General features: G+C 71.7%; 50 protein-coding genes and 1 riboswitch (2 of these 51 cut by a window edge). Of the genes, 18 read left to right on the top strand and 32 right to left on the bottom strand.

Going from position 1 to position 57,140, the window contains the following annotated elements:
• From ACIBBH_RS01850 to ACIBBH_RS01840, 3 genes are all read left to right on the top strand, one after another.
• Positions 1 to 685: the 3' portion of a hypothetical protein gene (locus ACIBBH_RS01850; RefSeq protein ID WP_399400892.1), read on the top strand. Its footprint begins 8 nt before the window's first position; 685 of the gene's 693 nt are visible here — the last part of the coding sequence; its start codon lies beyond the left edge, outside the window; it ends in the stop codon at positions 683 to 685.
• 74 nt (positions 686 to 759) lie between these two features.
• A complete protein-coding gene (locus ACIBBH_RS01845) occupies positions 760 to 1,578 on the top strand; it encodes a thioredoxin domain-containing protein (protein WP_399400890.1) in 819 nt (272 codons plus the stop codon).
• 75 nt (positions 1,579 to 1,653) lie between these two features.
• Positions 1,654 to 3,336 (top strand): alkaline phosphatase D family protein, encoded by a 1,683-nt coding sequence (locus ACIBBH_RS01840; protein WP_399400888.1) that lies wholly within the window; start codon positions 1,654 to 1,656, stop codon positions 3,334 to 3,336.
• 7 nt (positions 3,337 to 3,343) lie between these two features.
• On the opposite strand, the gene ACIBBH_RS01835 is transcribed toward ACIBBH_RS01840, so the two are convergent.
• On the bottom strand, positions 3,344 to 3,913 hold the full coding sequence (locus tag ACIBBH_RS01835; RefSeq protein ID WP_399400886.1) for a dienelactone hydrolase family protein: 570 nt from the start codon (positions 3,911 to 3,913) through the stop codon (positions 3,344 to 3,346).
• A gap of 117 nt (positions 3,914 to 4,030) precedes the next feature.
• Between ACIBBH_RS01835 and ACIBBH_RS01830 the strand changes: the two genes are divergently transcribed.
• On the top strand, positions 4,031 to 5,137 hold the full coding sequence (locus tag ACIBBH_RS01830; protein ID WP_399400884.1) for a mechanosensitive ion channel family protein: 1,107 nt from the start codon (positions 4,031 to 4,033) through the stop codon (positions 5,135 to 5,137).
• A gap of 42 nt (positions 5,138 to 5,179) precedes the next feature.
• On the opposite strand, the gene ACIBBH_RS01825 is transcribed toward ACIBBH_RS01830, so the two are convergent.
• From ACIBBH_RS01825 to ACIBBH_RS01805, 5 genes are all read right to left on the bottom strand, one after another.
• The gene (locus ACIBBH_RS01825) at positions 5,180 to 6,766 is read right to left on the bottom strand and encodes a Na+/H+ antiporter (RefSeq protein ID WP_399400882.1); all 1,587 of its coding nucleotides are present in this window, start codon (positions 6,764 to 6,766) and stop codon (positions 5,180 to 5,182) included.
• Between the two features lie 85 nt (positions 6,767 to 6,851).
• Positions 6,852 to 7,319, bottom strand: a complete 468-nt coding sequence (locus ACIBBH_RS01820; RefSeq protein WP_399400880.1) for a GNAT family N-acetyltransferase — start codon at positions 7,317 to 7,319, stop codon at positions 6,852 to 6,854.
• Positions 7,316 to 8,260, bottom strand: coding sequence for an RluA family pseudouridine synthase (locus tag ACIBBH_RS01815; RefSeq protein ID WP_399400878.1), 945 nt, complete (start codon positions 8,258 to 8,260; stop codon positions 7,316 to 7,318). The genes ACIBBH_RS01820 and ACIBBH_RS01815 overlap by 4 nt, the downstream gene beginning before the upstream one ends.
• 52 nt (positions 8,261 to 8,312) lie before the next feature.
• The gene (lspA, locus tag ACIBBH_RS01810; RefSeq protein WP_399400876.1) at positions 8,313 to 8,915 is read right to left on the bottom strand and encodes a signal peptidase II; all 603 of its coding nucleotides are present in this window, start codon (positions 8,913 to 8,915) and stop codon (positions 8,313 to 8,315) included.
• A gap of 78 nt (positions 8,916 to 8,993) precedes the next feature.
• Entirely contained in the window at positions 8,994 to 10,475 is a 1,482-nt protein-coding gene (locus tag ACIBBH_RS01805; RefSeq protein WP_399400874.1) for a TraR/DksA C4-type zinc finger protein, read from the bottom strand.
• A gap of 570 nt (positions 10,476 to 11,045) precedes the next feature.
• Between ACIBBH_RS01805 and ileS the strand changes: the two genes are divergently transcribed.
• Positions 11,046 to 14,198, top strand: coding sequence for an isoleucine--tRNA ligase (gene ileS / locus ACIBBH_RS01800; RefSeq protein ID WP_399400872.1), 3,153 nt, complete (start codon positions 11,046 to 11,048; stop codon positions 14,196 to 14,198).
• Positions 14,199 to 14,386: 188 nt separating this feature from the next.
• Here ileS and ACIBBH_RS01795 read toward each other — a convergent pair whose 3' ends face one another.
• The 16 genes from ACIBBH_RS01795 to rsmH form a co-directional block, all read right to left on the bottom strand.
• Positions 14,387 to 15,541, bottom strand: a complete 1,155-nt coding sequence (locus ACIBBH_RS01795; RefSeq protein ID WP_399400870.1) for a DivIVA domain-containing protein — start codon at positions 15,539 to 15,541, stop codon at positions 14,387 to 14,389.
• A 53-nt stretch (positions 15,542 to 15,594) separates the two neighbouring features.
• Complete coding sequence (locus ACIBBH_RS01790) at positions 15,595 to 15,885, bottom strand: YggT family protein (protein ID WP_399400868.1); 291 nt, start codon at positions 15,883 to 15,885, stop codon at positions 15,595 to 15,597.
• A gap of 50 nt (positions 15,886 to 15,935) precedes the next feature.
• Complete coding sequence (locus ACIBBH_RS01785; protein WP_399400866.1) at positions 15,936 to 16,568, bottom strand: cell division protein SepF; 633 nt, start codon at positions 16,566 to 16,568, stop codon at positions 15,936 to 15,938.
• 129 nt (positions 16,569 to 16,697) lie between these two features.
• Positions 16,698 to 17,417, bottom strand: a complete 720-nt coding sequence (locus ACIBBH_RS01780) for a YggS family pyridoxal phosphate-dependent enzyme (protein ID WP_399400864.1) — start codon at positions 17,415 to 17,417, stop codon at positions 16,698 to 16,700.
• A 6-nt stretch (positions 17,418 to 17,423) separates the two neighbouring features.
• Positions 17,424 to 18,188 carry a peptidoglycan editing factor PgeF gene (pgeF, locus tag ACIBBH_RS01775; RefSeq protein ID WP_399400862.1) on the bottom strand — a complete coding sequence of 255 codons (765 nt, stop codon included), beginning with the start codon at positions 18,186 to 18,188 and terminating at the stop codon, positions 17,424 to 17,426.
• 10 nt (positions 18,189 to 18,198) lie between these two features.
• On the bottom strand, positions 18,199 to 19,401 hold the full coding sequence (gene ftsZ / locus ACIBBH_RS01770; RefSeq protein WP_399400860.1) for a cell division protein FtsZ: 1,203 nt from the start codon (positions 19,399 to 19,401) through the stop codon (positions 18,199 to 18,201).
• Positions 19,402 to 19,687: 286 nt separating this feature from the next.
• Complete coding sequence (locus tag ACIBBH_RS01765) at positions 19,688 to 20,491, bottom strand: cell division protein FtsQ/DivIB (RefSeq protein ID WP_399400858.1); 804 nt, start codon at positions 20,489 to 20,491, stop codon at positions 19,688 to 19,690.
• 26 nt (positions 20,492 to 20,517) lie between these two features.
• Entirely contained in the window at positions 20,518 to 21,606 is a 1,089-nt protein-coding gene (gene murG / locus ACIBBH_RS01760) for an undecaprenyldiphospho-muramoylpentapeptide beta-N-acetylglucosaminyltransferase (protein ID WP_399400856.1), read from the bottom strand.
• 6 nt (positions 21,607 to 21,612) lie between these two features.
• Entirely contained in the window at positions 21,613 to 22,968 is a 1,356-nt protein-coding gene (gene ftsW, locus ACIBBH_RS01755; RefSeq protein WP_399400854.1) for a putative lipid II flippase FtsW, read from the bottom strand.
• Positions 22,969 to 23,053: 85 nt separating this feature from the next.
• Positions 23,054 to 24,463, bottom strand: coding sequence for a UDP-N-acetylmuramoyl-L-alanine--D-glutamate ligase (murD, locus tag ACIBBH_RS01750; RefSeq protein WP_399400852.1), 1,410 nt, complete (start codon positions 24,461 to 24,463; stop codon positions 23,054 to 23,056).
• Positions 24,460 to 25,533, bottom strand: coding sequence for a phospho-N-acetylmuramoyl-pentapeptide-transferase (gene mraY, locus ACIBBH_RS01745; RefSeq protein ID WP_399400850.1), 1,074 nt, complete (start codon positions 25,531 to 25,533; stop codon positions 24,460 to 24,462). Before mraY ends, murD begins: the two co-directional genes overlap by 4 nt.
• Complete coding sequence (murF, locus tag ACIBBH_RS01740) at positions 25,530 to 26,936, bottom strand: UDP-N-acetylmuramoyl-tripeptide--D-alanyl-D-alanine ligase (protein ID WP_399400848.1); 1,407 nt, start codon at positions 26,934 to 26,936, stop codon at positions 25,530 to 25,532. Before murF ends, mraY begins: the two co-directional genes overlap by 4 nt.
• Positions 26,937 to 26,940: 4 nt before the next feature.
• On the bottom strand, positions 26,941 to 28,461 hold the full coding sequence (locus ACIBBH_RS01735; protein ID WP_399400846.1) for a UDP-N-acetylmuramoyl-L-alanyl-D-glutamate--2,6-diaminopimelate ligase: 1,521 nt from the start codon (positions 28,459 to 28,461) through the stop codon (positions 26,941 to 26,943).
• Between the two features lie 169 nt (positions 28,462 to 28,630).
• Entirely contained in the window at positions 28,631 to 30,607 is a 1,977-nt protein-coding gene (locus ACIBBH_RS01730; RefSeq protein WP_399400844.1) for a peptidoglycan D,D-transpeptidase FtsI family protein, read from the bottom strand.
• A gap of 5 nt (positions 30,608 to 30,612) precedes the next feature.
• Entirely contained in the window at positions 30,613 to 31,170 is a 558-nt protein-coding gene (locus ACIBBH_RS01725) for a septum formation initiator family protein (RefSeq protein ID WP_399400842.1), read from the bottom strand.
• 42 nt (positions 31,171 to 31,212) lie between these two features.
• Positions 31,213 to 32,169 carry a 16S rRNA (cytosine(1402)-N(4))-methyltransferase RsmH gene (gene rsmH / locus ACIBBH_RS01720; protein WP_399400840.1) on the bottom strand — a complete coding sequence of 319 codons (957 nt, stop codon included), beginning with the start codon at positions 32,167 to 32,169 and terminating at the stop codon, positions 31,213 to 31,215.
• A 321-nt stretch (positions 32,170 to 32,490) separates the two neighbouring features.
• Between rsmH and ACIBBH_RS01715 the strand changes: the two genes are divergently transcribed.
• The 4 genes from ACIBBH_RS01715 to ACIBBH_RS01700 all read left to right on the top strand — a co-directional run bounded on the left by ACIBBH_RS01715 (position 32,491) and on the right by ACIBBH_RS01700 (position 38,203).
• Complete coding sequence (locus ACIBBH_RS01715) at positions 32,491 to 33,102, top strand: beta-class carbonic anhydrase (RefSeq protein ID WP_399400838.1); 612 nt, start codon at positions 32,491 to 32,493, stop codon at positions 33,100 to 33,102.
• 238 nt (positions 33,103 to 33,340) lie between these two features.
• Positions 33,341 to 34,381 carry an AAA family ATPase gene (locus ACIBBH_RS01710; RefSeq protein WP_399400837.1) on the top strand — a complete coding sequence of 347 codons (1,041 nt, stop codon included), beginning with the start codon at positions 33,341 to 33,343 and terminating at the stop codon, positions 34,379 to 34,381.
• On the top strand, positions 34,381 to 35,742 hold the full coding sequence (locus tag ACIBBH_RS01705) for a DUF58 domain-containing protein (RefSeq protein WP_399400835.1): 1,362 nt from the start codon (positions 34,381 to 34,383) through the stop codon (positions 35,740 to 35,742). Before ACIBBH_RS01710 ends, ACIBBH_RS01705 begins: the two co-directional genes overlap by 1 nt.
• 76 nt (positions 35,743 to 35,818) lie before the next feature.
• Positions 35,819 to 38,203, top strand: a complete 2,385-nt coding sequence (locus ACIBBH_RS01700; protein WP_399400833.1) for a DUF3488 and DUF4129 domain-containing transglutaminase family protein — start codon at positions 35,819 to 35,821, stop codon at positions 38,201 to 38,203.
• A gap of 116 nt (positions 38,204 to 38,319) precedes the next feature.
• On the opposite strand, the gene ACIBBH_RS01695 is transcribed toward ACIBBH_RS01700, so the two are convergent.
• From ACIBBH_RS01695 to ACIBBH_RS01685, 3 genes are all read right to left on the bottom strand, one after another.
• Positions 38,320 to 38,709, bottom strand: a complete 390-nt coding sequence (locus ACIBBH_RS01695; protein ID WP_399400831.1) for a DUF3040 domain-containing protein — start codon at positions 38,707 to 38,709, stop codon at positions 38,320 to 38,322.
• A gap of 284 nt (positions 38,710 to 38,993) precedes the next feature.
• Entirely contained in the window at positions 38,994 to 39,764 is a 771-nt protein-coding gene (locus tag ACIBBH_RS01690; RefSeq protein WP_399400829.1) for a class I SAM-dependent methyltransferase, read from the bottom strand.
• Positions 39,765 to 39,852: 88 nt separating this feature from the next.
• On the bottom strand, positions 39,853 to 40,416 hold the full coding sequence (locus ACIBBH_RS01685; RefSeq protein ID WP_399400827.1) for an SAV_6107 family HEPN domain-containing protein: 564 nt from the start codon (positions 40,414 to 40,416) through the stop codon (positions 39,853 to 39,855).
• A gap of 180 nt (positions 40,417 to 40,596) precedes the next feature.
• Here ACIBBH_RS01685 and ACIBBH_RS01680 point away from each other — a divergent pair, with 180 nt between their 5' ends.
• The 4 genes from ACIBBH_RS01680 (at position 40,597) to ACIBBH_RS01665 (ending at position 46,093) form a co-directional block, all read left to right on the top strand.
• Positions 40,597 to 41,439, top strand: coding sequence for an ATP-binding cassette domain-containing protein (locus tag ACIBBH_RS01680; protein ID WP_399400825.1), 843 nt, complete (start codon positions 40,597 to 40,599; stop codon positions 41,437 to 41,439).
• Positions 41,411 to 43,495 carry a YhgE/Pip family protein gene (locus tag ACIBBH_RS01675; protein WP_399400823.1) on the top strand — a complete coding sequence of 695 codons (2,085 nt, stop codon included), beginning with the start codon at positions 41,411 to 41,413 and terminating at the stop codon, positions 43,493 to 43,495. The genes ACIBBH_RS01680 and ACIBBH_RS01675 overlap by 29 nt, the downstream gene beginning before the upstream one ends.
• Positions 43,496 to 43,545: 50 nt before the next feature.
• A complete protein-coding gene (locus ACIBBH_RS01670; RefSeq protein WP_399400821.1) occupies positions 43,546 to 44,175 on the top strand; it encodes a TetR/AcrR family transcriptional regulator in 630 nt (209 codons plus the stop codon).
• Positions 44,176 to 44,584: 409 nt separating this feature from the next.
• Entirely contained in the window at positions 44,585 to 46,093 is a 1,509-nt protein-coding gene (locus tag ACIBBH_RS01665; protein ID WP_399400819.1) for a phytoene desaturase family protein, read from the top strand.
• A gap of 22 nt (positions 46,094 to 46,115) precedes the next feature.
• On the opposite strand, the gene ACIBBH_RS01660 is transcribed toward ACIBBH_RS01665, so the two are convergent.
• The 6 genes from ACIBBH_RS01660 to ACIBBH_RS01635 form a co-directional block, all read right to left on the bottom strand.
• Positions 46,116 to 47,018 (bottom strand): hypothetical protein, encoded by a 903-nt coding sequence (locus ACIBBH_RS01660; protein ID WP_399400817.1) that lies wholly within the window; start codon positions 47,016 to 47,018, stop codon positions 46,116 to 46,118.
• Between the two features lie 56 nt (positions 47,019 to 47,074).
• Complete coding sequence (gene metF, locus ACIBBH_RS01655; RefSeq protein ID WP_399400815.1) at positions 47,075 to 47,998, bottom strand: methylenetetrahydrofolate reductase [NAD(P)H]; 924 nt, start codon at positions 47,996 to 47,998, stop codon at positions 47,075 to 47,077.
• 104 nt (positions 47,999 to 48,102) lie between these two features.
• Positions 48,103 to 48,759, bottom strand: coding sequence for a thiamine phosphate synthase (gene thiE / locus ACIBBH_RS01650; RefSeq protein ID WP_399400813.1), 657 nt, complete (start codon positions 48,757 to 48,759; stop codon positions 48,103 to 48,105).
• Between the two features lie 260 nt (positions 48,760 to 49,019).
• Positions 49,020 to 49,385, bottom strand: a complete 366-nt coding sequence (locus tag ACIBBH_RS01645; RefSeq protein ID WP_399400811.1) for an Rv2175c family DNA-binding protein — start codon at positions 49,383 to 49,385, stop codon at positions 49,020 to 49,022.
• Positions 49,386 to 49,463: 78 nt separating this feature from the next.
• Entirely contained in the window at positions 49,464 to 50,693 is a 1,230-nt protein-coding gene (locus ACIBBH_RS01640) for an NAD(P)/FAD-dependent oxidoreductase (protein ID WP_399400809.1), read from the bottom strand.
• 32 nt (positions 50,694 to 50,725) lie between these two features.
• Positions 50,726 to 51,088 (bottom strand): hypothetical protein, encoded by a 363-nt coding sequence (locus ACIBBH_RS01635; protein WP_399400807.1) that lies wholly within the window; start codon positions 51,086 to 51,088, stop codon positions 50,726 to 50,728.
• A gap of 39 nt (positions 51,089 to 51,127) precedes the next feature.
• A riboswitch (TPP riboswitch) is annotated at positions 51,128 to 51,238 on the top strand.
• On the opposite strand from ACIBBH_RS01635, the gene thiO reads away from it, so the two are divergent.
• The 5 genes from thiO (at position 51,236) to ACIBBH_RS01610 (ending at position 56,549) form a co-directional block, all read left to right on the top strand.
• A complete protein-coding gene (thiO, locus tag ACIBBH_RS01630; RefSeq protein WP_399400805.1) occupies positions 51,236 to 52,396 on the top strand; it encodes a glycine oxidase ThiO in 1,161 nt (386 codons plus the stop codon). (Overlaps the previous riboswitch by 3 nt.)
• On the top strand, positions 52,393 to 52,605 hold the full coding sequence (gene thiS, locus ACIBBH_RS01625; protein ID WP_399400803.1) for a sulfur carrier protein ThiS: 213 nt from the start codon (positions 52,393 to 52,395) through the stop codon (positions 52,603 to 52,605). The genes thiO and thiS overlap by 4 nt, the downstream gene beginning before the upstream one ends.
• Before the next feature lie 2 nt (positions 52,606 to 52,607).
• Entirely contained in the window at positions 52,608 to 53,402 is a 795-nt protein-coding gene (locus ACIBBH_RS01620; protein ID WP_399400801.1) for a thiazole synthase, read from the top strand.
• A gap of 225 nt (positions 53,403 to 53,627) precedes the next feature.
• The gene (gene pknB / locus ACIBBH_RS01615; RefSeq protein ID WP_399400799.1) at positions 53,628 to 55,592 is read left to right on the top strand and encodes a Stk1 family PASTA domain-containing Ser/Thr kinase; all 1,965 of its coding nucleotides are present in this window, start codon (positions 53,628 to 53,630) and stop codon (positions 55,590 to 55,592) included.
• Positions 55,593 to 55,646: 54 nt separating this feature from the next.
• The gene (locus ACIBBH_RS01610) at positions 55,647 to 56,549 is read left to right on the top strand and encodes a deoxyribonuclease IV (protein ID WP_399400797.1); all 903 of its coding nucleotides are present in this window, start codon (positions 55,647 to 55,649) and stop codon (positions 56,547 to 56,549) included.
• A gap of 128 nt (positions 56,550 to 56,677) precedes the next feature.
• On the opposite strand, the gene ACIBBH_RS01605 is transcribed toward ACIBBH_RS01610, so the two are convergent.
• Positions 56,678 to 57,140, bottom strand: partial view of a sulfite oxidase-like oxidoreductase gene (locus ACIBBH_RS01605; protein WP_399400795.1) — the 3' portion only. It continues 179 nt past the right edge of the window; only the last 463 of its 642 coding nucleotides appear in the window; its start codon lies off the right edge, out of view — the gene reads right to left on this strand; its stop codon occupies positions 56,678 to 56,680.

Below are 57,140 nucleotides of genomic sequence, written 5' to 3'. Positions count from 1 at the left end.
AACCGGGACCCAGCTCAGAGCCGTACGCGCGGCGCTGTTCACGGCACTGGTCGTGACGCTCAGCACCGCGTCGCACGTGCTGCTGTCCCGGGTCCCGCTGCCGGTGAACACGGTGGCCGTGGTCGCGGTCGCCGTGTTCGTCCTCGCGTACGCCCTGGCGGGCCGCGAGCGCGGCTTCGGCAGGATCGCCGCCCTGCTGGTCCCGCTGGAGCTGGCCGCCGACACCGTCTTCACCACCGGCCAGCACGTCTGCTACGGCCGCGCGGGCGGCCCGGTCGCGGGCCCGCTGCGCTCGGTCGGCTGGGACGTGCTGTGCGGCAACCGCGCCGATGTGGGCACCCCGCTCGCCCGGATGACCGGCACCGACACCGACCGGCTCGGCGCCCTGCTCGCGCACGCCGACCCGGCGACCGCCTGGCTGCTGCTCGCCGCGCACATCGGCGTCGGTCTGCTGGCCGCCGCCTGGCTGCGCCGGGGCGAGCGGGCACTGGCCCAGCTGGTGCGCGCGGCGGCCGCGACGACGTTCCGGCCGCTGCTGCTCGCGGTCGCCGCAGTCGCCGTCCGGCCGGGTTCGGCGGTGCGGCGCGTACGGATTACGCACCGCCGTACGGCGGTCGCCCGCGACCGGATCCTCGTGCACTCCCTGGGACGGCGTGGACCGCCGTGCTCGCTCGGCTTCGCCTGACCAGCTGAGCACGACCAGTCCCCCACACGTATCCCGCGTACGACATGTGCGCGTCCCACATGGAGAAGACCAACATGAGCAAGCGGAACAGCGCGGCAGCGAAGACGGCGGCCCGCGAGCGGCTGCGCCAGGAGCGCGAACGCCAGGCCAAGCGCGACAAGGCCAAGCGGCAGGCCATCGTCGCCGGTTCGGTCGTGGCCGTCCTGGCGGCGGCCGGCGGCATAGGTTACGCCGTCGTCCAGGCCAACAAGCCCAGCTACTGGGAAGGCCTGAAGGACGCCAAGGTCGTCGCCCCGGCCAACACCACGGGCACGAAGGGCACCACCGTCGTCTACGGCAAGAGCAGCGCCAAGAAGACCCTCAAGGTCTACGAGGACCCGCGCTGCCCCGTCTGCGCCCAGTTCGAGCAGGTCGTCGGCTCGACGGTGAAGAAGGACATCGACGACGGCAAGTTCAAGATCCAGTACATCGGTGGCACGTTCATCGACGACAAGGACAACGGCCAGGGGTCCAAGAACGCGCTGAGCGCGATGGGCGCGGCACTGGACGTCGGTTCGGAAGCATTCCTCGAGTACAAGACCGCGCTGTACTCGACGAAGTGGCACCCGGACGAGACCACCGACAAGTTCAAGGACGACGCCTACCTCATCAAGGTCGCCAACACCGTGCCCGCGCTGAAGAACAACACCAAGTTCCAGAACGCGGTGAAGAAGGGCACCTACGACGCCTGGGCGGTGGCCATGTCGCAGACCTTCAACAACAACAAGGACGGCGTCTCGGGCACTCCGAGCTTCGTGATGAACGGCAAGATGCTCACGGCCGACAGCCAGGGCCACCCGCCCATGACGGTGGCGGACTTCAACCGCGTGGTGGGTGAGGCCCTCAAGGCCTAGCGACCACGTGAAGGGCGGGCGAACTTTGCGAGTTCGCCCGCCCTCCCGTCGTACCGATCAGTAACCTGATCGGTCGTGACCAGTCGATACAAAGCCGAATACAAAGCCTCAGAGGCATCCGAGGGCGTCAACTCCCTCTCCCCGGGCCGCCGTACGGTCGTCAAGGCCGCGGCGGCCACCGCTGTCCTGGCCGGTCCGCTCGCCGCCGCGCTCCCGGCACGCGCCGCCACGGACACGCCCGCCTTCCTGCACGGCGTCGCCTCCGGCGACCCGCTGCCCGAGGGCATCCTGCTGTGGACCCGGGTGACACCCACCGCGGAAGCGGCACCGGGCTCCGGGCTCGGCCCGGACACCGAGGTCAGCTGGGTGGTGGCGAAGGACAAGGCGTTCACCACCGTCGTCGCCAAGGGCTCCACCACCGCAACGGCCGCCTCCGACCACACCGTCAAGGCCGACATCCGCGGCCTGGAGCCGGCCACCGACTACTGGTTCCGCTTCTCGGCCGGCGGCACCGACTCCCCGGTGGCGCGCACCCGCACCGCGCCGGCGACGGACGCGGCCGTCACGGGCCTGCGCTTCGGCGTGGTCTCCTGCGCCAACTGGGAGGCCGGCTACTTCTCCTCGTACCGCCACCTCGCGGCCCGCGGCGACCTCGACGCCTGGCTGCACCTCGGCGACTACATCTACGAGTACAAGTCCGGCGAGTACGCGGCCCGCGGCACGGCCGTCCGGCAGCACGCACCGGCGAACGAGATCCTCACCCTCGCTGACTACCGCACGCGGCACGGCAAGTACAAGACCGACCCCGACCTCCAGGCGCTGCACCACAAGGCGCCGGTCATCGCCATCTGGGACGACCACGAGTTCGCCGACAACACCTGGTCGGGCGGCGCGGTCAACCACACGGAGGGCGCCGAGGGCGCCTGGAGCGCCCGTCAGGCCGCCGCGAAGCAGGCCTACTTCGAGTGGATGCCGGTCCGCCCGGCCGTCGCCGGCACCACCTACCGCCGGCTGCGCTTCGGCAAGCTCGCCGACCTCTCCCTGCTGGACCTGCGCTCCTTCCGCTCCCAGCAGGCGGCCACGGCCAGCGGCTCGGTCGACGACCCGGACCGCACGATCACCGGCCGCGCCCAACTCGACTGGCTGAAGGCCGGTCTGAAGGCCTCCGACACCAAGTGGCGCCTGGTCGGCAACTCGGTGATGATCTCGCCGTTCGCCATCGGCTCCCTCTCGGCCGACCTGCTCAAGCCGCTCGCCACGCTGCTCGGGCTGCCGCAGGAAGGCCTCGCTCTCAACACCGACCAGTGGGACGGCTACACCGACGACCGGCGCGAACTGCTGGACCACCTGCGCTCGAACGCCATCGGCAACACCGTCTTCCTGACCGGTGACATACACATGGCGTGGGCAAACGACGTACCGGTGGACGCCGGGACGTACCCGCTGTCCGCGTCGGCGGCCACCGAGTTCGTGATCACCTCCGTCACCTCCGACAACCTCGACGACATCGTGAGGGTGCCCGAGGGCACGGTCTCCGCGATCGCGGCGCCGGTCATCAAGGCCGCCAACCGGCACGTGCACTGGGTCGACACCGACCGGCACGGCTACGGCGTCCTGGACATCACCGCCGACCGCGCGCAGATGGACTACTACGTGCTGTCCGACCGCACGGACGCGAACGCCACCGCGGCCTGGGCGCGTTCGTACCGCACGCGCAGCGGCACGCAGAAGGTCGAGCGGACCTACGACCCCGTGTAGCCGCCCGCTAGAGCGATTCGAGGAAGCCGAGAGCCACCCGCCAGGTGGCCTCGGCGGCCTCCTCGTCGTAGTCCGGCAGGTCGGGGTCGGTGTACAGGTGACCGGCCCCGGCGTATCGGTACACCTCCACGTCGGCGCCCGCTCTGCTCATCTGCAGATACCAGGCGTTCAGCCAGTCCTCCGTCTCGAACGGATCCGGCTCGGCGATGTGCAACTGCACGGGCAGGTCGTCCACGGAGGCGTTGGGCGCGAGGTCCGAGGTGCCGTGCAGGAGCAGCAGCCCACGGGCCTTCTCGTCGCCGAGCGCGAGCGTCTGCGCGATGGAGGCGCCGAGCGAGAACCCCGCGTACACGAGGCCCCGCTCCGAGTAGGGCGCGGCGGCCAGGACGGCCCGCTTCAGCAGCTCGTCCTTGCCGACCTCGTCGTTGAAGGCCATGCCCTCCTCGACCGTGTCGAACGTGCGCCCCCCGAAGAGGTCCGGCGTCCACACCTCGTGCCCCGCGGCACGCAGCCGGTCCGCGGCCCGGCGCACCGCGGGCCTGAGGCCATAGGTCGAGTGAAAGAGAGCGATGTTCATGAGGCCATGGTGCCAGCCGGGTACGACAGTGGCGCTCCGTGACCGCGTCCGGCCGTACCCACATACACGTCGAAGTCACATGTTCATGCCCCCGGAGCGGCGGTTAGGTTCGCAGGCATGGACGCACTCCGCCCGCTGATCGTGATCGGCAGCGCGGTCCTGGTCACCCTGGCCATCGGCTGGGCCACGGACCGGCTGCTGCGCAAGGCCGACGAACAAGACCATGAGACACCGCTGTGGGGACTGCTGCGCCGGGCGCGCATCCCCTACCAGCTCGTACTCTGCTCCGCCATGCTCCGAGGGTCCTACGACCAGGCGAAGCTGCTGGAGCGGCACCAGACCGCCATCGGCCGGACGCTGACCCTGGTGCTGATCGGGTCCGCCGCCTGGCTGGTGATCCGGATCGCGGGCGCGATAGTCGAGACGTCGTACAGCCGGTACGCGCGCGTGCACCGGGACGCGGCCCGGGTGCGCCGGGTGCGCACCCAGGTCGAGCTGATCATGCGCGTGGTCTCGGCGATCGTCATCGTCGTGGCCGCCGCCTCGATGCTGCTGACGTTCCCCGCGATGCGCGCGGCCGGTGCCTCGCTGCTGGCCTCGGCCGGCATCCTCGGCATCGTCGCCGGTGTCGCCGCGCAGTCCACGCTGAGCAACATATTCGCCGGACTGCAGATCGCCTTCGGCGACATGGTGCGGATCGGGGACACGGTGGTGGTGGACGGCGAGTGGGGCACGGTCGAGGAGATCACGCTGACCTTCCTGACGGTGCGGACCTGGGACGAGCGCCGGATCACCATGCCGGTGTCCTACTTCACGTCCAAGCCGTTCGAGAACTGGTCGCGCGGCACCCCGCAGATGACCGGCATCGTCTACTGGCACCTCGACCACACCGCGCCCATCGAGGCGATGCGCGAGAAGCTCCGGGACATCCTGCGCGAATGCCCGGCCTGGGACGGCCGCGCCCACGGCCTCCAGGTCACCGACTCCACGCCCAACACCATCCAGGTGCGCGCCCTGGTGACGGCGAAGGACGCCGACGACATCTGGACGGTCCGGGTCACGGTCCGCGAACAGATGATCACCTGGCTGTGCGCGGAACACCCCTACGCCCTGCCCCGCGTCAACACGGCCGACGCGGTGCTGCCTGCGCACTGGGCCCGCATCCCCTCTCAGGACGGTGTCCACCGCCGCGCCTATGAGCAGCCGAGGACGGGCAGGGGCTGATGAGGTCCGCGCACGGAAGCCCGCCGACGGGGCACTGCACGGTCACCGCAGACTGCGCACGTCCAGATGCCGCAGCACCCGGTCCACGATCTCCGGATCAGCCCCGGGTTCGCTCCGCGCCGCCATCACCTCGTGCCGGGCCGCGCTCAGCATCTCGCCCTGGATCCGCCGCACCCGCTTCAGCCTCCGCACCCGCTTCTCGTGCGCCTCCCGCCGCTCGTCCTCCCCCACGTCGGGACTGATCCGCAGCCCGATGTCGAACGCCCGCCGCGCCATCTGCTCGGACAGCTCCTCCGGCAGTTCCTCGACCTGCTCGATCTCCTTCAGCCGCCGCTTCGCCGCCTTCGCCGCCCGCACGGCGAGCTCCTTCTCGAACTCCTTCTCGCGCTCGGTGTCCGCCCGCACCCCCAGCCTCTTCACCAGCCACGGCAGGGTCAGCCCCTGCAACACCAGCGTTCCCATGATCACCCCGAAGGCGATGAACACGATCTCGTCCCGGTCGGGGAACGCCGACCCGTCGTCGGTCCGCAGCGGGATCGCCAGCGCCAACGCGACGGACGCCACGCCCCGCATCCCGGACCACCACATCACGACGGTCTCCCGCCAGCTCGTCGGGATGTCCTCGTCGTAGTCCCGCCTCGCATGCAGCCGCTTGGTCAGCCAGGTCGCCGGCATCAGCCACAGCAGTCGTACGAGGACCACCACGCCCAGGATCGCGGCCGCCCAGCCGAGCAGTTCGCCCCACCGCCCGGCCGCCGTCCGGATCGCGTTGTGCAGTTCCAGTCCGATCAGCCCGAACGCCACCCCGGTGACCAGCGTGTCGACGATGTCCCAGAAGGCGTGCCCCGCGAGCCGGGTCATCACGTCGTCCGGGTCGGAGGCGTACTCGGCGATGAACAGCGCGGTGGTGAGCACGGCGAGCACCCCGGAGCCGTGCAGTTCCTCCGCGAGCACGTAGGAGGCGTACGGCACCAGCAGTGTCAGCCCGATCTGCAGCGTCGGGTCGCCCAGCAGGTCCAGCAGCCGGTTCGCGCCCCAGCCGAGGGCGATGCCCACGGCGACCGCGACGACGGCGGACAGCACGAGGTCCAGTCCGGCCCGCCACGGGGAGAAGCTCCCGCTGACCACGGCGGCGATCGCCACGTGGTAGAGCACGATGGCCGTGACGTCGTTGAACAGCCCCTCGCCCTCCAGGATCGACACCAGCCGGCGCGGCAGCCCGAGCTGTCCGGCCACGGCGGTCGCGGCGACCGGGTCGGGCGGGGCGACCAGCGCGCCCAGCGCGACGGCGGCGGCGACCGGCAGTCCCGGCACGATCGCGGAGGCGACGGCGGCCACGCACACCATGGTGACGAACACCAGGGCGACGGCGAGCAGGAAGATCGGCCGTTTGTTGGCGGTGAACTGCCGCCAGGACGTCCGCCGTACCGCCGCGTACAGCAGGGGCGGCAGCAACGCGGGCAGGATCAGGTCCGGCGGGATGTTCACGTTGGGCACGAAGTCGGCCACCGCGAGCACGATGCCGAGCAGCGTCATCAGCACCGGCGCCGGCAGTCCCAACCGGTCCCCCGCCGGCACGCTCACCAGGGCCCCGAGCAACAGCACGAACAACAGGGCCAACTGATCCACGGCCAGCGCTCCGGGAGGTCGACGTCACACGGCTGACCTCAAGCCTGCCATGGCCCCCTGCTCACCGGCCTTTCGGCCTCCCCTGCTACAGCGCGCGCCGCATCGCCCGGTGCGCAATCCCCGCCTCCGGGTACTCCGGCCCGTACGCCACGTATCCGAGCCGCTGGTAGAAGCCCAGCGCTTGGGTCTGCGCGTGCAGGTCCACCGCCGTCAGCCCACGCGCGCGTGCCGCGTCCTCGATGGCCCGCACCAATGCCACGCCGACGCCCAGTCCGCGCGCCTCCCTGGCGACGGCCAGCCGCCCCAGGGAGCCCACGGACGCGTCACCGCCGGTCTTGCCGGTGGCCGCCTCGCCGTACAGCAGCCGTCCGGTGCCCAGCGGCACGCCGTCCTCCCGGACCGCCAGCACGTGGACGGCGACGGCGTCGTAGGCGTCGTACTCGATGTCCTCGGGGACGCCCTGCTCACCGACGAAGACCTCCTTGCGCACGGCGAAGCAGGCCTCGCGGCCGGCCGCGTCCTCGGCGACCCGCACGGCGTAGCCGAGGCTCACGCGTAGGTCTCCTCGCGGACCTGGTCCAGGGCCTGCTGCAGGTCCTCCGGGTAGTCGCACGCGAACTCCACCCACTGCCCGTCCCCGGGGTGTTCGAAGCCGAGCCGTACGGCGTGCAGCCACTGGCGGGTCAGGCGGAGCCGCTTGGCGAGCGTGGGGTCGGCGCCGTAGGTCAGGTCGCCGACGCACGGGTGGCGGTGGGCTGCCATGTGGACGCGGATCTGGTGGGTGCGGCCGGTCTCCAGCTTCACGTCGAGCAGGGAGGCGGCGCGGAAGGCCTCGATGAGGTCGTAGTGCGTCACCGAGGGCTTGCCGTCGGCCGTGACGGCCCACTTGTAGTCGTGCTGGGGGTGTCGGCCGATGGGGGCGTCGATGGTGCCGCTCGTCGGGTCGGGGTGGCCCTGGACCAGCGTGTGGTAGCGCTTGTCGACCGTGCGCTCCTTGAACTGGCGCTTGAGCGACGTGTACGCGTACTCGGACTTGGCGACCACCATCAGGCCGGAGGTGCCGACGTCGAGGCGGTGGACGATGCCCTGCCGCTCGGCGGCGCCCGAGGTGGAGATGCGGTAGCCGGCGGCGGCGAGCCCCCCGATGACGGTCGGCCCGCTCCAGCCGGGGCTGGGGTGGGCGGCGACGCCGACCGGCTTGACGATCACGACCACGTCATCGTCGTCGTGCACGATCTCCATGCCCTCGACCGGCTCGGCGACGACCTGCACGGGCGCGGGTGCCTGCGGCATCTCGACCTCGAGCCAGGCCCCGCCGCTCACCCGCTCGGACTTCCCGACCACCGCGCCGTCGACCGAGACCTTCCCCGCCGCGGCGAGCTCGGCGGCCTTCGTACGGGAGAAGCCGAACATGCGGGAGATGGCGGCGTCGACGCGCTCGCCCTCCAGGCCGTCGGGCACGGGCAGGGTACGGATCTCGGGAAGCGTGCTCACCCGTCGAGTATGCCGGACGGGTCCGGCAGCGCCGACCGAGCCTCCCGCGCCGTCAGTCCTTGTGGACGGTGCCGTCCGGGTCCAGGCCGCGGAAGGACAGCAGCACGATGAGGATGCCGCCGCAGACGATCGCGGAGTCGGCCAGGTTGAACACCGCGAAGCCCTTGGGCGCGATGAAGTCGACGACCTCGCCCTGGAAGATCCCCGGCGAGCGGAAGATCCGGTCGGTGAGGTTGCCGAGGGCGCCGCCGAGCAGGAGGCCGAGCGCGATCGCCCAGGGCAGGCTGTAGAGCTTGCGGGCGAGGCGGACGATCACCACGATCACGGCCGCCGCGATGGCCGTGAAGATGACCGTGTAGGCCTGTCCGAAGCTGAAGGCCGCGCCCGGGTTGCGGATGGCGGTGAACTCCAGCCAGTCCCCGAGCACCTTGATCGGCGCGTGGTGCTCCAGCTTCGCGACCACGACCAGCTTGCTGACCAGGTCGAGGGCGTACGCGAAGGCGGCCACCGAGAACAGCACGGCGATCCGGCGCCGGCCCCGGGGCCGCTCGGCCGGGGCCGCCGCAGTCGCCGCGGTCGCCGCGGTCCCATGGTCCCCCGCTCCAGCCGCGTCCGGGGTGTCCGGCGTACCGATGATGCGCTCCGCCTCTGCCACGTGAGTCCCTCAACCTAGGTGCCTGACTTCACACGAGACTACGGCACGCCCCGGCGGACCCCTGTGCTGGTCACCGGCTCAGTACCGGCGTTCCTGCTTCTGCTTGCACTCCACGCACAGGGTGGCCCTGGGGAAGGCCTGCATACGGGCCTTGCCGATGGGGTCGCCACAGTTCTCGCACAGACCGTACGTGCCCGCTTCGAGGCGTTCCAGGGCGCGCTCGGTCTGGATGAGCATCTCGCGCGCGTTGGCGGCCAGCGCCATCTCGTGCTCGCGCGTGATGTTCTTGGCGCCGGTGTCGGCCTGGTCGTCGCCGGCCCCGTCCCCGGACTCCCGCATGAGCCCGGCGAGGGACTGCTCGGACGCGGTGATCTCCGCGCTGAGCCGCGCTTCCTCGGACTGCAGCTCGGCGCGTGCCTCCTCGACCTCCTCGAGGGTCCAGGGGTCCTCGCCGGGGCGTACCGCGAGCTCGCCGGGCTCCACCGCGGCGAGGCGTGCCTTGGGGACGGCGGTCTTCGCCGCCGTGGCCGTGCCAGGAGTCTTCTTCGCAACCACCGTCGTGGCTCCCGTCTGCTTCGCGGCCTGCGCCGCGCCCGCCTTGTTGGCCGAACTCTTCCCGGCCACCGTCTCCTCGGTGCCCGCCACTCCGCTACCGCTACCCTCAGCACCGGCCTCCTTGACGCCGGGTCCCTTGGCTCCGGGTTCCTTCCCGCCGGCCTCCTTGGCGGCAGCTCTCCCGGCGCCCGGCTTCTTGGCCGCCGCCGTCCTGGGGCCGGTCCCCGTGGCGGCAGCTTCCCGGGCGACGACCTCCTCGGCACCCGACTCCCCGGCCGCCGCCTTTGCGGAGACCGCCTTCTCGACCGCCGACTTCCCGGGCCCGGTCTCCGGGGCCGCCGCCCTGCGGCCGCCCGTTCCCTTCGCCACCGCCTTCACGACATCGGACTCCTTGGCCGCAGTCTTCCCGGAGCCGGGCTCCTTGGCCGTCGCCGCCTTCTTGGCCGGGGCCTTCTTCGCTGCACCCTTCTTCCCGGTGGTCCTGGCGCCCGGCTCTACAGCCGTCGCCTTCTTGGTGGCCGCCCTCGCAGGGGCCGGCTCCCTGCCCGTCACGCCGCTGTCGGCGACTGCCCGGGAGACACCCGTCTCCCCGGCAACCGGCTTCTTCCCCGCCCCTTTCCCGGCAGCGACCGTCTCGCCGGCCGACTTCGAAGCAGCCGTCTTCCTGGCCGCCGTCTTCGTCGCCGCCGTCTTCTTGGCCGTGGCTCCCCTGACCACGGTCTTCGCAGGTTCCGCAGTCTTCGTGGCCCCCGCGGTCTTCTCAGCCGCAGCCTTCCTGGCCGCCGTCGTGGTCGCGGTCTTCCTGACCGCGCTCTTCCCAGCCCCGCCCGCCCCGCCCGCGCTCTTCCTGGCCGCACCCCCCTTCACCGGCGCTTCCGCACCGGAGGCCGCCCCCTTGGTGCTCTTCTTCCCGCCCACACCCCTGGCCGCACCACCGCCGGAGGCACCCGCACTGGCCCTGCCGGACGCCGCCGACTGCTGTACGGCGGTCTTCTTCGCCACCATGGCCGCGGCCCCTTCACATATTGTGATCTTGCACGCGAATCGTGCTGGGACGATAAATCGACTTGAGTCCCGCGGCAACGGGGCACGCCGCCCGATTCGCCCGCCCCGCGACCCCCGCGCGACAAGCCTGCATGCGTTGTGCCCAGCTCCCGGCCAGGTAATCCGCCGAGCCGGGCATCCCAGGATCCGAACAGGCGTACCTCGCCATTCGGGTCATCCCGCCCCGCCGGAAACCGGTCTGCCGCTGCCCCCGGGGCGCCGTACACTGGGCGGAGCGAAAAGCGTGGATGGGGACGAGTAGCGGCGTACGCAGCCCAGAGCGACCCGGGGACGGTGGAAGCCCGGGGGCGAGCGCGACGTGAAGATCACCCCGGAGCCGCCGGAAGAAAGCCCGCCCCGGGCGAGTAGAACCGGTATCGCGACCCCAATGAGGGGGCTCATCGGTGCGTACCGCGCGCCGGGGGCCAAGGAGGGTGGTACCGCGGGAGCGCGCCGCACACGGCGTCCGGAAGTCATTCGGCTCTCGTCCCTCCGACGGAAGGCAGCAAGTCCGTTGGAGGAAGCTCGCAGATGACAGCGCCGACGTACCGCCAGGTACCCGCCCAGGTCGACCTGCCCGCGCTCGAACACGCCGTGCTCGACTTCTGGCGCGAGCAGAAGATCTTCGCCAAGACCCTGGAGCAGTCCGAGGGCCGCCCCGAGTGGGTGTTCTACGAGGGCCCGCCCACCGCCAACGGCATGCCCGGAGCCCACCACATCGAGGCGCGCGTCTTCAAGGACGTCTTCCCCCGCTTCCGCACCATGCGCGGCTACCACGTGGCCCGCAAGGCCGGCTGGGACTGTCACGGCCTCCCGGTGGAGCTGGAGGTCGAGAAGGAGCTGGGCTTCTCCGGCAAGCAGGACATCGAGGCGTACGGCATCGCCGAGTTCAACGCCAAGTGCCGCGAGTCGGTCACCCGCCACACCGACGCCTTCGCCGAGCTGACGACCCGCATGGGGTACTGGACGGACCTCGAGGGCGCCTACCGCACCATGGATCCGGCGTACATCGAGTCCGTCTGGTGGTCGCTGAAGGAGATCTTCGGCAAGGGCCTGCTGGTCCAGGACCACCGCGTCGCCCCCTGGTGCCCCCGCTGCGGCACCGGCCTGTCGGACCACGAGCTGGCGCAGGGCTACGAGACGGTCGTCGACCCGTCGGTGTACGTCCGTTTCCCGCTCACCTCCGGTCCGCTCGCCGGCGAGGCCGCGCTCCTGGTGTGGACGACGACCCCCTGGACCCTGGTCTCCAACACCGCCGTCGCCGCCCACCCCGAGGTCACCTACGTCGTCGCGACGAACGGCGAGGAGAAGCTCGTCGTCGCCGAGCCGCTCGTCGGCAAGGCACTCGGCGAGGGCTTCGAGCCCACCGGCCAGACCTTCACCGGTGCCGAGATGGAGCGCTGGACGTATCAACGTCCCTTCGAGCTGGTGGAGTTCCCGGCCGAGGCCCACTTCGTCGTCAACGCCGAGTACGTCACCACCGAGGACGGTACGGGCCTGGTCCACCAGTCCCCCGCCTTCGGTGGGGACGACCTCCGGGTCTGCCGCGCCTACGGCCTGCCGGTCGTGAACCCGGTCCGCCCGGACGGCACCTTCGAGGAGGACGTCCCGCTGGTCGGCGGCGTCTTCTTCAAGAAGGCGGACGAACAGCTCACCGAGGACCTCAAGCAGCGCGGTCTGCTCTTCGAGCACCTGCCGTACGAGCACAGCTACCCGCACTGCTGGCGCTGCCACACCGCGCTCCTCTACTACGCGCAGCCGTCCTGGTACATCCGCACGACGGCCGTCAAGGACCGCCTCCTCGAGGAGAACGAGAAGACGAACTGGTTCCCGGAGACGGTCAAGCACGGCCGCTTCGGCGACTGGCTGAACAACAACATCGACTGGGCGCTGTCCCGCAACCGCTACTGGGGCACCCCGCTACCGGTCTGGCGCTGCGAGGACGATCACCTCACCTGTGTCGGCTCCCGCGCCGAGCTGACCGAGCTGACCGGCACCGACCAGTCCGAGCTGGACCCGCACCGCCCGTTCATCGACGAGGTCACCTTCGCCTGCCCGCAGTGCGGGAAGACGGCCACACGCGTGCCGGAGGTCATCGACGCCTGGTACGACTCGGGTTCCATGCCGTTCGCGCAGTGGGGCTACCCGTACCGGAACAAGGAGCTGTTCGAGAGGCGCTACCCGGCGCAGTTCATCTCCGAGGCCATCGACCAGACGCGCGGCTGGTTCTACACGCTCATGGCCGTCGGCACCCTGGTCTTCGACAAGTCGTCGTACGAGAACGTCGTCTGCCTGGGTCACATCCTCGCCGAGGACGGCCGCAAGATGTCCAAGCACCTGGGCAACACCCTGCAGCCGATCCCGCTCATGGACCAGCACGGCGCCGACGCGGTGCGCTGGTTCATGGCGGCCGGCGGCTCCCCGTGGGCGGCCCGCCGCGTGGGCCACGGCACCATCCAGGAGGTCGTCCGCAAGACGCTGCTGACGTACTGGAACACGGTCGCCTTCCAGGCCCTGTACGCCCGCACGTCCAACTGGGCGCCCAGCGCGGCCGACCCGGCCCCGGCCGACCGCCCGCTGCTGGACCGCTGGCTGCTGTCGGAGCTGCACGCCCTCACCGACCAGGTCACCCAGTCCCTCGAGGCGTACGACACCCAGCGCGCCGGCAAGCTGCTGTCGGCGTTCGTCGACGACCTGTCCAACTGGTACGTCCGCCGCTCCCGGCGCCGCTTCTGGCAGGGCGACAAGGCGGCACTGCGCACCCTGCACGAGGTCGTCGAGACGGTCACCAAGCTGATGGCCCCGCTGACCCCGTTCATCACCGAGCGGGTCTGGCAGGACCTGGTCGTGCCGGTCACCCCCGGCGCCCCGGAGTCCGTCCACCTCGCCTCCTGGCCCGAGGCGGACCTGTCCGCGATCGACCCGGAGCTGTCCAGGCAGATGGTCCTGGTCCGGCGTCTGGTGGAGCTGGGCCGTGCCACGCGCGCGGAGTCGGGCGTCAAGACCCGCCAGCCGCTGTCCCGCGCGCTGGTCGCGGCGACCGGCTTCGAGTCCCTCGACCGCGAGCTGCACGCGCAGATCACGGAAGAACTCAACGTCGAGGCGCTGGCGTCCCTCGCCGAGGTCGGCGGCTCGCTGGTCGACACGACGGCGAAGGCCAACTTCCGCGCGCTGGGCAAGCGGTTCGGCAAGCGCGTCCAGGACGTGGCGAAGGCCATCGCCGCGGCCGACGCCGCCGCACTGTCCCTGGCCCTGCGCGAGGGCACCGCGTCGGTGGAGGTCGACGGGGAGACGATCACCCTCGCCCCCGACGAGGTGATCATCACCGAGACGCCCCGCGAGGGCTGGTCGGTGGCGTCCGACTCCGGTGCCACGGTCGCCCTCGACCTGGAGATCACCGAGGAACTGCGCCGGGCGGGCCTGGCCCGTGACGCGATCCGCCTGATCCAGGAGGCCCGTAAGAACAGCGGCCTCGACGTGGCCGACCGCATCGCGCTGCGCTGGACCTCCACCGACCCGGCGGTCGTCGCGGCCCTGACCGAGCACGCGGCCCTGATCTCCGACGAGGTCCTGGCCACGGCCTTCTTGAATGAGCACAGCGCCCAGGGCGAGGCGGACGACTCCTACGGCGAGCCGTTCACGGACGAGGGCCTGAGCCTGACGTTCCGGCTGCGCAAGGCGTAGGCCGACGGCCCGAGGGCCAGGTCCCCCGCGCGCCCGCGCGGAGACCTGGCCCTCCGTGGTTCTTCTCGGGCACGCCGCAACGCCGCCGGCAACGCGCGTAAAAAGGGCGGAGCCCCGGATGTCGCATCCGGGGCTCCGCCCTGTGAACGCTGCCGACGCCTACGGCGTACTACTGACCGTGCCGGCCGTCAGTTGTCGTCCTCGTCGATCAGGAACCCGCGCATCGGCGAGGGAGCCTGGCCCATCGGGGACGGACCCTGCGGGCGGACCGGGGCCATCGGCTGGGTCATCGCCGGGGTCATCTGCTGCTGGCCGCCGTAGGACGGACCGGCGGGGCTCGGCCCACCGTTCATGCCCTGGTTGCCGCCGTAGGACGGGGCGCTCGCGCCGGCCGGGGCCATGGAGGGCGCCGGGGACGGCGGGAGGGAGGCCGTGGCCGGAGTGCGCGGCGGGGCCAGGGAGTCGTCGGCCTGGGTCTCCAGCTGACGCAGCTGGGACTCGAGGTACGACTTCAGGCGCGTACGGTACTCGCGCTCGAAGCCGCGCAGGTCCTCGACCTTCCGCTCCAGCGTGGCGCGCGCGGACTCCAGGGAGCCCATGGCGACGCGGTGCTTCTCCTGCGCGTCCCGCTCGAGCGCGTCGGCCTTGGCGCGGGCGTCACGCTCGAGACCCTCGGCGCGGCTGCGGGCCTCGCCGACGATCTTGTTGGCCTCGGAGCGGGCCTCGGCGATCGCCTGGTCGGCGGTCTGCTGGGCCAGCGAGAGGACTCGGGCGGCGCTGTCGCCACCGGGGCCCTGACCGGGGCCGCCCATCGGACCGCCCATGGGGCCGCCCATCGGACCGCCCATCTGCTGCTGCATGGGGGGCTGACCACCCATCGGACCCTGGCCCATGGGGCCCTGACCCATCGGGCCGGGACCCTGCGGACCACCCTGACCACCAGGGCCGGCCGGCAGCTGCGGGGCACCGCTCGGCAGCTGGGGCGGGCCTCCCATGGGGCCGCCCATCTGCTGCTGCGGCGGGCCCGATATGCCGGCGGGCACCGGAGCGCCGGGCCCTCGCATGCCCTGCTGCGGCATACCGCCCTGCTGCATACCGCCCTGCTGCATACCGCCCTGCTGCTGGTCCTGCTCCGGGGGCTTGCGCATGTTCTGCTGGTTCTGCGCGGCCGCGCGCGTGGCGGCGGCCAGCTTGGCGCGCAGGTCCTCGTTCTCACGGAGCAGACGGGTCAGTTCGGCTTCGACCTCGTCGAGGAAGGCATCGACCTCGTCCTCGTCATAGCCTTCTCGGAGGCGGACGGTCGTGAACTGCTTGTTCCGCACGTCCTCGGGGGTCAACGGCATCTCTTCACCTCAACGTAGTCATCGGCAGTCGGCAAGACCGTATCGTCCACAACTCACCCCGCGAGGCTTCCCACGACGGAGATGAGGATGTAGACGATGATCATCAGTACGAAGAAGGACAGGTCGAGCGCCACGCCCCCGAGACGCAGCGGCGGGATGAACCGCCGCAGAAGCTTCAGCGGTGGATCGGTGACAGTGTAGGTGGCCTCCAGTACGACCACCATGGCCTTGCCGGGTTGCCACGAGCGGGCGAACTGGAAGACGTAGTCCATGACCAGCCGGAAGATGAGCACGATGAGGAACACCATCAGCGCGATGTAGATCACCTGCGCAAACACGCTCATGGTCTGTGCTTCCCTCTCCCCTGCTCCGTGCTTCGTTCCGGTCGTACTTCTCAGCTCTGGTTGAAGAACCCGCCCTCTGCGATGCGGGCCTTGTCCTCCGCCGTGACATCGACGTTAGCAGGAGACAACAGGAACACCTTCTGCGTCACCCGCTCGATGCTGCCATGAAGACCAAACACCAAACCGGCCGCAAAGTCGACAAGTCGCTTCGCGTCTGTGTCGTCCATCTCAGTCAGATTCATGATCACCGGGGTGCCTTCACGGAAGTGTTCCCCGATGGTACGGGCCTCGTTGTAGGTCCGGGGATGAAGCGTGGTGATCCGGTAAGGCTCTCGTTCCGACACGACCTTGGGCATGATCACCGGTGCGTTCTTCTCCAGGGGCTGACGTTCTTGTGTGATGGATGCCACGGGCGCGATCCGCGCCGGGCGTCCCGATTCCGCGGGGAGCGAAGCGGCATGGGGGATCGGGTCACGCGGCGCGGGAGGCTGCACGACTCGTACCGATTCGTCCCTTTGGGACTGATGCGACTGGTGTGACGGCTCGTGCCGCCGGTGGTCCCTCTCGGGCTCCGGGTCCAGTTCGGGCTCGAAGTCGTCGTCGGGGTCGAAACCGCGGCCGTCGTACCCATCGTCCTCCACGAGGCCGAGGTAGACCGCCATCTTGCGCATCGCGCCGGCCATGCTCTGAGTCCTCCGCTCTGTGGTGGATCGGCTGACGACTGCCAAGTGCCCGCGATCCACGAGGTCGCTCTGCCCGCCTTTCGGCGACATTGACCATATTTTCTGCTGTGGTCCGACTTCCTGGCGACGTTACCCGAGCCTGGGGCGGACTCCGAGCACCGCAGTGCCGATGCGCACATGTGTCGCTCCGGCCGCCACGGCGTCCTCGAGGTCCGCGCTCATCCCTGCGGACACCATGTTCGCAGCCGGATGGGCTCGGCGCAGGTCAGTCGACAAATCCATCAACCGCTCGAAGGCGGCCCGTTGACGCCCCGCGTACTCCCCGGTGAGCGGTGCGACGGTCATCAGCCCGTCCAGCCGCAGCCCCGGAGCACCGGCGACGAGGTCGGCCAACTCTTCGATTCCGCCGGGCGCAACGCCACCCCGCTCGCCTCTCGCGCTCTCCCCCGCGTCGAGCGCGACCTGGATGAGGCACCCGACCTCGCGCCCGGCCCGCACGGCCTCCTTCGACAGCGTCGTGACGAGCTTGGCACGGTCGACGGACTGCACGAAGTCCGCGTAACCGACCACGGAACGCACCTTATTGGTCTGCAACTGACCCACGAAATGCCAGGAAAGGGGCAGATCCGAGCAGGCGGCGGCCTTGGGGGCCGCGTCCTGGTCACGGTTCTCGGCGACGTGGCGCACACCCAGTTCCGACAGGATCCGCACGTCGCTCGCCGGGTGGGTCTTGGTGACCACGATCAGGGTCACCTCCTCCCGCTTGCGCCCGACGGCCACACAGGCCGCGGTGATGCGCTCCTCCACTTTCGCCAGGTTTGTTGAGAGTTCACCCTTACGGTCCGTCATGTGCCATCAGTCCAGCCAGACATAGCCCGCGAGCCGACCGGTGATGCGGTCGCGGCGGTACGAGTAGTGATCGCGCGATTCGAGCGTGCACACCGGCGACTGCTCCCGGTCGCGCACACCCAGGCGCTGGAGCTGCGCGTGCACTCCGGCGCTCACGTCGACCGCCGGTGTGCCCCAACTCGTCTCGGCGTACGCCGCCGGCTCAGTGGCGGCCACCTCGGCGCGCATCGCCTCCGGCACCTCGTAGCACCGGCCGCAGACGGCCGGCCCGGTGCGGGCGACGATCCGGCCCGGCTCGGCGCCGAGTTCCACCATGGCCCGCACGGCGGCGGGGACGACCCCGGCGACCATGCCGGGCCGGCCCGCGTGGGCCGCGCCGGCGATCCGGGCGACCGGGTCGGCGAGCAGCACCGGCGTGCAGTCGGCGGTGAGCACGGCGAGGGCGAGTCCCCGCCGCGCCGTGACGATCGCGTCGACCGCGGGCACCGGGCTCCCCCACTCCCGGCTTCGCCCGATCGGGGGGACCCCCCTGTCCCAGGGCCCGTCGACCACGGCCACGTCCGCCCCGTGCACCTGGTTCATCCAGACCACGTCGGCCGGCTCCAGGCCCAGGGACTTCGCGGCCAGCTCGCGGTTGGTCCGTACGGCGTCGGGGTCGTCGCCGACCGCGCCGCCGAGGTTGAGCTCCTCGTACGGAACGGCGCTCACCCCGCCCCACCGGTCGGTGAAGGCGAAGTGCGCGCCGTTCACGATGTCGCGCTGTCCTATCACGTCAGGAGCATCACTTGAGGAAGTCCGGTACGTCCAGTTCCTCGGCCGCGCTGTCCGAGTAGGTCCGCGACGGCGGGACCGGCGGGGCGGCGGCCGGGATCTCGGCGACCGGCTCCGGAGCGGCGGGCTCCGGCTCCTCCTTGGGCGTGACGCTGCCGAGCGAGCCGAAGGAAGGGCGGCTCTCCGGCTGCCGTACCGGGGCCGGCTCCTCGCGCCGCGCGGAGGCGGAGGACGAGCCGAGGACGGTGTCCCGGCGGGCGGGCGGCTGGCCCCCGTCGAAGCCGGCCGCGATGACCGTGACCCGGACCTCGTCGCCGAGCGCGTCGTCGATCACCGCGCCGAAGATGATGTTGGCCTCGGGGTGGGCGGCCTCGCTGACCAGCTGGGCGGCCTCATTGATCTCGAACAGGCCGAGGTCGGAGCCGCCGGAGATGGACAGCAGCACACCGCGGGCGCCGTCGATGGAGGCCTCCAGCAGCGGCGAGGAGATCGCCATCTCGGCGGCGGCCACCGCGCGGTCGTCGCCGCGGGCCGAGCCGATGCCCATGAGGGCCGAACCCGCCTCGGACATGACCGACTTGACGTCGGCGAAGTCGAGGTTGATCAGGCCGGGCGTGGTGATGAGGTCGGTGATGCCCTGCACACCGGAGAGCAGGACCTGGTCGGCGGACTTGAAGGCGTCCAGGACCGAGACCTGGCGGTCCGAGATGGACAGCAGCCGGTCGTTGGGGATGACGATGAGGGTGTCGACCTCTTCGCGGAGCTCGGCGATGCCGTCCTCGGCCTGGTTGGCCCGGCGCCGCCCCTCGAAGGTGAACGGGCGGGTGACCACGCCGATGGTGAGGGCGCCCAGGGAGCGCGCGATGTTGGCCACGACGGGCGCGCCGCCGGTGCCGGTGCCGCCGCCTTCACCGGCCGTCACGAAGACCATGTCGGCCCCCTTGAGGACCTCCTCGATCTCCTCGCGGTGATCCTCGGCGGCCTTGCGGCCGACGGCCGGGTTGGCTCCGGCGCCGAGTCCGCGGGTGAGTTCGCGGCCGACGTCGAGCTTGACGTCGGCGTCGCTCATCAACAGCGCCTGTGCGTCGGTGTTGATGGCGATGAACTCGACGCCCTTGAGACCGACCTCGATCATCCGGTTGATGGCATTGACACCACCGCCGCCGACACCGATGACTTTGATGACTGCGAGGTAGTTCTGCGGTGCTGCCACGTCGAAGGCCTCTCGCCTCGAGTTACGTGTCGCCCGACCACCGAAGCACTGCGCTCCGCGATCCGACGACGGATGCCGAATGGGACGGTCCGTAGCGCCGACCCGAACCCTAACGCTGAAGTTTAGGGTTACCAGTATGTCTGTTCCTTGGAGTCTTCTGAACAGGACACTAAGTCGACAAGTGGCGCACGTTCAACGAACACGCCGAACCTCCCGTTTTTCTTTTCACCCTATGTGATCAGCCATAGCAGTGCCCAACCAGGGTGCTGGCCTGCGCTGATGTGCGTCAACTCCCTGATGACGCAGGGGCGGTGGGGACGCTGACGTCGAAGTGCCGTGCACCTGCCGCAGCTTTCATGAGAGCGTTGAGGCTACGGGCCTTGGCGCGGCCATTGTCGCCGCTGCCCCACTCCACTGTGCGCCCGCCGCTCAACTCCAGCGAGATGTCGTCGTAGGAACGGACCTTGACGACCCGCGTGTCCCGCGCGACGGTGGCCGGAATGTCACCGGCGACCCGTACCGCCTCCCGCACCAGACGGTCCTCGCCGAAGCGGCGCAGGCTCGCGGCGGCGGAACCGGAACGGGAAACATCCAATTCCAGGGTCGGAACGCCTTTCGGAGCCTGCGAAACCGTGGCGAAACGGACACCGCCATCGTCCACTTCGACGAAGTTTCCGCCCTTTTCGACGAGGAGCACGGGGACACGCTCGGTCACTTTCAGCCCGATTCCGTGCGGCCAGGAACGGACGACGTCAACCGCGTCAATTCGGGGCAGTTTCCGGCGCAGTCTGGCCTCGATGGCATCCGTGTCGACGGAAATCAGCGGCTTGCCGACCGGTACGCGGGCGGCCTGGCGCACCTGCGCGGGGGTCAGGACGACGGTCCCGGAGACCGAGACCCGCTCCACCCGGAGCCACTGGGAGCCGAACAGCAGCCAGACCGAGCCGGCGCCGAGGAGCACAAGGACGGCCACCAGAATGACGATCACACGAAGGCGCGGAAAGCGGAGTTTTCCCCACCGCCTGCCGGGCGGCGGGCCGGACGACTCCTGCTGACGGTCACCGCGCTCTGCGGTCGTCGGTCCGGCCACGCTCACTACCCTCCGTGCATATCGTCCTATCGGCGCGAGGCGATCGCCTCGTACACCATGCCGACGAGCAGGTCGTCGGCGTCCCGGCGGCCGAACTCGCCGGCGGCACGGGACATCTCGTACAGCCGGTGCGGGTCGGCGAGCACGGGCAGGACGTTCTGCTGCACCCACTCCGGCGTGAGTTCCGCGTCGTCGACGAGGAGTCCGCCGCCCGCCTTGACCACCGGCTGGGCGTTGAGCCGCTGTTCGCCGTTGCCGATGGGCAGCGGGACGTAGGCGGCCGGAAGCCCGACGGCGGAGAGTTCGGCGACGGTCATCGCGCCCGCGCGGCAGAGCATCATGTCGGCCGCGGCGTACGCGAGGTCCATCCGGTCCAGATAACTTACCGGGATGTAAGGGGGCATTCCCGGCATCTGGTGCACCTGCGGCAGTTCGTTCTTCGGGCCGACCGCGTGCAGGATCTGGATCCCGGCCTGCTGGAGCCAGGGGGCGACCTGCTGGACCACCTCGTTGAGACGGCGGGCGCCCTGCGAGCCGCCCGAGACGAGCAGCGTGGGCAGGTTCGGGTCGAGGCCGAAGCGCGCGCGGGCCTCGGGGCGGGCGGCGGCGCGGTCCAGGGTGGCGATGGAGCGGCGCAGCGGGATGCCGATGTAGCGGGCGTTCCTGAGCTTGCTGTCCGGCGTGGAGACGGCGACCTGGGCGGCGTAGCGAGAGCCGATCTTGTTGGCCAGGCCGGGGCGGGCGTTCGCCTCGTGGATCACGATGGGCACGCCGAGGCGCTTGGCGGCCAGATAGCCGGGCAGGGCGACGTACCCGCCGAAGCCGACCACGGCGTCCGCCTTGGTGCGCTCCAGGACCTGCTCGGCGGCCTTGATCGTGCCGCGCAGCCGGCCCGGGACGGTGATCAGCTCGGGGGTGGGCTTGCGGGGCAGCGGCACCGCCGGGATCAGCGCGAGTTCGTAGCCGCGCTCCGGGACGAGCCGGGTCTCCAGGCCGCGCTCCGTGCCCAGGGCCGTGATCCCCACGGTCGGGTCCTGCCTGCGCAGGGCGTCCGCGAGGGCGAGCGCGGGCTCGATGTGGCCGGCGGTCCCCCCACCGGCGAGTACGACATGCACCGAAATTCACCGCTCTCCGGACGAGCGCGCCGCCGAGGCACGCCGTCGCATCGTGTTCCATCTCCGGGGTCCCGGAGGACCCCCAGCCCCCCGCTTTCTACCAAAGCGGGGTTGCCGCATCGCAAGCGCCGCCCGCGCAGCGGGCTCGTCGCGCGCGAAGGCGATCAGCAACCCGATGGCGAACATGGTCGGCAGCAGGGCGGATCCTCCGTAGGAGAACAGCGGGAGGGGCACGCCGGCGATCGGCAGCAGACCGAGCACCGCACCGATGTTGATCACCGCCTGGGCGGTGATCCAGGTGGTCACGCCTCCCGCGGCATACCTCACGAAGGGCTCCTCCGTGCGTCCGGCCACGCGGATACCCGCATAGCCTAGAGCCGCGAAGAGGGCGAGTACCGACAGCGTCCCCGCCAGGCCCAGTTCCTCACCGGTGACGGCGAAGATGAAGTCGGTGTGGGCTTCGGGGAGTTGTCCCCATTTTTCCACACTGGCGCCCAGCCCGGAGCCGAAGAGTCCGCCGGAGGCGAGGGCGTAGATCCCGTGCACGGCCTGCCAGCAGTCGGCGGCCCCGGAGCGGGGCTCGGTGGCGCCGATGCAGGCCAGGCGGGCCATGCGGTTGGGGCTGGTCTTGATCAGAATCACACCGATCAGGCCGGCCACCGACAGCACACCGACGAACAGCCGGGTCGGCGCGCCCGCCAGCCACAGCAGCCCGAACAGGATCGCGGTGAGGATGATCGCGGTGCCCATGTCGCCGCCGAGCATGATCAGCCCGAGCAGCAGGAAGGCGACCGGCACCAGCGGCACCAGCATGTGCTTCCACTGGGTCAGCAGCTTCCGGTCGTGCTTGCGGGCGAGCAGGTCGGCGCCCCACAGCACCAGCGACAGCTTGCCGAACTCGCTGGGCTGGATCTGGAAGGAGCCGCCCAGCGAGATCCAGTTCTGGTTGCCGTTGACCGCCATCCCTATCCCCGGCACCTGCACCAGGACCATCAGGAAGACGGCGCCGGCGAGGATCGGGTAGGCCAGCGCGCGGTGCAGCTTCACCGGCATCCGGGAGGCGGCGAACAGCAGCCCGCCGCCGATGAGCGCGGCCAGGAACTGCTTGCGGAAGAAGTACGACCCCGGCAGCGACAGCTGCAGCGCGGTGATCTGGGAGGCCGAGTAGACCATCACCAGACCCAGCACGGTGATCAGCAGGCTGCCGCCGAGGATCAGGTAGTACGCGGTCAGCGGCCGGTCCCAGGCCTTCCGCGCGCGCGTGACGAGCTGTCGTACGGGGTTGTCGCGCGGTGGCCGCAGGACCGGGGGCCGGCCGGCGGACCGCGGAACCGGGGGACGGCCTGTGCGGCTACCGGACATCACCGGCTCCTCGCGACCTGTGCCACATCCGAGTCACACGTCCCTCCAAGGGTCCCGAAGCACCCGCTGTGGACGGGACCCGCCGTCAGGCGCCCGCGCCGAGTTCGCGAACCGCCTCCGCGAACGCGTCACCGCGCTGGTTGTAGTTGGTGAACATGTCCATGGAGGCGCAGGCCGGGGCCAGCAGCACCGTGTCGCCGGGCTGCGCGAGCCGCTTGGCTTCCGTCACCGCCTGGAGCATCGCCCCAGTGTCGGTCCGCTCGAGGTCGACGACGGGTACTTCCGGCGCGTGTCGCGCGAGGGCGTCGCGGATCAGCGCGCGGTCGGCGCCGATGAGGACGGCACCGCGAAGTCGCTTCGCCGACTTGGCGACCAGTTCGCCGAAGGAGGCACCCTTCGCCAGACCACCCGCAATCCATACGATCGACTCATATGCCCCCAACGAGGCCTCTGCCGCGTGGGTGTTGGTGGCCTTCGAGTCGTCTACGTACGCCACGCCGTCCAGGTCCGCGACCTTCGCGATGCGGTGGGCGTCCGGGGTGAACGCCCGCAGGCCGTCCCGCACCGCCCGCGGAGGCACCCCGAAGGCGCGCGCGAGGGCCGCCGCGGCAAGGGCGTTGGCGATGTTGTGCGGGGCCGGCGGGTTGACGTCGGAGACCTCGGCGAGCTCCTGGGCGTTCTTCTGCCGGTTCTCGACGAAGGCCCGGTCGACCAGGATGCCGTCCACCACGCCGAGTTGGGAGGGCGCCGGGGTGCCGAGGGTGAAACCGACGGCCCGGCAGCCCTCCTCGACGTCCGCCTCGCGCACGAGCTCCTCGGTGAGCCTGTCGGCGACGTTGTAGACGCAGGCGACCCGGTTGCCCTCGTAGATACGGCCCTTGTCGGCGGCGTAGGCCTCCATGGAGCCGTGCCAGTCGAGGTGGTCGGGGGCGATGTTCAGCACCGCGGCCGAGTGCGCGCGCAGGGAGGGCGCCCAGTGCAGCTGGTAGCTGGACAGCTCCACGGCGAGGACGTCGTACCGCTCCTCGCCGAGCACGGCGTCCAGGAGTGAGACGCCGATGTTGCCGACGGCCGCCGTGCGCAGGCCCGCCGCCTTGAGGATGGAGGCGAGCATCTGGACGGTGGTGGTCTTGCCGTTGGTGCCGGTGACCGCGAGCCAGGGGGCCGCGTCGGGACCCCGCAGCCGCCAGGCGAGTTCGACGTCGCCCCAGACGGGGACGCCGGCCTGCTCGGCGGCGGCGAACAGGGGCTTGCCGGGCTTCCAGCCGGGCGCGGTGACGATCAGCTCGGTGCCCTCGGGCAGGGTGTCGCCGTCACCGAGGCGCACGGTGACACCGAGCGCCTCCAGCTCCGCGGCCTGGGCCCGCGCGCGTTCGTCGTCGCCGTCGTTGACGACGGTGACCTTCGCTCCGAGCCCGTGCAGCACCTTGGCCGCCGGGACGCCGGAGACGCCGAGTCCGGCGACGGTGACGTTCTTTCCCTGCCAGTCGGTCATTTGTCCGCTGCCCATCCCGCGTAGAAGAGGCCCAGTCCGACGATCACACAGATGCCCTGGATGATCCAGAATCGGACCACCACAAGGACTTCGGACCAGCCCTTGAGTTCGAAGTGGTGCTGGAGTGGCGCCATCCGGAAGACGCGCTTGCCGGTGAGCCGGAAGGAGCCGACCTGGATGACGACCGACATGGTGATGAGGACGAACAGGCCGCCCAGGATGGCCAGCAGCAGCTCCGTGCGGGAGCAGATGGCCAGACCCGCGAGGACACCGCCGAGGGCGAGGGATCCGGTGTCGCCCATGAAGATCTTCGCCGGCGAGGTGTTCCACCACAGGAAGCCCAGGCAGGCGCCCATCAGCGCGGACGAGACCACGGCGAGGTCGAGCGGGTCGCGCACCTCGTAGCAGGCGCCCGGGTTGGTCAGCGTCGTCGCGTTGGCACAGGACTCCTGGAACTGCCAGACCCCGATGAACGTGTACGCGCCGAAGACGAGCACGGAGGCGCCGGTGGCGAGACCGTCGAGACCGTCGGTCAGGTTCACGCCGTTGGACATCGCCAGGATCATGAACAGCGCCCAGACCACGAACAGCACCGGGCCGATCGACCAGCCGAAGTCGGTGATGAACGACAGCTTGGTGGACGCCGGGGTGTTTCCGCGGGCGTCGGAGAACTGCAGCGAGAGCACGGCGAAGGCGATGCCGCCGATCAGCTGACCCGCCATCTTCGCCTTGGCCCGCAGACCCAGCGAACGCCGCTTGACGATCTTGATGTAGTCGTCGAGGAAGCCGACCAGGCCCATGCCGAACATCAGACCGAGGACCAGCAGCCCGGAGTACGTCGGCGGCTTGCCGGTGATCACCTTGGACAGGAAGTAGGCGACGATCGTCGCCAGGATGAAGGCGATACCTCCCATGGTGGGTGTACCGCGCTTGCTGGCGTGCTCGCGCGGGCCGTCGTCGCGGATGTACTGGCCGTAGCCCTTGCGGGCCAGGAGCTTGATCAGCAGCGGTGTCCCGATCAGGGTCAGGAAGAGGCCAATGACACCTGCGAACAGGATCTGATTCATCATCGGGCGGCGACCTCACCCTCGGCACCGCTCTCGATGAGCGCCTGGGCAACGCTCTCCAGCCCCACCGAACGGGACGCCTTCACGAGCACGACGTCCCCCGGGCGCAACTCGCTGCGCAACAGGTCGACCGCCGCCTGTGCGTCGGACACGTGCACCGACTCCTCACCCCACGAACCCTCGTTATATGCGCCCAGTTGCAGCCAGGAGGCTTCGATCCCCCCGACCGCGACGAGCTTGCTGACGTTGAGCCGGACGGCGAGCCGTCCGACCGCGTCGTGCTCGGCGAGCGCCTCGTCCCCGAGCTCGGCCATCTTGCCGAGCACCGCCCAGGTCCGCCGACCCCGGCCCATGGCCGCCAGTGCGCGCAGGGCGGCCCGCATGGACTCCGGGTTGGCGTTGTAGGCGTCGTTGACGACGGTCACGCCGTCCGGGCGCTCGGTGACCTCCATCCGCCAGCGGGAGAGGGAGCCCGCCTCGGAGAGCGCGGTGGCGATCTCTTCCGCGGACATGCCCAGCTCATGGGCGACGGCGGCCGCGGCGAGCGCGTTCGACACGTGATGCTCACCGTACAGGCGCATGGTCACATCGCTTGCACCGGAGGGTGTGTGAAGCCTGAATGCGGGCTGTCCGCTGTCCGTGAGTCGCACGTTCTCGGCGCGTACGTCCGCTTCGGCCGACTCTCCGAAAAGGATCACCTTCGCCTTGGTACGGGAGGCCATGGCCCGGACCAAGGGGTCGTCGGCGTTGAGGATCGCCGCACCGTCCTCGGGAAGGGCCTCCACGAGTTCGCCCTTCGCCTGGGCGATCTGCTCGCGGCCGCCGAACTCGCCGATGTGGGCGGTGCCGACGTTCAGCACCAGGCCGATCCTCGGCGGGGTCAGCTCGGCGAGGTAGCGGATGTGGCCGATGCCGCGGGCGCCCATCTCCAGGACGAGGAACTTCGTCTCCTCGGTGGCGGACAGGGCGGTCAGCGGCAGCCCGATCTCGTTGTTGAGCGAGCCGGGCGTGAACACGGTCGGCGCCTTGCGCTGGAGCACCTGGGCGATGAGGTCCTTGGTGCTGGTCTTGCCCGCGGAGCCGGTGAGGGCGACGAGGGTCGCGCCGAGGCGTCGTACGACGTGCCGGGCGAGGGCGCCGAGGGCGGTCTGCACGTCCTCGACGACGATCGCGGGCACGCCGACGGGGCGCGACGCCAGGACGGCGACCGCGCCCGCCTCGACGACCCGCGCCGCGAAGTCGTGGCCGTCGACGCGCTCGCCGACGAAGGCGACGAACAGGCTGCCCGGGACCGTCTCCCGGGAGTCCCGGACCACGGGTCCGGTGACCTGGACGGACGGATCCGGTATGTCGTGGGTCTGCCCGCCGACGACTGCTGCGATCTCGGCGAGGGAGAGGGCGATCACAAGTTCATCCCTGGGTCTTCTGGATAGCTTCGCGAAGCACTTGGCGGTCGTCGAAGGGACGGACCACGCCGGCGATGTCCTGGCCCTGCTCGTGGCCCTTGCCCGCGACCAGCACGGCGTCCCCGGGCCGCGCGCGCCCCACTGCGGCGGCGATCGCGGCGGCCCGGTCCTCGCACAGGAGCACCTCACCGCGCTCGTGCGCGGGCACGGAGGCCGCGCCCTGGAGCATGGCCGCCAGGATCGCGAGGGGGTCCTCGGAGCGGGGGTTGTCGGAGGTCAGTACGGCCGTGTCGGCGAGCCGGGCCACGGCGGCGCCCATCGGGGCGCGCTTGGTGGTGTCGCGGTCGCCGCCGCAGCCGAGGACGACGTGCAGCCGGCCCTTGGTGACCTTGCGCAGGGCCTTGAGCACGGACTCGACCGCGTCGGTCTTGTGGGCGTAGTCGACCACCGCCAGGTAGGGCTGTCCGGCGTCCACCCGCTCCAGGCGGCCCGGCACGCCCGGTACGGCGGCGATGCCGTCGGCGGCGGCCTGCGGGTCGAGGCCGGCGGCGGCGAGGGCGACGATGGCGGCGAGGGTGTTCGCCACGTTGAAGGGTCCCGGCAGCGGCGACTTGGCGGCGATCCGCTCGCCCTGGGGGCCGAGCACGGTGAACCTCGAGTCCATGGGGCCCGTCCGGACGTCCTCGGCACGCCAGTCGGCGTCGGGGTGGCCCTCGGCGGAGTAGGTGACCACCGGGACGGTCGCCTCCCGGGCGAGCCGGCGGCCGTACTCGTCGTCGGTGTTGACCACGGCGAGTTTGCTGCGCTGCGGGGTGAACAGCTGCGCCTTGGCCCGGAAGTAGTCCTCCATGCCGGAGTGGAACTCCATGTGTTCCGGGCTGAGGTTGGTGAAGACGGCGATGTCGAAGACGCAGCCGTCGACCCGGCCGAGGACCAGGGCGTGACTGGAGACCTCCATGGCGACCGCCTCGACGCCGCGCTCGCGCATGACGGCGAACAGGGCCTGCAGGTCGGTGGCTTCCGGGGTGGTGCGCTCGGACTTGATGCGTTCGTCGCCGATGCGCATCTCGACCGTGCCGATCAGCCCGGTGGACCTCACCGTCCGCAGACCGCCCTCGACGAGGTAGGCGGTGGTGGTCTTGCCGGAGGTACCGGTGATGCCGATCTGGAGCAGGTCGCGGCCGGGGTGGCCGTAGATCGTGGCCGCCAGCTCCCCCATGCACGCGCGCGGGTCGTCCACGACCAGGACCGGCAGGCCGGTCGCCGCGGCGCGCTCGGCGCCGGCCGGGTCGGTCAGCACGGCGACCGCGCCGAGGCCGGCGGCCTGGGTGACGAAGTCGGCGCCGTGCACGCGCTCGCCGGGGCGGGCGGCGTACAGGTCGCCGGGGCGGACGGCGCGCGAGTCGTGGGTGATGCCCGTGACCTGCGCGACGCTCTCCGGTCGTTCGGCACCCAGCTGATCGGCGAGCTCCGCCAGGGGTGTGGCGGAGACCTGAACCGGTCGCGGCGGCCCCGGATATGTCACGGAAGCGCCCTTCTGGGTGATTTGGGACTGATCAGCGTGTGGCACGGCGGTGAGCGTACCGGGCGTACCGGCTCCGGAGCGAAGTGAGGGGCCGGGGCGGCCGTGGTTCCCGGGATCGGGGTTGATCGTTGTCACGAGCTCGTTCCTGGTGTCTGTGCCGAGGTGCTGATCAGGGCTTGAAGTCGACGGGCAGGTTCGCGGGCTTGGCGCCGGTCGGCGGGACCTGGAGGGTCTTCAGCGCGAACTCCATGACCTGCTTGTAGATCGGGCCGCAGATCTGGCCGCCGAAGTAGCTGCCCTCCGTGGCGTTCTGGATCGCGCAGTAGACGGTGACGCGCGGGTTGTCCGCGGGTGCGAATCCGGCGAAGGACGAGGTGTAGCCGCGGTACTTGCCGGTGGCCGGATCCACACGGTTGGCCGTGCCGGTCTTGCCGGCCACCCGGTACCCCGGAATGCGGGCCTTGATGCCGGTGCCCTGCTCGTCGTCCACCACCGACTCCAGCATCCGGGCGAGGGTCCTGGCCGTCTTCTCGCTGATCACCCGTGTCTTCTTGGGCTTCGGCGCGGGGGTGAAGCGGCCGTCGGCGCCCTTCTCGCCGCGCACCAGGGTCGGCTGGACGCGGACGCCGCCGTTGGCGATCGTCGAGTAGACGGAGGCCGCCTGCATGGCACTGAGGGACATGCCCTGGCCGAAAGGAATCGTGTACTGCTGCGATGTCGACCACTTGCCGGCCGGCGCCAGGATGCCCTTGGTCTCGCCGGGGAAGCCGAGCCCGGTGGAGCTGCCGAGGCCGAACTTGCGCAGGTAGGAGTAGAGCACCTTGTTGGCCTCCGGCTGCGTCTTGCCGAGCTGGCCGGCGGCCAGGATGGTGCCGATGTTGCTGGACTTGGCCAGCACGCCGTTGAGCGTCAGGTACCAGGTCGCGTGGTCGATGTCGTCCTGGAAGAGCCGGTCGCCGCGGTGCAGCCGGTTGGGTACGACGACGTGGGTCAGGGGGGTGGCGACGTTCTGCTCCAGGACGGCCGCCATCGACATGACCTTGGCGGTGGAGCCGGGCTCGTAGGCGTCCTGGACGGCCGCGTTGCCCATCGCCGCGCCGTCGGCCCCCGCCAGGTCGTTGGGGTCGAAGCCGGGTGAGTTGGCCATGGCCAGGATCTCGCCGGTGCGGGTGTCCTGGACGATCACGTAGCCGCGGTCCGCCCGGGACTTCTTCACCTGCTCGGTGATGGCGTTCTGGGCGGCCCACTGGATGTCGCGGTCGATGGTGAGCTCGACGTCGGAGCCGGGCACGGCGGGGGTCTCGGTGGAGCCCGCGGTGGGCACCTGGCGGCCGCCGGACTGGGCGTAGCGGACCTTGCCGTCCTTGCCGGTCAGCTGCTTGTTCAGCTCCTGCTCGATGCCGCCGCCGCCCTTGCCGTCGGCGTTGACCCAGCCCAGTATCCCGGCGGCGAGGTCGCCGTTGGGGTACACGCGCTTGCTGCTGGGGTCGGAGAAGACGCCGGCGAGGACGTTGACGGCTGAGTGGTCCGTGCCCGCCTTCTTGGTGAGCGCGGTCCTCAGGTCCTTGATCTGGTTCCAGACCTCCGGGGTCCGGCGGCTCGCCAGCTTCACATAGCGCAGGTTCTTGTTCGCGGGCCGCAGCTTCTTCACCAGGTCGGCCCGGTGCTGGCCGAGGATCGGGGCGAGCAGGGCGGCCGCCTGTTCCGGGCCGTCGCCGATGCCGAGCTGCTTGCGGGTGAACATCGTGGGGTCGGCCGTGATGTCGTAGGCGTCCTCGCTGACAGCGAGGGCCACGCCGTTGCGGTCGGTGATCCCGCCGCGCTCGGCGGCCAGCGTGTGGACGACATAGCGGTTCTGCTCGGCCTTGGCGGTGTACGTGCTCGCGTCGACGGCCTGGACCTGGAGCAGGCGGATGGCGAAGGCGATCAGCACCAGGGTCAGCGCGAGGCTCACCATCCGCAGGCGGGGGCGCGGGCTGCCGAGCCGGATGGTGCGCCCGGCCGGCGGACGCGGCCGACTCGGCCGGCGGGCCGGGCGGGCACCGGGTCCGGGCCGCCGGACGCTGCCGCCACCGCCGGCCTTACGGGGGCTGGGCGGCTTGGCGGGGCCGGGGACGCGGCGGCGCGGCGGTTCCCTGTCGGACACTTCCGTCACCTGCCGGGGGTCGTGGTCGTGGCGGGCTGGGGGACCGCGGGGGGCGTCACGGGCGCCGGGGAGGCGGGCACCGGAGGGGTGGGCAGCAGGGTGCTCTCCGTTGTCGCCGGGGCCGTGCTCACCGACGGGTCCGGAGAGCCGGCGGTCCCGGGCGCCATGAGCGGGACGGCCGGTTCGGCGGACTCCTCCGCGGCGGCCGGGCCGGGGACGCCCTTGACGGTGCCGTCGGGGCCGAGGAAGGCCGGGTCGCCGCCGGGCACCATGCCGAGTTCCCGAGCCCGGCGCTGGAGCGCGGCGGGGTCGGAGTAGGCGTCGATGTCCCGCTGGAGGGCCTGTTGCTGGTCGGTGAGTTCCTTGGTCTGCTTCTGCAGGTCGTCGAGTTTGAAGGACCCCTCGCTGAGCGCCGAGTTCAGTACGAGCAGGCCGATGAGCCCGCCGCCGAGGAGCAGGACGACGAGGAGTACGAACGGGGTGCGCGCCGCCCGTCCCGGCCCGGCCGGGAAGAGCCGCGCGAGCCGGGCCGCCCGCCCCCTCAGTTCGGGTTTCCTACTCACTTGCCCTCCGGTGGGTTCGGGAACCCAACCGACCCAGCTCGCTCACTCGACGTCCTCCCTGATGCGCTCAGCCCCGCGCAGCCGGGCCGGAGCGGCCCGGCGGTTCTCGGCGACTTCTTCCTCGGTGGGAAGTTCGGCACCGCGCGTGAGCAGCTTGAGCCGGGGCTGGTAGCGCTCCGGGACAACCGGCAGGCCGGGCGGCGCGGTGGTGGCGGCGCCCGCCGCGAACACCTGCTTGACCAGGCGGTCCTCGAGCGAGTGGTACGACAGGACGGCGATCCGCCCGCCCACGTCGAGGGCCTTCACCGCGGCCGGGATCGCCCGTTCCAGTACGGCGAGTTCGCCGTTGACCTCGATACGCAGGGCCTGGAAGGTGCGCTTGGCCGGGTTGCCGCCGGTGCGCTTGGCGGCCTGCGGCAACGCGTCCCGGATCAGCTCCACCAGCCGCGCGCTGGTGCTGAACGGCTCCTTCTCGCGCTCGCGGACGATCGCGGCGACGATCCGCTTGGCCTGCTTCTCCTCGCCGTACGCGCGCAGGATCCGTACGAGTTCGCCGGCCGGGTAGGTGTTGAGGACCTCGGCGGCGCTCATGCCGGCCGTCTGGTCCATGCGCATGTCCAGAGGGGCGTCCTGGGCGTAGGCGAAACCGCGGTCGGCCTCGTCGAGCTGCATGGAGGAGACACCGAGGTCGAACAGCACGCCCCGCACGCGCGGGATGCCGAGCCGGTCCAGCACGTCGGGCAGCTCGTCGTACACGGCGTGGACGAGGGTCGCCCGGTCCTGGTACGGCGCCAGCCGCTCGCCCGACAGACGCAGGGCCTCCTTGTCGCGGTCGAGGGCGACGAGCCGGGCCTCGGGGAACCGGGTCAGCAGCGCCTCGCTGTGGCCGCCGAGGCCGAGGGTGCAGTCGACGACCACCGCTCCCGGCCGCTCCAGGGCGGGCGCCAGCAGGTCCAGGCACCGCTGGAGCATCACGGGGACGTGTCGACTTGGGCTCAAGGGGGCCTCTCATCTGCGGCGCGGGCGTACGCACCGCCGGGTCCCCGCCCGCTCGTGAAGGGGGGGCCTGCCGGCGCCGGAGGCGTCAGCCGGCCGGGAGCGGGAGGAGGCCGGGCCGTGCGTACGCGCCGCGCGGGGAAATTCAGTCCAGCAGGGAGAGCGTCGCCTCCCGCTTCGCGTCACTTTAGTCCACCCTGTCTCGCGGTCAATCAACCGGCCTGCGCGTCGCCTACCGCATCCCACACGGGAGCGCAATTCGAAAGGAATCACCCGTCCGGCACAGGTTTGCCCACCGTGTGGATTAGCTCACAACAAGCCACCATGGCGTTCTTTGTCCCCTCTCACAGCAGGTCGGGACCGCGCGTGACCAGTAACGTCATGACTATGACGACTTCCGCAGCAGTTCCCACTGGATCCGAAGACGCCATAACCAGCGGCGACACGGTGACCAATCGCCTCGTCGAGGCCAACAAGCGGTACGCCTCCGCGTTCACCGACCCCGGCATGGACGCCCGCCCCGTCCTGCACGTCGCCGTGGTCGCCTGTATGGACGCCCGGCTCGACCTGCACGCCGCGCTCGGCCTCGAGCTCGGCGACTGTCACACCATCCGCAACGCGGGCGGCGTGGTCACCGACGACGTCATCCGCTCCCTCACCATCAGCCAGCGCAAGCTGGGCACCCGCAGCATCGTCCTCATCCACCACACCGGCTGTGGCCTGGAGTCCCTCACCGAGGACTTCCGCACCGAACTGGAGATGGAGGTCGGCCAGCGCCCTGCGTGGGCGGTGGAGTCCTTCCGGGACGTCGACCAGGACGTACGGCAGTCGATGCAGCGGGTGCGCACCTCGCCGTTCCTGCTGCACACCGACGACGTGCGCGGCTTCGTCTTCGACGTCAAGACGGGCCTGCTGCGCGAGGTCGACCCGGCCTGACCGGTCCGCCCACCCCGAAAAATCCCGCCGCCCACATCGAAAGTCCCGGTGAAAAGGCCCTAAGACCGACATAGTGCGGGCAGTTGTCCACAGGCGACTGACACGAATCGGTAACGGCAGCAAGAATGCGGGTGTGACGTCACGCGGAACTATTCCCGCGTGGTGTCCGTGTTTCGGGGTGGGCCGGTGGCGTACGCAGAGCGTCGGTCCGCGGAAAGAACGGGCCGAGGAGGGCCGGGTGACGACCTATGACGATCGAGCGAGCCTTACAGATCTGACTGCCACTGTGGAGCGGGTCCGCAGTTCGGTGGAAGGAGTGATCGAGGGCAAGCCCGAGGTCGTACAGCTTTCGCTGACCGTGCTGCTCGCCGAGGGACATCTTCTGATCGAGGACGTCCCAGGGGTGGGCAAGACGATGCTCGCCAAGGCGCTGGCGCGGTCCATCGACTGTTCGGTGCGGCGTATCCAGTTCACGCCCGACCTGCTGCCCTCGGACATCACCGGTGTGTCCATCTGGGACCAGCAGCGCCGGGACTTCGAGTTCAAGCCGGGCGCCATCTTCGCGCAGATCGTCATCGGCGACGAGATCAACCGCGCCTCGCCCAAGACCCAGTCCGCCCTGCTGGAGTCGATGGAGGAGCGCCAGGTCACGATCGACGGGCAGACCTACGAACTGCCCAGCCCCTTCATGGTGGTGGCGACGCAGAACCCGGTCGAGATGGAGGGCACCTATCCGCTGCCCGAGGCCCAGCGCGACCGCTTCATGGCCCGCGTCTCGGTCGGGTACCCCAGTGTCGAGGCCGAGTTGCAGATGCTGGACGTGCACGGTGGGGTCTCGCCCCTGGAGGACCTCCAGCCGGTGGCGCACGCGCACGAGATCGTGAAGCTGATAGACGCGGTGCGCGGCGTCCACGTCGCCGAGCCGGTCCGGCGGTACGCGGTGGAACTGGTCGCCGCCACCCGTACCCACCCCGACCTCAGACTCGGGGCCTCCCCGCGCGCGACGCTGCACCTGCTGCGCGCGGCGAAGGCGTCGGCCGCGCTCAGCGGGCGGGAGTACGCGCTGCCGGACGACGTGCAGGCCCTCGCCGTGGCCGTCCTGGCCCACCGGCTGCTGCCGACCGCGCAGGCCCAGCTCAACCGGCGCACGTCGGAGCAGGTCGTGCGGGAGATCCTGCAGCACACGCCGGTGCCCGCGGCGGCGCCGCAGCAGAGCGGCTTCGGCGGCCTGGGCCGGGGCGTGCCGACGTATCCCTCACAGCCGCCGCGGAGGCTGTGATGGCCGCCGGGGGGACCGGGCAGGCGGAGGCCGACCGGGGGGAGCAGGGCGGCATCCGCACGGCCCTGGCCGGGCTGACCACCCGCGGGCGGTCCTTCCTGGCCGCCGGCATCGCCGCCGCGATCTGCGCGTACATCCTCGGCCAGAGCGACCTGCTGCGGGTGGGGCTGCTGCTGGCCGTCCTGCCGCTGATCTGCGCGAGCGTGCTGTACCGCACGCGCTACCGGGTGGCCGGCAGCCGCCGGCTCTCCCCCTCGCGGGTGCCCGCCGGCAGCGAGGCCCGCGTCCATCTGCGGATGGACAACGTCTCGCGGCTGCCCACCGGCCTGCTGATGCTCCAGGACCGGGTGCCGTACGTCCTCGGGCCGCGCCCCCGCTTCGTCCTCAACCGGGTCGAGCCGGGCGGCCGGCGCGAGGTGTCCTACCGGGTCCGCTCGGACCTGCGCGGCCGCTATCCGCTGGGCCCGCTGCAACTGCGCCTCACGGACCCCTTCGGGATGTGCGAACTGACCCGCTCCTTCTCGACGTACGACACCCTGACGGTGATCCCGCGCGTGGAGCCGCTGTCACCGGTGCGGCTGAGCGGCGAGGCCAAGGGGTACGGCGACGGGCGGCAGCGTTCGCTGGCGCTGGCGGGCGAGGACGACGTGATCCCGCGCGAGTACCGCTACGGCGACGACCTGCGCCGCGTGCACTGGCGCTCCACCGCGCGCTACGGCGAGCTGATGGTGCGCCGCGAGGAGCAGCCGCAGCGCTCGCGCTGCACCGTGCTGCTGGACACCCGGGGCATCGCCTACGCGGGCGCGGGCCCGGACTCGGCCTTCGAGTGGGCGGTGTCGGGCGCGGCCTCTGTGCTGGTGCACATGCTGGAACGGGGCTTTTCCGTGCGGCTGTTGACGGACACCGGCAACGCGGTGCCCGGCGAGGGGGCCGACGGGTTCGCCGGCGCCGGCCAGGAGACGGCGGACGCGGCCGGGATGATGATGGACACCCTCGCGGTGATCGACCACTCGGACGGTACGGGCCTGTCGCACCCGTACGACGTGCTGCGCGGCGGCAACGAGGGGCTGCTGGTGGCGTTCCTGGGCGATCTCGACGAGGAACAGGCGACGGTGGTCGCCAAGATGCGCCGGCGCAGCGGCGGCGCGATCGCCTTCCTGCTGGACAGCGACGCGTGGCTGCGCGAGGCGACCGACGTCCCCGGCCCGGCGGACGGGCACGGCGAGCGCCTGCGCATGCTCCGCGAGGCGGGCTGGAGCGCCGTGAGCGTCCCGCGCGGCGCCCCCCTGACCCACCTGTGGCGCCAGGCGGACCAGGAGCGCCGGGGCGTGACGGCGGTGGCCGGCGGGGAGGCGCCGTGAGGATCGGGGGGAGTGCTGTCCGGGCCGAGGCCGCGCGTGGGTGTGGTGTCGTCGAGTGCGGGTGGGAGGGGCTGTCATGAGCGGGCGGGCGCGGCTGGCCCTGTGCGCGGCGGCGGCCACGCTGATGGCGGCGTGTGCGCTGCTGCCGCTGGTGGACCGGCCGACGTGGCTGTTGCAGGCGATCTTCCTGGTGGCGGTGCAGACCGGTGTGGGCGCGGCGACCCGGCGGGTGCCGCTGGCCCGGCCGCTGACCGTGGCGGCGCAGGCCCTGGTGACGCTGATGCTCCTGACCCTGGTCTTCGCCCGCCAGCAGGCCGTCGCCGGGCTGATACCCGGCCCCGAGGTCTTCCGGCATCTGGCCGACCTGCTCCAGCAGGGCTCGGACGACGTCAGCCGGTACGCGATCCCGGCGCCGCTGTCCGACGGCATCCGGCTGATGCTCATCGGCGGCGTCCTGGTGATCGGCCTGCTGGTGGACACCCTCGCGGTGACCTTCCGCAGCGCGGCCCCGGCCGGTCTGCCGCTGCTCGCGCTGTACTCCGTCGCCGCCGGCCTGTCGGACGGCGGCGCCGACTGGCTGTGGTTCCTGGTCGCCGCCGCGGGCTATCTGATGCTGCTCCTCGCCGAGGGCCGGGACCGGCTCTCGCAGTGGGGCCGGGTCTTCGGCGGTGCGCCGCGCACCCCCGGCGAGGCCTCGGGCGGCGCGGTGGCCCCGGTCCGCACCGGGCGCCGCATCGGCGCGGTCGCGCTGGGTGTCGCCCTGGTGGTGCCGCTGGCCCTGCCCGCGATGAGCGGCGGTCTGCTGGACGGCGCCGGTACGGGCATCGGCGTGGGCAACGGCAGCGGCGGAACGATCTCCGCGGTGAACCCGCTGGTGTCGCTGCGCGACAGCCTGAACGTGGACCAGGACCGCCAGGTGCTGTCCCTGAGGACGAGCACGAACGACATCTCGGGCCTGTACCTGCGGATCGTCTCCCTGGACGACTTCGACGGCACCACCTGGAAACCGTCCCAGCGGCACATCGTCGGCGTCCCGAAGCCGCTGCCCACGCCGATCGGGCTGAGCCCCGGCATCAAGCGCACCAGCGTCCGGACCACGGTCACGGCGGCGGACTGGTACGCCCAGGACTGGCTGCCGATGCCGTACCCGCCGAGCGCGGTGAAGATCGGCGGCAACTGGCGGTACGAGCCGGTGGGCATGACGCTCGTCGGCGACCACGGCCAGAACACCCGCGGTGCGACGTACACGGTGACCAGCCTGGACGTGCAGCCGACCGCCCAGCAGCTGGCCGCGGCCCCCGAGCCGTCCGCCGCCCTGCTGCGCCAGTACACCAAGGTGCCGTCCTCGCTGCCCAAGATGGTGGCGAGGACCGCCGAGGAAGTCACCGAGGGCGCGACGAGCCACTACGACGAGGCGGTCAAGCTCCAGGACTACTTCACGGTGACGGGCGGCTTCCAGTACGACACCCGGGTGGAGGTCGGCCGCGGCCCGAACGCCATAGCCAACTTCCTGAAGAAGAAGCAGGGCTTCTGCGTGCACTTCTCCTTCACGATGGCCGCGATGGCCCGCACGCTGGGCATCCCGGCCCGGGTGGCGGTGGGCTTCGCGCCCGGTTCTCCGCAGGCGGACGGATCGGTGTCGGTGGGCCTGAAGGACGCGCACGCCTGGCCGGAGCTGTACTTCGAGGGCGTGGGCTGGACTCGCTTCGAGCCGACCCCGACCCGGGGCACGACACCGTCGTACACCCAGTCGGACACCCCCGGCAGCAGCCTGCCGGACCAGGTGCGGCCCTCGCGGGCGGCGAGCGCGGCGCCCGCCGTGCCGGTCTCCCCGAGCGAGAGCTGCACGGCACAGCGGCGCAAGCTGGAGGCGTGCGGCGGCCCGTCCGCGCAGGCCGCGCAGGACAAGCAGCCGGACCACCGGCAGGGGTGGGGGTACGCGCTGTGGGTGCTCGGCGGGCTCGCCGCCGTGCTGGTCCCGCTGGCGCCGATGCTCTGGCGGACCCGCCTGCGCCGGGTACGGCTGGGGGCGCACGCCCGCACCGACGAGGGCGCGGCGGCGCACACGCTGGCGGCCTGGCAGGAACTGACCGACACCGCTTGGGACTTCGGCATCCTGCCGGACGAGTCGCAGACCCCGCGCCGGGCGGCCGCCCGGATCGTCCGGCTCGGGCACCTCGACCCGGCCGCCGGGGCGGCGGTGCACCGGGTGGCGGACGCCGTGGAGCAGGTCCTCTACGCGCCCCGGCCGCGCCCGGCGGCGGGGCTGGCGGAGGACGTGCGCCGGGTGACCGCCGCGCTCGGGGCCCCGGTGAGCCACCGTACGCGGCTGCGGGCGCTGTTCGCCCCGCGTTCGGCCGTGCGGGTGCTGTGGGCGGCGTCGGCGTGGTGGGCGTCCGTCAGGGCGCGGGCTGCGGCGGCCCGGCCGGCACTGCGCAGGGCGTCGGGGCAGCAGGGCTGAGGCACCGAAAGGGCCTGAGGCAGGCCTGAGGCATACGTGAGGGGCGGCCACCGGATGGTGGCCGCCCCTCACGTATGCCGGTATGAGCCTGCCCGTCGGTCGAGACCCGCCGGAGGCTAATGCCCCTGCTCGTCGCGGCGGCGCTGCCAGCGCTGCTCGATCCGGTCCATCATGGAGCGCTTCGGCCGTCCCTGACGGCGGGCGTGCGGCGCACCCGCGGGCTGTTCGCCCGGCTTGGGCGCCTTGCGCCAACCGGTGACGGCGAGCACCGCGCAGCCCAGCATGACGAGGAAGCCCACCACGCTGACCCAGATCTGCTGCGCGACCATTCCGGCCATGAGGAGCGCGATACCCACGAGGAAGCCTGCGACCGCCTGGTAGACCCGCCGCCGGGTGTACGTACGCAGCCCGCTTCCCTCGAGCGCCGACGCGAACTTGGGATCTTCGGCGTACAGCGCTCGCTCCATCTGCTCGAGCATGCGCTGCTCGTGCTCCGAGAGCGGCACGGAGTCCTCCTCATCGTGCAGTCGCCGGGGCGACCCGGGGGTCCCTTCAGGATAGGCAGGGAATCGCCCCCGTGAAACCCGCCCCTCTGCGCCAATTGGCCAACCGAATCCGCCATGGACGCCCCGGCTCGCTGAGGCTTCCATTCCCCGGCGGCCGGCCCGTCATGCCGGGCGGTCTCCCTCGATCATACGGCGCAAACCCCTCGATCGGGGGGCCTGTGGCGTACTCCATGTGCGGCCGACGCCCTGATCAGCGGCGTGCCTCGAGTGGCCCGAGAGGCGGTTCACACCCCGGCGGCCCCTGCCGTCTCGCCGAGCACATGCAGCTGGGTGGCCACGGAGTGGAACGCCGGGAGCTCGGCGGCCGCCGCCTCCAGCTTCAGCAGGGCGTCGAGCGCGCCGGGCTCGGTGTCCACGAGGACGCCCGGGACCAGGTCGGCGAAGACCCGCACGCCGTGCACGGCAGCGACCCTGAGGCCCGCGCCCTCGACCAGCGCGGTGAGCTGCTCGGCGGTGAAGCGCCGCGGCACCGGGTCGCCGGAGCCCCAGCGGCCGTCGGGATCCTCGAGGGCCTGCTTGGCCTCCTTGAAGTGGCCCGCGAGGGCGCGGGCGAGCACCGCACCGCCGAGGCCGGCGGCGAGCAGGCTGAGGACGCCCTCGGAGCGCAGGGCGGCCACCGCGTTGCGGACGCCCTCGGCCGGGTCGTCCACGTACTCCAGGACACCGTGGCACAGCACGGCGTCGTAGCCGCCGCGCTCGACCACGTCGAACAGGCCGTGGGCGTCGCCCTGCACGCCCCGCACCCGGTCGGCGACGTCGGCCTCGGCGGCCCGGCGCTCCAGCGCGAACAGCGCGTTGGGGCTGGGGTCGACGACGGTGACGCGGTGGCCGAGGCGGGCGACGGGCACCGCGAACTTGCCACTGCCGCCGCCGGTGTCGAGGACGTCCAGCGAGTCCCGACCCGCGGCCTTGACCCGGCGGTCGAGGGCGTCCTGGAGGACCTCCCAGACCACGGCGGTACGGAGGGAGGCGCGGGGGCGCATCGGGTCCGACACGGCAGTTGACTCCTCGGGGGCGGAAGGCTCGGGTGAAGGCTTCAGGCCTTCCACCCTATTGCCTCCCGTACCGCTCACGGTCAGCGCGTCAGCCCGCGTCCGGCATCGCGGGCGGGGAGGCCGGGCCGTCCGGCTCGTCGGTGTCCTGGCGGGGCTGGGGCAGGACCGGCTGGAGCACCAGCATCCGCTCGACGAGGCGGATGAACATCGCCACGTCCCGTATCAGGTCGTCGGCGTCCCGGCTGCCGGCGGCGCCCTGGATGCCCGCCTCGGCGCGGGCGCGGCGGGCGGCGCCGGAGGCGAACAGCGCGCTCCACTCGGTGAGCTCGGGCGCGATCTCGGGGAGCACTTCCCAGGCGCTCCGGATGCGTGCGCGGCGTCGGGGACCGGGCTCGGGGCGGCCGCGTGCGGCGAGGACGGCGGCGGCGGTGCGCAGGGCGGCGAGATGGGCCGTGGCGTAGCGCTCGTTCGGGGTGCCGAGAGCGGCGGCCTCGTCGAGTCCGGCGCGGGCCTGGGCGAGCAGGTCGAGGGCGGCGGGCGGGGCCGTGGACCGGCGCAGCACGGGGTGCACGTCGCCCGCCGGTCCGGTCAGTGAGGGTGCAGGGCCGGTGGCGCGGCGCCGACGGGCGGCGGCCGCGGAGGAGTTGGCCATGACGAACCTCCTGTCGTCTGGGTGACGGCACGCCCTGTCAAGTGGTGCCGTATGTGCCCATCGTGAGGTATGCCACTGACAATCCGTTCTGACCTGGGCTTTTGCTTCGACCGAAGGTTCGGGCTAGTTTTTGCACTGACCAGTCAGTTCAAAAACAAGCTCACGGGGAAGGCGGGAGCCATGGACCCGTCACAGGACAGCCCGTCCGGGGCCAGTGCCCTCGGCCTCGGCGTCACCGCCCGCGACTTCGGGCTGCGCGGGCCCCGCGGCTGGGTGTTCCGAGGCATCTCGGTCGACGCCGAGCCCGGCTCGCTCATCGCGGTCGAAGGGCCCTCCGGTTCCGGCCGTACGTGTCTGCTGCTCGCGCTCACGGGACGCATGAAGCCCACGGAGGGAGTGGCCACCGTGGGCGGCCTCAAACTCCCCCGGCAGATGTCCGCCCTGCGCCGGGTCAGCGCCGTGGCCAACATGGCCGGCGTCACCGACCTCGACCCGGCCCTCACCGTCGGGGAGCACCTGCGCGAACGAGCCCTGCTGCAACGCCGGTTCGGCGGTTCCCTGCGCGGTCTGCTGCGTCCACGGGCGGAGCGGGCGGACGAGACCCGGCGGCGGACCGACACCGCGCTGGCCGCCGCCGGGCTCGACCTGGAGACCCTGCCCAAGGGCGCCCGCACGGCCGTACGGGACCTGGAACGGCTGGAGGCGCTGCGCCTGTCCATCGCGCTGGCCCTCGTCGGCGGTCCCCGGTTGCTGGCCGTGGACGACACCGGCCTCAAGCTGTCCGACGCGGAGCGGGCCGAGGCGCACGCGCTGCTGGCGTCCCTGGCCGAGGCCGGAACGACGGTCGTCGCGGTGTGCGCCGAGGCCCCCGAGGGCGCGGTGACCGTCTCCACCCGGCCCGTCGAGGACACCGGAACCCGCCCCGTCGAGGACACCGAGGCCACCGGACCCACCACCGGCGAACCCGCCACCGAAGAAGCGAAGGAGGCGGCCGATGCGCTCGCCGAAACTGGCCGCCCTTGAGCTGAGGCGCTTCGGCCGGGGCAAACTCCCGCGCGCCGCCCTGGTCGCGCTCCTGGTGCTGCCCCTGCTGTACGGCGCCCTGTACCTGTGGTCCTTCTGGGACCCGTACGGCCGCCTCGACCGCATCCCCGTGGCCCTCGTGAACGACGACAAGGGGGCGACCGCCGACGGGAAGAAGGTCACGGCCGGTGACGACATCGTCGACGGGCTGCGCGACAGCCGGACCTTCGAGTGGCACGAGGTGAGCGCCGCCGAGGCGCGCCGGGGCGTCGAGGACGGCACCTACTACCTGTCGCTGACCATGCCGGACGACTTCAGCCGGCGCATCGTCTCCAGCGCGGGCGACTCCCCCGAGACGAGCGCGCTCCAGGTGCGGACGAACGACGCGAACAACTACATCGTCGGGCAGATATCCCGGACCGTGTTCAGCGAGGTGCGGACGGCCGCGTCCACCAAGGCGTCCCGGTCCTTCCTGGACCGCATCTTCATCTCCTTCTCCGACATCCACGGGCAGACCGCCAAGGCCGCCAAGGGCGCCGACAAGCTCGAGGGCGGCATCGGGAAGGCGGAGAAGGGTTCGAAGGACCTCGCCGACGGACTGAAGGACGCCAAGAGCGGCAGCGGCAAGCTGGCCAAGGGCCTGAAGAAGCTCAACAAGGGCGCGGGCACCCTCGAGGACGGCTCGAAGCAGGTGGCGGAGGGCACCCAGACGCTCGCCGACAAGGTCAACGGGGTCTACGCCGAGGCCGGCCCCTTCGTGAAGTCCAACGAGAAGACCATCGGCGACACCGCCCAACTGGTCGCCGACTCCGCCAGGACGGTCAGCGACAACCTCGACGTCCTGGTGAAGACGGCACCGGCTGCGGCCAAGACCGCCCACACGGCCTCCACCACGCTGGACGAGGTCTACAAGACGCACTGCGAGCCCGCCGTACTGCCCGACGCCGTCTGCCCCGACCTGAAGAAGGCCAAGGAGGCGGCCGCCGACGTGGCCACGGTCGCCGACGATCTCAACACGCTGATCGCCGACCAGGACGGCGACCTGAAGACGCTGCGCACGAACCTCGGCACGCTCCAGAAGCAGGCCCAGGCGCTCGCCGACCGCGCCCCGCACCTCTCCGAGGACCTCGACGACGCCGTCTCCCGGATCAACAAGCTGAACGACGGCGCCGGCAAGGTCGCCGCGGGCGCGAAGAAGCTGCACACCGGGCTCGGCACCGCGAAGACCGGCGCGACCAAGCTGGACAAGGGCATCGGCACGGCCGAGTCGGGCGCCGAGACGCTCAGCGGCGGCATGTACAAACTGGTCGACGGCTCCGCGAAACTCGCCGGCGGCCTGCACGACGGCGCGAAGAAGATCCCCGACTACGACGAGCAGGACCGCGACCAGCGCACCGGTGTCATGGCCGACCCGGTCCAGCTCGCCTCCAAGGACCTGCACGACGCGCCGAACTACGGCACCGGGTTCGCCCCGTACTTCATCCCGCTGTCCCTGTGGGTGGGCGCGATGGTGGCGTACATGCTGATCCCGCCGCTCAACCGGCGTGCCCTGGCCGTCGGCTCGTCCGCCTGGCGGACCGCGCTGGCGGGCTGGCTGCCGGTGGTCGCGGTCGGGGTGCTGCAGACGGCGGCCCTGATGTCCGTGCTGCACTGGGCGATCGGTCTGGAGATGACACGGGCGGCCGGGACGGTGGGCTTCCTGTTCCTGGCGGCCGCGTGCTTCGCGGCGATCGTGCAGTGGCTGAACGCGCGCTTCGGGGCGGCGGGGCGGATCCTCGTCCTCGCTCTGCTGATGCTCCAGCTGACCTCCGCGGGCGGCACGTACCCCGTGCAGACCAGCCCGGGCTTCTTCAACGCGATCCACCCGTTCCTGCCGATGACCTACATCGTGGAGGCCCTGCGCAGGCTCATCACGGGCGGCGGACTCGGCCCGGTGTGGCTGGCGTGCGGCGTGCTGACCGCGTTCACCGCGGGCGCGCTCGCGCTCACCGCCCTGTCGGCCCGTCGCCGCCAGGTGTGGACGCTGGACCGGCTGCATCCGGAGCTGAGCCTGTGACCTCGCCTTACGTGTCCCGTGGCGGCGCCGTTCCTGTGACAATCGACGCCATGGAAAGCAGCAGCGCCACGTCGGGTGGCAGCACGCGCCGCGAGGCCACCCGGCAGAAGCTCTACGAGGCGGCCGTCACGCTCATCGCCGAACAGGGCTTCTCCGCCACCACGGTGGACGAGATCGCCGAGCGGGCCGGGGTCGCGAAGGGCACCGTCTACTACAACTTCGCGAGCAAGTCGGTCCTCTTCGAGGAGCTGCTGCGGCACGGCGTCGGTCTCCTCACCGCCTCCCTGCGCGAGGCGGCCGAGCGGACGGAACGGGAGGGCGGCAGCAGGGTCGACGCGCTGGACGCGATGGTCCGGGCCGGGCTGGTCTTCATCGACCGCTATCCGGCCTTCACCCAGCTGTACGTGGCCGAGCTGTGGCGCACCAACCGGGCCTGGCAGTCCACGCTGATGGTGGTCCGGCAGGAGGCCGTCGCGGTCGTGGAGGGCGTGCTGCGCGAGGGCGTGGCGAACGGCGAGTTCAGCGAGGAGATCGACGTCCAGCTGACCGCGGCCGCGCTGGTCGGCATGGTGCTGGTGGCCGCGCTGGACTGGAAGTCGTTCCAGCCGGAGCGGTCCCTGGACGACGTCCACGCGGCGCTGTCCCGGCTGCTGCAGGGGCGGGTCAGCGGAAAGGGCTGAGCCACGCGCGCGTGTCCGTAAGGACCCGGCCACGCGCGCGTGCGCACGAAAGCGCCGGTCCGCCGTGGCCGCGTCCCCCGCGGGCCACCTCGAACCGGCGCTTTCTCCTGCTCCCCCGTACGTCCCCCCGTCGGATCCCCCGTGCGGTCGTCCCCCGGGTCTCCCCCGTGCCTCGCTTCCGCCGACGGAATCGGCGGAAGGAGCGGATCGAGGGCCGCTCCGTTCCGGCGCCCCGTGTCGCCGGTGCCGGAGCCGCGCCCCTTTCCGTGTCTCCACTCTCTCGTTCGCGCAGGTGGCCGCCCATCCGTGCGCGTACTCATCTCGCCGGATAGGTACGGATACTCAGCGCTGCGCACTCATCCCCAGCCCGTGGGCGGCATTGTCGGTGGCGGTCGATAAAGTCGCAGGCATGGCACGGATTGCGGTGATCGGCGCCGGGATGGGCGCGATGGCTGCCGCCGCCCGGCTGGCCGTCGCGGGCCACCGGGTGGCGGTGTACGAGCGTACGGAGACGTACGGCGGTGCGGTGCGCCGGTTCGAGCGGGACGGATTCCGTTTCGACACCGGACCCGGGCTGCTGCCCCTGCCCGCGGTCTACCGCGACCTGTTCGTCAAGACCGGCAAGGAGCCCCTGGAGGCCTGCGTCGAGCTGGTGCAGGTCGACCCGTCGTCCCGGCACGTCTTCGCGGACGGCACCGCGGTCTCGCTGCCGAACGCCTCGCGCGCGGGTGTCGTCTCCGCCCTCGACGAGGCCCTGGGGGCGGGCGCGGGTCAGCGCTGGGGCGACTTCCTGGTGCGGGCGCGCGAGGCCTGGGACCGCACCCGGCGCCCCCTGCTGGAAGAGCCCCTGTGGCCGAACTGGCGCGTGCTGGCCGAGCGCGACCCCTACCCGGCCGTCCCACACAAGCGGCTGCTGCGCACCCGCCGGGCCGGCACGCTCGCCGAGGTCGGCGCCTGGGAACTGCGCGATCCGCGTCTCGCGGCGCTTTTGGAGAGCCACACGCTCGCCCATGGCCTCGATCCCAGGGTCGCACCCGCGAGCGCGGCCGTGCTGCCGTACCTGGAGCACGCCTTCGGCACCTGGTACGTGCGCGGCGGCATCCGGGAGCTGGCGCGCGCGGTGTACGAGCGGTGCGTGGCCCGCCGGGTGGAGTTCGTCTTCGGCGCGGAGGTCACCGGGATCCTGGAGAAGGACGGCCGGGCTGCCGGGGTGGAGCTCGCCGGGGGGACGGTGGCCGAGGCCGACCACGTCGTGGCGGACGTCCATCCTCTGCGACTGCGCGGCCTGACGGAGCATCAGCTCGACGCGGACGGGGACGTACGGGCCGAAACCGGGACACCCGGGGCCGGCCGGTTCACCCTGCTGCTGGCCCTGCGCGGTGCGCGCGAGGCCGGCGCCGCGCACCGCACGGTCGTGCACGCGCCGGACCGGGACGCCGAGTTGGACCTCCTGGCCGCGCCCGGCGGGGAACCGGTGCGGCCCACGGTGACCGTACTGCGGCCCGACGACCCCTCCTTGCGTCCGGAGGGGGCGCATGAGTCGGTGGTCGTGTCGGCGGTCGTGCCGGCTCAGGCGGCCTGGGAGCGGGAGAGCACCGTCCGGAGCTTCGCCGACCTCGTCATGGACGCCGCCGAGGCCGCCGTACCGGGACTGCGCGAGCGGCTGATATGGCACGAGGCGCGCACGCCCGAGCACGGTGAGGCCGAGACGGGCGCCGGTTCCGGGGCCGTGCCCGCTCCCGCGCTCGCCGCCGCCGACGGCCGCTACCTGCGTCCGGCGAACACCACACGCCTGCCGGGCCTGTACCGGGTCGGCGGCTGGTCACACCCCGGCGGCGGACTCCCCCACGCCGGCATGTCCGGCGCGCTGGTCGCGGGGCTGATCGTGGAGGGGCCGGACTTCCGGGGCTCGCAGTGAGACCCGCGCCGGGGCGAAGGGCTCAGAAACGGTACTGCTCGTCGAACCCGTGCCCCTGCTGCTGCCCGTCGCCCTGGTAGGGGTACGGCTGCTCGGCCGGGAGGTCCCCGCCGTAGGCCTCGTCGGTGCGCTGCTGCGGGACCCAGACGCCGTCGGCCGGGGTCTGGTCGTAGCCGCCGGTGGAGTACTGGCCCTGGCCGTAGCCCTGCTGGTCGTACTGCTGGCCGCCGTACGTCTGGTCGTAGGCGGTCCCGCCGTAGGGGTCGGAGTAACCGGTGTACTGCTGCTGGCCGCCGGCGTCGTAGCCGTACTGCTGCTGGGCGTAACCGGAGTAGTCGTACGCGTACGACTGGTCGGTGCCCTGGGCGGCCGTGGCGTAGCTTTCCTGGGGCTGGCCGGCGGCCGCGTAGGCGGAGGAGTCGCCGTATATGCCGTACGAACCGGTGTCGTCGGGCAGGGGCTGCGGCTCGTAGACCGCGGTGGGCTCGGCGGAGCGGGCGGCGGGGGTGAACACGTCCTCCCGGTCGTATTCGTCGTCGCGGTCGTAGGCGGCGCCGTCGCCGTAGCCGGCCGCCTCCGCGCCCTGGAGGCCGGAGACCTCGAGGGTGGGGTCCGGACGCCGGGGTTCGCCGCGACGGCGCTTGCTCTTGCCGCCGGCACCGGCGGCGGCCGGGCGGCTGACCGCCCAGCCCGCGGCGAAGCCACGGCGGAACGAGAGCGTGACGTAGGTCTGGCCGACCGCGAAGGCGGCCGCGCCCAGGCCGATGACGACGACGGACGGCATCAGCACACCGACCACGACACCGAGGAAGCCGACGAAGGCGAGCAACCGCCAGCGCAGCCGCGCCTTGTACTGCAGCAGCACCTCGCCGAGCAACCACAGCGCGACGATGCCGAACGCGATGTAGAGGACCGTCCAGCCCATGTACGCCCCTCTCCCAGTGACCGCTACGCAGTGTGTCGTATCGCGGTGCGGCCGGTCTAGGCCTGCGGGGGGTGGTGCAGGCCCAGGTTCTCGTAGATTTCCAGCGTCGCCGTGGAGTTGTTGAGCGTGATGAAGTGCAGTCCGGGCACTCCCTCGGCCAGCAGCCGTGCGCAGAACTCCGTGGCGAATTCGATACCGATGGAGCGTACCGCCGCCGGATCGTCTTTCGCTGTGAGGATCCGTTCTTTCAGAGCGGCCGGGAAGACGGCGTTGCTGAGCTTGGGCAGCCGCTCCAGCATCTTCACGCTGGTGACCGGCAGGACCTCGGGGATGACCGGGGTCTCGCACCCGGCGGCGGCCACCCGGTCGCGCAGGCGCAGGTAGGACTCCGGCTGGAAGAACATCTGCGTGATGGCGTAGTCGGCGCCGGCCCGGCACTTGTCGACGAAGTGCGCGACGTCGGTGTCCCAGTCGGCGGAACGCGGGTGCATCTCCGGGAAGGCGGCCACACCCACGCAGAAGTCGCCCGACTCCTTGATGAGCCGGACGAGTTCGGCCGCGTACGTCAGGCCCCGGGGGTGCGGCACCCAGTCGCCCATCGGGTCGCCGGGCGGGTCGCCACGCACGGCGAGCATGTTGCGGATCCCGGCGTCCGCGTACTGGCCGATGATGTTGCGCAGTTCGGCGATGGAGTGATTGACCGCGGTGAGGTGGGCGACCGGCGTCAGCGTGGTGTCGACGACGATCTGCTGGGTCTCCTTGACCGTGGTGGCGCGGGTGGAACCGCCGGCGCCGTACGTCACGGACACGAAGTCGGGCGCGACCGCCTCGACCCGGCGCAGCGCGTTCCAGAGGTTCCGCTCGCCCTGGGGGGTCTTGGGCGCGTAGAACTCGAAGGAGTACGTCGTCTTGCCGGTGCCGAGGATGTCACGCACCGTACGCGCGCGATCGGTCCTGGTGGATGCGGTTCCGAGGGCCATACCCGCAGGTTAGCCACGGGTGGCCGGTCCCCCAACCAGACATAGGAAATTTGCCCGAATTGTCCGTTCGTTGTCCATCCCTTGGACAGCGAACCGGACAGGCGCTACGCCTGCCGCAGCCGCTTGGCGAACTCCGCCGCCGCGGCCGCGGGGTCCGGGGCCTGCGTGATCGCCCGTACGACGACCACCCGGCGGGCGCCCGCGTCCAGGACCTCGTCGAGGTTGCCGAGGTCGATGCCGCCGATGGCGAACCAGGGGCGGTCGGTGCCCAGGGCGGCGGTGTGCCGGACCAGGTCGAGGCCGGGGGCGTGGCGGCCCGGCTTGGTGGGGGTCGGCCAGCACGGCCCGGTGCAGAAGTAGTCCACGCCCTCCTGGACGGCGGCCGCCTCCGCCTCGGCCTCGGCGTGGGTGGAACGGCCTATGAGCACGTCGTCGCCGAGGATCGCGCGGGCCGCGGGGACCGGGAGGTCGCCCTGGCCGAGGTGGAGTACGTCGGAGGCGGCGGCGTGGGCGACGTCCGCGCGGTCGTTGACCGCGAGCAGCTTGCCGTGCCGGGCGCAGGCGTCGGCGAAGACCGCCAGGTGCTCCAGTTCCTCGGCCGCCTCCAAGCCCTTGTCCCGCAGCTGCACGATGTCGACACCAGCGGCCAGCACCGCGTCCAGGAACCCGGCCAGGTCGCCCTGCCGCCTGCGGGCGTCCGTGCACAGGTAGAGCCGGGCGTCGGCGAGGCGGGCGCGGGCGGTGGCGGCGGTGTCGGACATGCGTGGGTCCCCCCGTTGTCGGTGCGATGTCGGCGGCGTACGGGCACGTGGCGGCACGGCGGCCGGGCGGGGCGGTCTCCGGCTCCGCGACCTCGCGGCCACGCTCGGAGACGGCCCCGGCCATGCGCCGGGACCCTACCGGTGTCCCGGTACCGGCCCGGCCCCCGCCGTGAGGGCGTACGAGGCCGTGGCCGACCACGGGCCGGGGCCCGTGCGCCTCGGCCCGTACGCCGGACGGTGTTCGGTTCAGGCTGTCCGGATCACACGGCGAGCGCCTGGGCGCGGCGCTTCACCTCCGTGCCGCGATTCTCGCTCAGGGCCTGCGCGGGGGTACCGGGCAGGCTCGGGTCGGGAGTGAAGAGCCACTCCAGCATCTCTTCGTCCGTGAAGCCGTCGTCCCGCAGCAGTGTCAGGGTCCCGGACAGGCCCTTGACGACCTTGTCCCCGTCGATGAAGGCGGCGGGGACGTGCAGCGCCCGGTTCTCACCACGGCGTACGGCGATGAGCTGGCCGTCCTTGACCAACTGCCGCACACGTGTCACCTCGACGCCGAGCTTTTCGGCGATGTCGGGGAGGGTGAGCCAGGCGGGGACGAGAGCATCGATCTTGGCGTCAATCTCGGTCACGGGAACTAGCCTGCCATCTGCCACTGACAGGAGGAAGTCAGGACGGTCCGCAGGGGAGGTCGTGGCAGCCCCGCGGCCCTACGCCGTGGCGTCCTTCAGCGGTCTCGCCGGGTCCGCCAGCGCGTCCGGCCGCATGGGTGTCCCCGCCTCGATCAGCCGCCGTCCCTGTGCCAGGTCCCTCGGGCGCCCCACGGCGAGCAGGGCGACCAGCCGGTCCTGTTTCAGCCAGCAGACCGTCCACGCCGGGCCGGCCGGGTCGCCGCGCCAGAGGGTGCGGTCGGCCGCGCCGTGGTGGCCGGCGTACTGGACGAAGCGGCCGAACTGCTCGGACCAGAAGTACGGCACCGGGTCGTAGACCGCGGGAGTCTCGCCGATGATGTTCGCGGCGACCGTGCGCGGGCCCTGGAGGGCGTTGTCCCAGTGGTGGACGAGCAGCCGCTCCCCGTACCGACGGGAGGGGAAGGAGGCGCAGTCGCCGACCGCGTACACGTCCGGGACGCAGGTGCGCAGGTGCTCGTCGGCCACCACCTCGCCCTGCGCGCCGAGCTCGATGCCGGAGCCTGCCAGCCACGCCGTGGCGGGGCGGGCGCCGATGCCGACGACGACGGCGCCCGCGGGCAGCCGCGAGCCGTCGTCGAGCACCACCGCGCCGGGCTCGACCCGCTCCACGCGCGCGTGGGTGCGCAGCACGGCGCCGCTGTCGGCGTACCAGGACGCCATCGGAGCGGCCACCTCGGGCGGCAGCGCGCCCGCGAGCGGACGGTCCGCCGCCTCCACCACGGTCACCGCGCAGCCCGCCTCGCGGGCGGCCGTGGCGAACTCGGCGCCGATCCAGCCCGCGCCGACGACCACGATGTCGTGCTGCCGGGCGAGCACGGGCCGCAGCCGTTCGGCGTCGTCGAGGGTGCGCAGCAGATGCACGCCGGGCACGCCCTCCGCGCCGGGCAGCCGGATCGGTTCGGCGCCGGTGGCCAGGACCAGGACGTCGTACGGCACGGGCCCGGCCTCGGTGTCCAGCTCGTGCTCGCCGGGGCGCACGCCCAGCACCTCGCGCCCGAGCCGCAGTTCGATGCCGAGCGCCTCGAAGTCGACGTCGAAGGCGGAGCCCTCGGCCTTGCCGAGCAGCACGGCCTTGGACAGCGGCGGCCGGTCGTACGGCTGGTGGGGTTCGGCGCCGATCAGCGTCACGGTGCCCTGGAAGCCCTGTTCGCGCAGGGCGACCGCGGTCTGCACCCCGGCCATGCCCGCGCCGACGACGACCACGCGCCGTGCCCGTGACGTGCCCTGTTCCCGCGTCTGCTCGCTCACCCGATCACCATAGACAACTGCCTGATTGTCAGTCAGGGGGCGTGCTCGGTGGCCTGCTCCACAACACTCTCCACCACGCTCGTCCCGGAGCCCGGCTGCGACTCCCACTCCCAGGTCTCCTCCAGCCGCACCCGGCCGTCGGGCAGGCCGACGGCCGTCGACCGGCAGTGCCCCGAGGACGTGGTCCCGTCCCGCTTCAGCTGCACGTACCGGAAGTCCAGCCGGTCCCCGTCCCGGGTGCCCACCAGATACCCGCGTACGACGTCGCCGCCCGCGTACTCGGCCCAGATCTCGCCGTCCTTCTCGTGGTACGTGAACCGGGTGCGCGTACCCACCTGACCTGGGGCCTGGTCCGCGACCGGGGCGAGGATCATTCCGTCGAGCGAACGGGCCATGAGGGGAGGCTCCCTTACAAGTGAGATGCTCTGTAAGGTACAAGCACTCGCGGGAGCCCGGACGACCGGGCTGAGAGGGAGGCTGGCGGCCTCCGACCGTACGAACCTGATCCGGGTCATGCCGGCGAAGGGAGGGGCTGGACGCCCATGTCGTCACGTACGTCAGACGTCCTCGTCATCGGGGGCGGGATCATCGGCCTGGTCACGGCCTGGCGCGCCGCGCAGCGCGGGCTGGCCACGGCCGTGGTGGACCCCGAGCCGGGCGGCGGGGCCGCGCAGGTCGCGGCCGGAATGCTGGCCGCCGTCACGGAGCTGCACTACGGCGAGCAGACGCTGCTCGGCCTGAACGTGGCGTCGGCCCGCCGCTATCCGGACTTCGCGGCCGAGCTGACCGAGCTCACCGGCCTGGACCTCGGCTACCGCAGGTGTGGCACGCTCGCGGTCGCGCTGGACGCCGACGACCGCGCCCACCTGCGGGAACTGCACGCCCTGCAGCACCGCTCGGGTCTGGAGTCCGAGTGGCTGTCCGGGCGCGAGTGCCGTCGGCTCGAGCCGATGCTCGCGCCGGGCGTGCGCGGCGGGCTGCGGGTGGACGGCGACCACCAGATCGACCCGCGCCGGCTGGCGGCAGCGCTGGTCGCCGCGTGCGAGCGGGCGGGCGTCGTCTTCCACCGCGCGTGGGCGGAGCGTTTCCGCGTGGTACGGGACCGCGCCGCCGGCGTCACCACGGCCGACGGCACCGAGCTGGGCGCCGGCCAGGTGGTGCTGGCCGCCGGGAGCCTGAGCGGGCGGCTCGCGGGCGTGCCCGAGGACCTGCTGCCGCCGGTGCGGCCGGTGAAGGGGCAGGTGGTACGGCTGACGGTGCCCGAGCGCTACGCGCCGTTCCTGAGCCGGACCGTACGGGCCGTGGTGCGCGGCAGCCACGTCTATCTGGTGCCCCGGGAGAACGGCGAGCTGGTCGTCGGGGCCACCAGCGAGGAGCTGGGCTGGGACACCACGGTGACCGCGGGCGGGGTCTACCAGTTGCTGCGCGACGCGCACGAGCTGGTCCCGGGCATCACCGAGCTGCCGCTCGCCGAGACTCGGGCCGGGCTGCGCCCCGGCTCCCCCGACAACGCGCCGCTGCTCGGTCCGACCGGCCTGGACGGGCTGCTGCTGGCCACCGGGCACTACCGCAACGGCGTGCTGCTCACGCCGGTCACCGGCGACGCCCTGGCGCACGCGCTGACCACCGGTGAACTGCCGGAGGAAGCACGCCCCTTCACCCCGAAGCGCTTCGGCACGGCCCGCACGGAACAGCCCGCATGAACGGCTCGGTCACCATCACCGTCAACGGGGAGCTCCGGCAGGTCGCCCCGGGAACCGCTCTCGACACGCTCGTGAAGTCCCTCACCGCGGCGCCGCGCGGAGTGGCCGCCGCGCTCAACGAAACCGTCGTCCCGCGCGCGCAGTGGCCGTCCACGGCCCTGGCCGAGGGCGACCGCGTCGAAATCCTCACCGCCGTCCAAGGAGGCTGACCATGGCCGACGACCCCTTCGTCCTCGGTGGTACGTCCTTCACGTCCCGCCTGATCATGGGTACGGGCGGCGCGCCCAGCCTCGACGTGCTGGAGCGGGCGCTGGTCGCCTCCGGCACGGAGCTGACGACCGTGGCGATGCGGCGGGTTGATCCCGGTGTGCACGGCTCGGTGCTGTCGGTGCTGGAGCGGCTCGGCATCCGGGTGCTGCCGAACACGGCGGGTTGCTTCACCGCCGGGGAGGCCGTGCTCACCGCCCGGCTGGCGCGGGAGGCGCTGGGCACGGATCTGGTCAAGCTGGAGGTCATCGCCGACGAGCGCACGCTGCTGCCGGACCCGATCGAGTTGCTGGACGCGGCGGAGACGCTGGTCGACGACGGGTTCACCGTGCTGCCGTACACGAACGACGATCCCGTGCTGGCGCGGAAGCTCGAGGACGCCGGGTGTGCGGCGATCATGCCGCTAGGATCGCCGATCGGGTCCGGGCTGGGGATTCGCAACCCCCACAACTTCCAGCTGATCGTCGAGCACGCGCGTGTGCCGGTGATTCTGGACGCGGGGGCGGGGACGGCGTCGGACGCGGCACTGGCGATGGAGCTGGGGTGTGCGGGGGTGATGCTCGCCTCGGCCGTTACGCGGGCGCAGGAGCCCGAGCGGATGGCTGCCGCCATGAGGCATGCGGTGGAGGCGGGGCGGTTGGCTCGGCTCGCGGGGCGGATTCCCCGGCGGCACTTCGCCGAGGCGTCTTCTCCTGCGGAGGGCTTGGCCGTGCTCGATCCGGAGCGGCCCGCGTTCTGAGCGGAGCGGGGTTGCGGTCCCGTTTTCGTCCCCCACTCACGCACACCCGTCACCGGCCTGCTTCAGAGGTGGACGTTTCCCGTGGGGCACGTCCGCCGTCGGCGGCTGTCCTGTCCGTACGTGGTGCCCCTCAGGGCGTGGGAAGCGTCACAGGTCCGCTTCAGTACCGCCCCTATCCTCGCCGAACCCGCGGAGCCGTCGGTCGCGGCTCGTACACTCACCTGCGTGGATACGACCCTTCAGGACCCTCTCGTCGGGCAGGTGCTCGACGGCCGTTACCGCGTCGACGCGCGGATCGCGGTCGGTGGGATGGCCACGGTCTACCGGGCTCTGGACACCCGCCTGGACCGGGTCCTCGCGCTCAAGGTGATGCACCCGACGCTCGCGGCCGACGGGTCGTTCGTGGAGCGGTTCATCCGGGAGGCGAAGTCGGTGGCCCGGCTCGCCCACCCCAACGTCGTGCAGGTTTTCGACCAGGGGACCGACGGGTCGTACGTGTACCTGGCCATGGAGTACATCGCCGGGTGCACGCTGCGGGACGTACTGCGCGAGCGGGGCGCGCTGCAGCCGCGGGCCGCGCTGGACATCCTGGAGCCGGTGCTGGCCGCGCTGGGCGCCGCGCACCGGGCCGGGTTCGTGCACCGGGACATGAAGCCGGAGAACGTCCTGATCGGGGACGACGGGCGGGTCAAGGTGGCCGACTTCGGGCTCGTGCGGTCCGTGGACACGGTGACCAGCACGACCGGGTCCGTGCTCGGCACCGTCTCTTACCTCGCGCCGGAGCAGATCGAGCACGGCACCGCCGATCCGCGCGTCGACGTGTACGCCTGCGGTGTCGTGCTCTACGAGATGCTGACCGGTGGGAAGCCGCACGCCGGGGACACCCCCGCCCAGGTGCTCTACAGGCACATCCACGAGGACGTGCCGCCGCCCTCGGCCGCCGTGCCGGGGCTGGCGTACGAGCTGGACGAGCTGGTCGCCGCCGCCACCGCCCGCACCCCGGAGCTCAGGCCGCAGGACGCGGTGGCCTTCCTCGCCCAGGTGCGGGAGGGCCGCGCGGCGCTCGGTGACGAACAGCTGGACGCCGTGCCGCCGCAGGCGATCGCCGCGGAGCACGACAACGCGGAGGACCGCACGAGCGTGATCCCGCGCGCGTTGGCCTCCCCCACGCTCGGCTTCGCTCGCGCGGGGGGACCCCCGTCGCGCCTGCTGCCGGTGAACGAGGAGGACGAGCCGGAGGCGGTTGTCGACCGGACCAGCCGGTTCGACGTTCCGCCCGTCCCCCCACGACGCGTGCGGGCGCGCCCCCGGCGCGGGCTCGTGACGGTCATCGCCGCCGTGCTGGTGGTGTTCGGCGTGGGTGCCGGGGTCTGGTACATCAACTCCGGGCAGTTCACGAAGGTGCCGCTGCTGCTGGCGAAGACCGAGACGCAGGCCAGGCAGCGGCTGGAGAAGGCCGGTCTCGAGGTCAAGGACGTCAAGCTCGCCTACAGCGACACGGTGAAGAAGGGCACGGTGATCAGCACCGACCCGAAGCCCGGCGCCCGTATCCGCAGCAACGACTCGGTGACGCTGACCATCTCCAAGGGGCCGGAGATGGTGAAGGTGCCGGACCTGTCGGGCCAGGGGCTGGCCAGGGCGAGGGCGCGACTGAAGTCGGCGGGGCTGGAGCCGGGCATGGTCACCCGGGAGTTCAGCGATGACGTGCCCAGGGGATCCGTGACCGGCACGGACCCGAAGGCGGGCACCGTACGGCACGCGGGCTCGGCGATCGCGCTGATCGTGAGCAAGGGCAGCCCGATCGACGTGCCGGACGTCACCGGTGAGGACCTGGACAGCGCGAAGCGGGAGCTGGAGGAAGCCGGGCTGAAGGTGACCGTGGCCGCGCAGGAGGTCAACTCCGACTACGACAAGGGCCAGGTCGCCCGGCAGACCCCGGCGGGCGACAGCCGGGCCGCCGAGGGCGACACGGTGACGCTGACGCTGTCCAAGGGCCCGGTGATGGTCGAGGTGCCGGACGTGGTGGGCGACAGTGTGGACGACGCGAGGCAGCAGCTGGAGGCCTCCGGCTTCGAGGTCGACGAGGACCGCGGGCTGCTCGGGCTGTTCGGCGACACCGTCAAGGAGCAGTCCGTGGACGGCGGCGAGACGGCGCCCAAGGGGTCGACGATCACGATCACCATCCGGTGACGGGACCGAGGGGAGCCCGACGGGGGCACGCCCGGAGCATGACACCCTGAAGGGGTGACACAGCAGCAGTCCGGTTCCGCCCCCGTCCCCCTCCCCGGCCCCGCCCGCAACCCCGTGGGCGCTCACGTCCCCGTGGCCGGCGGTCTGCACTCCGTGGGGCTGTCGTACGCCCGCGATCTGAAGGCCGAGACCGTGCAGGTCTTCGTCGCCAACCCGCGCGGGTGGGCCACGCCCGCCGGGAACCCGCGGCAGGACGAGGCGTTCCGTCAGGCGTGCGCGGAGGGGTCGATCCCGGCTTACGTGCACGCGCCGTACCTGATCAACTTCGGCTCGCACACCGAGGCGACCGTGGAGCGGTCGGTCGAGTCGCTGCGGCACTCGCTGCGGCGGGGGCGGGAGATCGGCGCGCTCGGGGTGGTGGTGCACACCGGCAGCGCGACCGGCGGACGGGAGCGGTCGGTGGCGCTGAAGCAGGTACGGGAGCATCTGCTGCCGCTGCTGGACGAGCTCACCCACGACGACGATCCCTGTCTGCTCCTTGAGTCCACCGCCGGGCAGGGCGCCTCGCTGTGCTCCCGCGCCTGGGACTTCGGGCCGTACTTCGAGGCCCTGGACGACCACCCGAAGCTGGGCGTGTGCCTGGACACCTGCCACGTCTTCGCCGCCGGGCACGACCTGACCGGCCCGGACGGCATGCACCGGACGCTGGATCTGCTGGTGGACACGGTCGGCGAGGGCCGCCTGAAGCTGATCCACGCCAACGACTCCAAGGACGTGGCCGGCGCCCACAAGGACCGCCACGCCAACATCGGCGCCGGTCACATCGGCGAGGACCCCTTCCGCGCCCTGATGACCCACCCGGCCACCGAGGGCGTCCCTCTGATCATCGAAACCCCGGGCGGCAAGGAGGGGCACGCGGGGGACGTGGAGCGTCTGAAGAAACTGCGGGACGGCTGACGCGGGGACCGCCGGCTCAGAGAATCAGCTCGCGGCGGCGATGGGGGCGCCCCCGCGCGAACTCGATTCGAGCGTGGGGGAGTGCGTGCCAGGCGTCGCGAGCCGGGCTCCCCTTTTGTTCGGGGCTCTCAAAGCTCCGGCCCCTCCCCCGGCTCCTCCTGGTACGAGTACCGCTGTTCCTTCCAGGGGTCGCCGATGTTGTGGTAGCCGCGTTCCTCCCAGAAGCCGCGGCGGTCCGTGGTCATGTACTCGATGCCGCGGACCCACTTGGGGCCCTTCCAGGCGTACAGGTGGGGGACGACGAGGCGGAGCGGGAAGCCGTGCTCTGCGGTGAGGAGTTCACCGTCCTTGTGGGTGGCGAAGAGGGTGCGCTCGGAGGCGAAGTCCGACAGGCGGAGGTTCGAGCTGAAGCCGTACTCCGCCCAGACCATCACATGGGTGACGTCGGGCGACGGCGGGGCGATCTCCAGGATGGTGCGCGCCGGGATGCCACCCCACTCCGCGCCGAGCATGCTGAACTTCGTCACGCAGTGCAGGTCGGCCACGACGGTGGTGTACGGCAGGGCCGTGAACTCCTCGTGGTTCCAGCAG

Origin of the sequence: Streptomyces sp. NPDC051636, from assembly GCF_044453765.1 — a bacterium.
Taxonomy (GTDB): Bacteria; Actinomycetota; Actinomycetes; order Streptomycetales; family Streptomycetaceae; genus Streptomyces.
This window is presented reverse-complemented; position numbering and strand designations above follow the sequence as displayed.

Excerpts from the sequence above, each read along its gene's own strand:
- ACIBBH_RS01835 (WP_399400886.1), bottom strand. The coding sequence starts at position 3,913 with ATGAACATCGCTCTCTTTCACTCGACCTATGGCCTCAGGCCCGCGGTG.
- ACIBBH_RS01665 (WP_399400819.1), top strand. The coding sequence starts at position 44,585 with ATGGCACGGATTGCGGTGATCGGCGCCGGGATGGGCGCGATGGCTGCC.
- thiE (WP_399400813.1), bottom strand. The coding sequence starts at position 48,759 with ATGTCCGACACCGCCGCCACCGCCCGCGCCCGCCTCGCCGACGCCCGG.
- ACIBBH_RS01805 (WP_399400874.1), bottom strand. The coding sequence starts at position 10,475 with ATGGTGGCGAAGAAGACCGCCGTACAGCAGTCGGCGGCGTCCGGCAGG.
- ACIBBH_RS01705 (WP_399400835.1), top strand. The coding sequence starts at position 34,381 with ATGGCCGCCGGGGGGACCGGGCAGGCGGAGGCCGACCGGGGGGAGCAG.
- mraY (WP_399400850.1), bottom strand. The coding sequence starts at position 25,533 with ATGATGAATCAGATCCTGTTCGCAGGTGTCATTGGCCTCTTCCTGACC.
- ileS (WP_399400872.1), top strand. The coding sequence starts at position 11,046 with ATGACAGCGCCGACGTACCGCCAGGTACCCGCCCAGGTCGACCTGCCC.
- ACIBBH_RS01660 (WP_399400817.1), bottom strand. The coding sequence starts at position 47,018 with ATGGGCTGGACGGTCCTCTACATCGCGTTCGGCATCGTCGCGCTGTGG.
- ACIBBH_RS01685 (WP_399400827.1), bottom strand. The coding sequence starts at position 40,416 with ATGGCCAACTCCTCCGCGGCCGCCGCCCGTCGGCGCCGCGCCACCGGC.
- thiS (WP_399400803.1), top strand. The coding sequence starts at position 52,393 with ATGAACGGCTCGGTCACCATCACCGTCAACGGGGAGCTCCGGCAGGTC.
- ACIBBH_RS01680 (WP_399400825.1), top strand. The coding sequence starts at position 40,597 with ATGGACCCGTCACAGGACAGCCCGTCCGGGGCCAGTGCCCTCGGCCTC.
- ACIBBH_RS01620 (WP_399400801.1), top strand. The coding sequence starts at position 52,608 with ATGGCCGACGACCCCTTCGTCCTCGGTGGTACGTCCTTCACGTCCCGC.
- ACIBBH_RS01635 (WP_399400807.1), bottom strand. The coding sequence starts at position 51,088 with ATGGCCCGTTCGCTCGACGGAATGATCCTCGCCCCGGTCGCGGACCAG.
- ftsW (WP_399400854.1), bottom strand. The coding sequence starts at position 22,968 with ATGTCCGGTAGCCGCACAGGCCGTCCCCCGGTTCCGCGGTCCGCCGGC.
- ACIBBH_RS01785 (WP_399400866.1), bottom strand. The coding sequence starts at position 16,568 with ATGGCCGGCGCGATGCGCAAGATGGCGGTCTACCTCGGCCTCGTGGAG.
- ACIBBH_RS01700 (WP_399400833.1), top strand. The coding sequence starts at position 35,819 with ATGAGCGGGCGGGCGCGGCTGGCCCTGTGCGCGGCGGCGGCCACGCTG.
- metF (WP_399400815.1), bottom strand. The coding sequence starts at position 47,998 with ATGGCCCTCGGAACCGCATCCACCAGGACCGATCGCGCGCGTACGGTG.
- ACIBBH_RS01715 (WP_399400838.1), top strand. The coding sequence starts at position 32,491 with ATGGCGTTCTTTGTCCCCTCTCACAGCAGGTCGGGACCGCGCGTGACC.
- ACIBBH_RS01845 (WP_399400890.1), top strand. The coding sequence starts at position 760 with ATGAGCAAGCGGAACAGCGCGGCAGCGAAGACGGCGGCCCGCGAGCGG.
- thiO (WP_399400805.1), top strand. The coding sequence starts at position 51,236 with ATGTCGTCACGTACGTCAGACGTCCTCGTCATCGGGGGCGGGATCATC.
- ACIBBH_RS01830 (WP_399400884.1), top strand. The coding sequence starts at position 4,031 with ATGGACGCACTCCGCCCGCTGATCGTGATCGGCAGCGCGGTCCTGGTC.
- ACIBBH_RS01670 (WP_399400821.1), top strand. The coding sequence starts at position 43,546 with ATGGAAAGCAGCAGCGCCACGTCGGGTGGCAGCACGCGCCGCGAGGCC.
- ACIBBH_RS01675 (WP_399400823.1), top strand. The coding sequence starts at position 41,411 with ATGCGCTCGCCGAAACTGGCCGCCCTTGAGCTGAGGCGCTTCGGCCGG.
- ACIBBH_RS01795 (WP_399400870.1), bottom strand. The coding sequence starts at position 15,541 with ATGCCGTTGACCCCCGAGGACGTGCGGAACAAGCAGTTCACGACCGTC.
- ACIBBH_RS01790 (WP_399400868.1), bottom strand. The coding sequence starts at position 15,885 with ATGAGCGTGTTTGCGCAGGTGATCTACATCGCGCTGATGGTGTTCCTC.
- ACIBBH_RS01780 (WP_399400864.1), bottom strand. The coding sequence starts at position 17,417 with ATGACGGACCGTAAGGGTGAACTCTCAACAAACCTGGCGAAAGTGGAG.
- murD (WP_399400852.1), bottom strand. The coding sequence starts at position 24,463 with ATGACCGACTGGCAGGGAAAGAACGTCACCGTCGCCGGACTCGGCGTC.